51 protein-coding genes, 4 tRNA genes and 1 pseudogene (1 of these 56 running past the window's edge) are annotated in these 57671 nt (G+C 69.2%); 31 read left to right on the forward strand and 25 right to left on the reverse strand.

The window, feature by feature from the left end:
* Positions 1–139: 139 nt before the first annotated feature.
* A complete protein-coding gene (locus ABZV91_RS19495; RefSeq protein WP_355243382.1) occupies positions 140–595 on the reverse strand; it encodes a thioredoxin family protein in 456 nt (151 codons plus the stop codon).
* Positions 592–1401 carry an LmeA family phospholipid-binding protein gene (locus ABZV91_RS19500; protein WP_355243385.1) on the reverse strand — a complete coding sequence of 270 codons (810 nt, stop codon included), beginning with the start codon at positions 1399–1401 and terminating at the stop codon, positions 592–594. Before ABZV91_RS19500 ends, ABZV91_RS19495 begins: the two co-directional genes overlap by 4 nt.
* A gap of 333 nt (positions 1402–1734) precedes the next feature.
* Here ABZV91_RS19500 and ABZV91_RS19505 point away from each other — a divergent pair, with 333 nt between their 5' ends.
* From ABZV91_RS19505 to pstB, 6 genes are all read left to right on the forward strand, one after another.
* Positions 1735–2502 carry a response regulator transcription factor gene (locus ABZV91_RS19505; protein ID WP_355243388.1) on the forward strand — a complete coding sequence of 256 codons (768 nt, stop codon included), beginning with the start codon at positions 1735–1737 and terminating at the stop codon, positions 2500–2502.
* An 11-nt stretch (positions 2503–2513) separates the two neighbouring features.
* Positions 2514–3422, forward strand: coding sequence for a mycothiol synthase (mshD, locus tag ABZV91_RS19510; RefSeq protein WP_355243390.1), 909 nt, complete (start codon positions 2514–2516; stop codon positions 3420–3422).
* A gap of 300 nt (positions 3423–3722) precedes the next feature.
* Complete coding sequence (pstS, locus tag ABZV91_RS19515; protein WP_355243393.1) at positions 3723–4832, forward strand: phosphate ABC transporter substrate-binding protein PstS; 1110 nt, start codon at positions 3723–3725, stop codon at positions 4830–4832.
* An 88-nt stretch (positions 4833–4920) separates the two neighbouring features.
* Positions 4921–5892, forward strand: a complete 972-nt coding sequence (gene pstC / locus ABZV91_RS19520) for a phosphate ABC transporter permease subunit PstC (RefSeq protein WP_355243396.1) — start codon at positions 4921–4923, stop codon at positions 5890–5892.
* A complete protein-coding gene (gene pstA / locus ABZV91_RS19525; protein WP_355243399.1) occupies positions 5892–6800 on the forward strand; it encodes a phosphate ABC transporter permease PstA in 909 nt (302 codons plus the stop codon). The genes pstC and pstA overlap by 1 nt, the downstream gene beginning before the upstream one ends.
* Before the next feature lie 19 nt (positions 6801–6819).
* Entirely contained in the window at positions 6820–7596 is a 777-nt protein-coding gene (gene pstB, locus ABZV91_RS19530; protein ID WP_355243402.1) for a phosphate ABC transporter ATP-binding protein PstB, read from the forward strand.
* Between the two features lie 258 nt (positions 7597–7854).
* Here pstB and phoU read toward each other — a convergent pair whose 3' ends face one another.
* The 3 genes from phoU to dusB all read right to left on the reverse strand — a co-directional run bounded on the left by phoU (position 7855) and on the right by dusB (position 12486).
* Positions 7855–8517, reverse strand: coding sequence for a phosphate signaling complex protein PhoU (phoU, locus tag ABZV91_RS19535; RefSeq protein ID WP_355243405.1), 663 nt, complete (start codon positions 8515–8517; stop codon positions 7855–7857).
* 85 nt (positions 8518–8602) lie between these two features.
* Positions 8603–10228 (reverse strand): LCP family protein, encoded by a 1626-nt coding sequence (locus tag ABZV91_RS19540; RefSeq protein ID WP_355243408.1) that lies wholly within the window; start codon positions 10226–10228, stop codon positions 8603–8605.
* 1109 nt (positions 10229–11337) lie between these two features.
* Positions 11338–12486 carry a tRNA dihydrouridine synthase DusB gene (gene dusB, locus ABZV91_RS19545; protein ID WP_355243411.1) on the reverse strand — a complete coding sequence of 383 codons (1149 nt, stop codon included), beginning with the start codon at positions 12484–12486 and terminating at the stop codon, positions 11338–11340.
* A 249-nt stretch (positions 12487–12735) separates the two neighbouring features.
* On the opposite strand from dusB, the gene ABZV91_RS19550 reads away from it, so the two are divergent.
* On the forward strand, positions 12736–13362 hold the full coding sequence (locus ABZV91_RS19550) for a hypothetical protein (RefSeq protein ID WP_355243414.1): 627 nt from the start codon (positions 12736–12738) through the stop codon (positions 13360–13362).
* A gap of 149 nt (positions 13363–13511) precedes the next feature.
* On the opposite strand, the gene ABZV91_RS19555 is transcribed toward ABZV91_RS19550, so the two are convergent.
* The gene (locus ABZV91_RS19555; protein WP_355243417.1) at positions 13512–14480 is read right to left on the reverse strand and encodes an acyl-ACP desaturase; all 969 of its coding nucleotides are present in this window, start codon (positions 14478–14480) and stop codon (positions 13512–13514) included.
* Between the two features lie 441 nt (positions 14481–14921).
* Positions 14922–14994 (reverse strand) — tRNA-Lys (locus ABZV91_RS19560).
* Positions 14995–15868: 874 nt separating this feature from the next.
* Between ABZV91_RS19560 and ABZV91_RS19565 the strand changes: the two genes are divergently transcribed.
* From ABZV91_RS19565 to ABZV91_RS19590, 6 genes are all read left to right on the forward strand, one after another.
* Positions 15869–16531 (forward strand): TetR family transcriptional regulator, encoded by a 663-nt coding sequence (locus ABZV91_RS19565; protein ID WP_355243420.1) that lies wholly within the window; start codon positions 15869–15871, stop codon positions 16529–16531.
* Positions 16532–16625: 94 nt separating this feature from the next.
* Positions 16626–16701: transfer RNA gene (locus ABZV91_RS19570), tRNA-Glu, on the forward strand.
* A gap of 27 nt (positions 16702–16728) precedes the next feature.
* Positions 16729–16805: transfer RNA gene (locus tag ABZV91_RS19575), tRNA-Asp, on the forward strand.
* Between the two features lie 55 nt (positions 16806–16860).
* A tRNA-Phe gene (locus ABZV91_RS19580) sits at positions 16861–16934 on the forward strand.
* Positions 16935–17007: 73 nt separating this feature from the next.
* Complete coding sequence (locus ABZV91_RS19585) at positions 17008–17190, forward strand: hypothetical protein (protein ID WP_355243423.1); 183 nt, start codon at positions 17008–17010, stop codon at positions 17188–17190.
* A gap of 162 nt (positions 17191–17352) precedes the next feature.
* Complete coding sequence (locus ABZV91_RS19590; RefSeq protein WP_355243426.1) at positions 17353–18072, forward strand: polyprenol monophosphomannose synthase; 720 nt, start codon at positions 17353–17355, stop codon at positions 18070–18072.
* Between the two features lie 6 nt (positions 18073–18078).
* Here the strand turns inward: ABZV91_RS19590 and ABZV91_RS19595 are convergent, their stop codons facing one another.
* A complete protein-coding gene (locus tag ABZV91_RS19595) occupies positions 18079–19533 on the reverse strand; it encodes a 1-acylglycerol-3-phosphate O-acyltransferase (RefSeq protein WP_355243429.1) in 1455 nt (484 codons plus the stop codon).
* The gene (locus ABZV91_RS19600; RefSeq protein WP_355243432.1) at positions 19530–22019 is read right to left on the reverse strand and encodes a glycerol-3-phosphate 1-O-acyltransferase; all 2490 of its coding nucleotides are present in this window, start codon (positions 22017–22019) and stop codon (positions 19530–19532) included. The genes ABZV91_RS19595 and ABZV91_RS19600 overlap by 4 nt, the downstream gene beginning before the upstream one ends.
* A 237-nt stretch (positions 22020–22256) precedes the next feature.
* On the opposite strand from ABZV91_RS19600, the gene ABZV91_RS19605 reads away from it, so the two are divergent.
* A complete protein-coding gene (locus tag ABZV91_RS19605) occupies positions 22257–23570 on the forward strand; it encodes a salicylate synthase (RefSeq protein WP_355243434.1) in 1314 nt (437 codons plus the stop codon).
* A 57-nt stretch (positions 23571–23627) separates the two neighbouring features.
* On the opposite strand, the gene ABZV91_RS19610 is transcribed toward ABZV91_RS19605, so the two are convergent.
* Positions 23628–25238, reverse strand: coding sequence for an AMP-binding protein (locus tag ABZV91_RS19610; protein WP_355243437.1), 1611 nt, complete (start codon positions 25236–25238; stop codon positions 23628–23630).
* A 205-nt stretch (positions 25239–25443) separates the two neighbouring features.
* On the opposite strand from ABZV91_RS19610, the gene ABZV91_RS19615 reads away from it, so the two are divergent.
* From ABZV91_RS19615 to ABZV91_RS19625, 3 genes and pseudogenes are all read left to right on the forward strand, one after another.
* On the forward strand, positions 25444–26322 hold the full coding sequence (locus ABZV91_RS19615; RefSeq protein ID WP_355243440.1) for an oxidoreductase: 879 nt from the start codon (positions 25444–25446) through the stop codon (positions 26320–26322).
* 10 nt (positions 26323–26332) lie between these two features.
* Positions 26333–26689 (forward strand): annotated as a pseudogene (locus ABZV91_RS19620) (carboxymuconolactone decarboxylase family protein); the annotation flags it as partial.
* Positions 26690–26944: 255 nt separating this feature from the next.
* A complete protein-coding gene (locus ABZV91_RS19625) occupies positions 26945–28036 on the forward strand; it encodes a 3-deoxy-7-phosphoheptulonate synthase (protein WP_355243443.1) in 1092 nt (363 codons plus the stop codon).
* A 95-nt stretch (positions 28037–28131) separates the two neighbouring features.
* Here ABZV91_RS19625 and ABZV91_RS19630 read toward each other — a convergent pair whose 3' ends face one another.
* On the reverse strand, positions 28132–28707 hold the full coding sequence (locus tag ABZV91_RS19630) for a GNAT family N-acetyltransferase (RefSeq protein ID WP_355243446.1): 576 nt from the start codon (positions 28705–28707) through the stop codon (positions 28132–28134).
* A gap of 103 nt (positions 28708–28810) precedes the next feature.
* Between ABZV91_RS19630 and ABZV91_RS19635 the strand changes: the two genes are divergently transcribed.
* On the forward strand, positions 28811–29740 hold the full coding sequence (locus ABZV91_RS19635; RefSeq protein ID WP_355243449.1) for a sigma-70 family RNA polymerase sigma factor: 930 nt from the start codon (positions 28811–28813) through the stop codon (positions 29738–29740).
* 9 nt (positions 29741–29749) lie between these two features.
* Here ABZV91_RS19635 and ABZV91_RS19640 read toward each other — a convergent pair whose 3' ends face one another.
* On the reverse strand, positions 29750–30394 hold the full coding sequence (locus tag ABZV91_RS19640; protein WP_355243452.1) for a LysE family translocator: 645 nt from the start codon (positions 30392–30394) through the stop codon (positions 29750–29752).
* Between the two features lie 154 nt (positions 30395–30548).
* On the opposite strand from ABZV91_RS19640, the gene ABZV91_RS19645 reads away from it, so the two are divergent.
* The 3 genes from ABZV91_RS19645 to ABZV91_RS19655 all read left to right on the forward strand — a co-directional run bounded on the left by ABZV91_RS19645 (position 30549) and on the right by ABZV91_RS19655 (position 34489).
* Positions 30549–32219, forward strand: coding sequence for a DNA repair helicase XPB (locus tag ABZV91_RS19645; protein WP_355243455.1), 1671 nt, complete (start codon positions 30549–30551; stop codon positions 32217–32219).
* A 40-nt stretch (positions 32220–32259) separates the two neighbouring features.
* Positions 32260–32928 (forward strand): DUF3239 domain-containing protein, encoded by a 669-nt coding sequence (locus ABZV91_RS19650; RefSeq protein WP_355243458.1) that lies wholly within the window; start codon positions 32260–32262, stop codon positions 32926–32928.
* A 157-nt stretch (positions 32929–33085) separates the two neighbouring features.
* Positions 33086–34489: a M1 family metallopeptidase gene (locus ABZV91_RS19655; protein WP_355243461.1), complete on the forward strand. Its 1404-nt coding sequence runs from the start codon at positions 33086–33088 to the stop codon at positions 34487–34489.
* A gap of 17 nt (positions 34490–34506) precedes the next feature.
* Here the strand turns inward: ABZV91_RS19655 and ABZV91_RS19660 are convergent, their stop codons facing one another.
* Positions 34507–36780 (reverse strand): helicase-associated domain-containing protein, encoded by a 2274-nt coding sequence (locus ABZV91_RS19660; RefSeq protein WP_355243463.1) that lies wholly within the window; start codon positions 36778–36780, stop codon positions 34507–34509.
* Between the two features lie 153 nt (positions 36781–36933).
* Here ABZV91_RS19660 and ABZV91_RS19665 point away from each other — a divergent pair, with 153 nt between their 5' ends.
* Positions 36934–37122: a hypothetical protein gene (locus tag ABZV91_RS19665; RefSeq protein WP_039822140.1), complete on the forward strand. Its 189-nt coding sequence runs from the start codon at positions 36934–36936 to the stop codon at positions 37120–37122.
* Between the two features lie 69 nt (positions 37123–37191).
* On the opposite strand, the gene ABZV91_RS19670 is transcribed toward ABZV91_RS19665, so the two are convergent.
* Together ABZV91_RS19670 and ABZV91_RS19675 are read right to left on the reverse strand one after the other, a co-directional pair.
* A complete protein-coding gene (locus ABZV91_RS19670; protein ID WP_355243466.1) occupies positions 37192–37848 on the reverse strand; it encodes a transglycosylase family protein in 657 nt (218 codons plus the stop codon).
* A gap of 379 nt (positions 37849–38227) precedes the next feature.
* Positions 38228–38473 (reverse strand): hypothetical protein, encoded by a 246-nt coding sequence (locus ABZV91_RS19675; RefSeq protein ID WP_355243469.1) that lies wholly within the window; start codon positions 38471–38473, stop codon positions 38228–38230.
* 188 nt (positions 38474–38661) lie between these two features.
* Between ABZV91_RS19675 and ABZV91_RS19680 the strand changes: the two genes are divergently transcribed.
* On the forward strand, positions 38662–39081 hold the full coding sequence (locus ABZV91_RS19680) for a cold-shock protein (RefSeq protein ID WP_355243525.1): 420 nt from the start codon (positions 38662–38664) through the stop codon (positions 39079–39081).
* Positions 39082–39138: 57 nt separating this feature from the next.
* Here ABZV91_RS19680 and ABZV91_RS19685 read toward each other — a convergent pair whose 3' ends face one another.
* The 3 genes from ABZV91_RS19685 to ABZV91_RS19695 form a co-directional block, all read right to left on the reverse strand.
* A complete protein-coding gene (locus tag ABZV91_RS19685; protein ID WP_355243472.1) occupies positions 39139–39639 on the reverse strand; it encodes a DUF2771 domain-containing protein in 501 nt (166 codons plus the stop codon).
* Positions 39636–41417 (reverse strand): MFS transporter, encoded by a 1782-nt coding sequence (locus tag ABZV91_RS19690; RefSeq protein ID WP_355243475.1) that lies wholly within the window; start codon positions 41415–41417, stop codon positions 39636–39638. Before ABZV91_RS19690 ends, ABZV91_RS19685 begins: the two co-directional genes overlap by 4 nt.
* A gap of 581 nt (positions 41418–41998) precedes the next feature.
* Positions 41999–42772, reverse strand: a complete 774-nt coding sequence (locus tag ABZV91_RS19695; protein WP_355243478.1) for a glutaminyl-peptide cyclotransferase — start codon at positions 42770–42772, stop codon at positions 41999–42001.
* A gap of 17 nt (positions 42773–42789) precedes the next feature.
* Between ABZV91_RS19695 and ABZV91_RS19700 the strand changes: the two genes are divergently transcribed.
* Both ABZV91_RS19700 and ABZV91_RS19705 read left to right on the forward strand, forming a co-directional pair.
* Positions 42790–43941, forward strand: coding sequence for a DUF3027 domain-containing protein (locus ABZV91_RS19700; RefSeq protein WP_355243481.1), 1152 nt, complete (start codon positions 42790–42792; stop codon positions 43939–43941).
* A gap of 65 nt (positions 43942–44006) precedes the next feature.
* Entirely contained in the window at positions 44007–46871 is a 2865-nt protein-coding gene (locus ABZV91_RS19705; protein ID WP_355243484.1) for an ATP-binding protein, read from the forward strand.
* A 5-nt stretch (positions 46872–46876) separates the two neighbouring features.
* On the opposite strand, the gene ABZV91_RS19710 is transcribed toward ABZV91_RS19705, so the two are convergent.
* Positions 46877–47503, reverse strand: coding sequence for a TetR family transcriptional regulator (locus tag ABZV91_RS19710; RefSeq protein WP_355243487.1), 627 nt, complete (start codon positions 47501–47503; stop codon positions 46877–46879).
* Between the two features lie 137 nt (positions 47504–47640).
* Positions 47641–47880 carry a DUF2530 domain-containing protein gene (locus tag ABZV91_RS19715; protein ID WP_355243490.1) on the reverse strand — a complete coding sequence of 80 codons (240 nt, stop codon included), beginning with the start codon at positions 47878–47880 and terminating at the stop codon, positions 47641–47643.
* A 60-nt stretch (positions 47881–47940) separates the two neighbouring features.
* Here ABZV91_RS19715 and ABZV91_RS19720 point away from each other — a divergent pair, with 60 nt between their 5' ends.
* Positions 47941–48378 carry a MarR family transcriptional regulator gene (locus ABZV91_RS19720; protein WP_355243492.1) on the forward strand — a complete coding sequence of 146 codons (438 nt, stop codon included), beginning with the start codon at positions 47941–47943 and terminating at the stop codon, positions 48376–48378.
* A 76-nt stretch (positions 48379–48454) separates the two neighbouring features.
* Here ABZV91_RS19720 and ABZV91_RS19725 read toward each other — a convergent pair whose 3' ends face one another.
* A complete protein-coding gene (locus tag ABZV91_RS19725) occupies positions 48455–48856 on the reverse strand; it encodes a YccF domain-containing protein (protein WP_030522800.1) in 402 nt (133 codons plus the stop codon).
* 78 nt (positions 48857–48934) lie between these two features.
* Here ABZV91_RS19725 and ABZV91_RS19730 point away from each other — a divergent pair, with 78 nt between their 5' ends.
* Together ABZV91_RS19730 and ABZV91_RS19735 are read left to right on the forward strand one after the other, a co-directional pair.
* Positions 48935–49738 carry an RNA methyltransferase gene (locus ABZV91_RS19730; RefSeq protein WP_355243496.1) on the forward strand — a complete coding sequence of 268 codons (804 nt, stop codon included), beginning with the start codon at positions 48935–48937 and terminating at the stop codon, positions 49736–49738.
* A complete protein-coding gene (locus ABZV91_RS19735) occupies positions 49735–50043 on the forward strand; it encodes a DUF2537 domain-containing protein (protein ID WP_355243499.1) in 309 nt (102 codons plus the stop codon). Before ABZV91_RS19730 ends, ABZV91_RS19735 begins: the two co-directional genes overlap by 4 nt.
* Before the next feature lie 11 nt (positions 50044–50054).
* Here ABZV91_RS19735 and ABZV91_RS19740 read toward each other — a convergent pair whose 3' ends face one another.
* From ABZV91_RS19740 to serC, 3 genes are all read right to left on the reverse strand, one after another.
* On the reverse strand, positions 50055–50816 hold the full coding sequence (locus ABZV91_RS19740; RefSeq protein ID WP_355243502.1) for a hypothetical protein: 762 nt from the start codon (positions 50814–50816) through the stop codon (positions 50055–50057).
* A 194-nt stretch (positions 50817–51010) separates the two neighbouring features.
* Positions 51011–52411, reverse strand: a complete 1401-nt coding sequence (sepH, locus tag ABZV91_RS19745) for a septation protein SepH (RefSeq protein WP_355243505.1) — start codon at positions 52409–52411, stop codon at positions 51011–51013.
* Between the two features lie 223 nt (positions 52412–52634).
* The gene (gene serC / locus ABZV91_RS19750) at positions 52635–53759 is read right to left on the reverse strand and encodes a phosphoserine transaminase (RefSeq protein WP_355243508.1); all 1125 of its coding nucleotides are present in this window, start codon (positions 53757–53759) and stop codon (positions 52635–52637) included.
* Between the two features lie 63 nt (positions 53760–53822).
* On the opposite strand from serC, the gene ABZV91_RS19755 reads away from it, so the two are divergent.
* Complete coding sequence (locus ABZV91_RS19755; RefSeq protein WP_355243511.1) at positions 53823–54536, forward strand: hypothetical protein; 714 nt, start codon at positions 53823–53825, stop codon at positions 54534–54536.
* Between the two features lie 12 nt (positions 54537–54548).
* Here the strand turns inward: ABZV91_RS19755 and ABZV91_RS19760 are convergent, their stop codons facing one another.
* On the reverse strand, positions 54549–55703 hold the full coding sequence (locus ABZV91_RS19760) for a citrate synthase 2 (RefSeq protein WP_355243514.1): 1155 nt from the start codon (positions 55701–55703) through the stop codon (positions 54549–54551).
* A 58-nt stretch (positions 55704–55761) separates the two neighbouring features.
* Here ABZV91_RS19760 and pdxH point away from each other — a divergent pair, with 58 nt between their 5' ends.
* Positions 55762–56481 carry a pyridoxamine 5'-phosphate oxidase gene (pdxH, locus tag ABZV91_RS19765; protein ID WP_355243516.1) on the forward strand — a complete coding sequence of 240 codons (720 nt, stop codon included), beginning with the start codon at positions 55762–55764 and terminating at the stop codon, positions 56479–56481.
* Positions 56482–56860: 379 nt separating this feature from the next.
* On the forward strand, positions 56861–57671 hold the 5' portion of the coding sequence (locus tag ABZV91_RS19770) for a citrate synthase (protein WP_355243519.1). Its footprint extends 488 nt past the window's final position; only the first 811 of its 1299 coding nucleotides appear in the window; its start codon is at positions 56861–56863; the stop codon falls past the right edge of the window.

A 57671-nucleotide genomic window follows, 5' to 3' on the forward strand; every position in this document is an offset into this window, starting at 1 on the left:
CGGCACCCCCTCGGGGGCGGGGCCCCGATTCCTATTCGGCCCCGCCGGCGCCGATCTGCGCAGCGACTGAGCGGAGGAGGGAAGAATCGGGGTCACAGGGCCCCGACCCGCGCGCCGGAGGCGCGCAAATAGATACAGCTCAGCCGGCAGCCGACCCGGCCGTCAGTGGGCCGAGCGCACTGCGCAGGTCACTGGTCTTGGGCACGCCGGAGATCCGGAACCGCTCCCGGCCCTCGGCGTCGAAAACGAAGGTGGTCGGCAGCGACAGCACGTTGAGGGCCCTGGCCAGCGCCGGATCGGCGTCGATATCGATCTCGATATCGCGCGGTGGCTGCGGGGAATCGGCCAGATCGCCGGTGGCGTCGGCGACGACCCGGCGTACCGCCGCACAGGGGCCGCACCACTCGGCGGAGAAATGCAGTACCGCGGGCCCCGCACCGGTCACACCCGCGGCGACGAGCAGGTCCTCGCGCGCGCCGGTGTCGCGGTCCAGGGTGACCGGCGCCGAGCGCACCGCGCCCTCACGCCGGCGCAGGTACAGGCCGACGGCCAGCCCCGCCAGCAGCATTACCGCCAGAATGGTGATCTCGATCATGGGCGCCGCAATCTGTTCAAATCGATCGTCACATCCGTGCCCCGGCCCTCGACCACGATATGGCCGCCCAGGGCGGTCACCTCGGTGGGTCGGATACCGAACGGCAGTTCCTTCGTATCGATGGTACGGGTGAACATCGCCAGCACTGCCGGGATGTCCGCGTCGTCGACGACCGGTTCGGAGGGGACGGGCGAGATCTCCTCCGAGTAGAGGCCGGTGGCCACGATCCGCACCTGGTCGCCGTCGAGCAGGAGATCGGCCGCGACGCTCACCCGTTCCCCGGCGAAACTCGCGCCCTGCTGCCCGCTCGGCGCCGAGGGCAGCGTCCCGGTCAGTACCAGCGCGCCCGCCGTTGTCATCCCGGAGCCGCCCGAGCCGCCGGTGCCGTCGGATTTGTCCGCCGGGCGGGAATGGACCTCGAGATCTGGGATACCGAACAGGCGGCCCAGTTCGGTGGGCGCGACCCGCATCCGGACATCGACCCGATCCACCGGCACATTGCGCACCCGTCCGTCGACCAGATCGCCCAGCGGGAGGTTCATGCCCAGCAGGGTGGCCTCGAGGCCGATCTCACCGGGAATATCGGGCCGGACACTGTCGGCCTTGATCTCGATATTGTCGTAGCGGCCGTCGAACGCCTGCCGCAGGAAGGGGAAGCCGTGGAAGGTGACCTCGGGGTCGGCACTGAGATCGGCGCCCACCTTCAGCGACCGCGAGACGCGGTACTCCGAGTATGCGGCCGCACCGAAATCGACGACCACTGCCAGCCCCGCCAGGCACAGCAGTCCGATGATCAGCTTCCGCATGGCATGCACCCTAGTGGACGCGCCCGGGGCGATATCTCTGGTCCGCGCGTCGACGGTCCGTCCGGTCCGGGTTCCGGGAGCGCCGGCCGACCGTCCATGGATCGGTGACGGTCGCGCACGCACCCGGATGTGAGCCTGGTCGGGGCTGGTCGGGGCGCACCGGCCGCACTCGGCTTCCGCTGCTCCGGGCGGGCGGCGTGACCCGCGGCGCTGCGGGCGACGCGAATAAACACAGCTCGACGCGCTAATCTTGCAGCGATTGAATATGGATGAGCAACGTGGCGACGGCGACGAAGCTGGCTTTCGCGTAGCTACGAGATGGGAGGAGTGCTTGTGGAGCTGCTCCTGCTGACCTCCGACCCCGACCCCGAATCGGTTCTGCCCTCGCTGTCGCTGCTCGCGCACAATGTGCGGCCCGCGCCCACCGAGGTGGCGTCGTTGCTGGAGGCGGGTACCGCCGATATCGCGCTGGTGGACGCGCGCTCGGATCTGGCGGCCGCCCGCGGGCTGTGCCGGCTGCTCGGCAGTACGGGGTCGTCGGTCCCCGTGGTCGCCGTGCTCACCGAGGGCGGGCTGGTCGCGGTGAACGCCGATTGGGGTCTCGACGATATCCTCCTGCCCAGTACCGGGCCCGCGGAGCTGGACGCCCGGCTCCGCCTGCTCGTCGGCCGGACCGGCGGTTCGGCCAGTCCGGAGAACTCCGGGAAGATCACCCTGGGTGAGCTGGTGATCGACGAGGGCACCTACACCGCGCGGCTGCGCGGCCGTCCGCTCGACCTCACCTACAAGGAATTCGAGCTGCTGAAGTATCTCGCACTGCACGCCGGCCGGGTCTTCACCCGGGCTCAGCTGCTGCAGGAGGTATGGGGTTACGACTTCTTCGGCGGTACCCGGACCGTCGATGTGCACGTCCGGCGGTTGCGGGCGAAACTGGGCAGTGAATACGAATCGCTGATCGGCACCGTGCGCAATGTCGGGTACAAGGCGGTGCGGCCCGCTCGTTCGAACAACAAGAACGATTCCGACGCCCGGGCCGCCGGCGGCGACAGGGACGAGACCGAAGAGGATTCGATGGCACCGGTCAACGGCACGGCCCAGTGAGTCCGGCCGATATGGGTGAGTACGAGCTGCAGTGGCACGAGCTTCCCTCCGCTGCCCATGCCGACAGGGTGCGCGCGCTGCTCGACGCCGCGGCGGTCACCGACGGCGTCGCCCCGGTTTCCGAACAGGTCCGGCTGGGCCTGCGCCGGGAATCGCCGGCCCGCCACCTGCTGGCCGTGGCGGGAGACGAGGTGGCCGGGTACGCGAGTCTGACTCCGGCGCACGGCGAGCACCCCGCCATGGCGGAGGCGGCGGTGGCCCCGGGATGGCGGAATCGCGGGATCGGCGGCGATCTGGTGGCGGCCGCGCTGGCCGCCGGCGGGCCGGGAGCCCGGATCTGGGCGCACGGGAAACTGTCCGCCGCGGAGGCGGTGGCGCGCCGGTTGGGCTTGTCGGCCGTGCGGGAGCTCTGGCAGATGCGGCGGCCGTTGGCAACCCCTGAGCTACCGGTTGTCGAGGTGCCCGACGGGCTGGTGGTCCGCACCTATCACGGCCCGGCCGACGACGCGGAGCTGCTGCGGGTCAACAACGCCGCCTTCGATTGGCATCCTGAGCAGGGCGGCTGGTCCGCCCGTGAACTGGAGGAACGCCGCGCCGAATCGTGGTTCGATCCGGCCGGACTCTTCCTGGCCTTCGACGCGCAGCGGCCGCAACGATTGCTCGGGTTCCACTGGACCAAGGTCCACCGTGACGAGGAGCCGCCGGCCGGTGAGGTGTACGTGGTCGGAATCGATCCGGCCGCCCAGGGCCGTGGACTGGGCCGGCTGCTCACGCTGATCGGCCTGCGTCATCTCCGCGACGCGGGCCTGGGCGAGGCGCTGCTGTACACCGAGGCGGACAACACGGCCGCGGTCCGCACCTATCGCGGGCTGGGTTTCGCCCCGGCGCATATCGATATCGCCTACTCGATACCGGGCTGAGACGCGGGAACCGGGCGGTTACCGCACGGTGTGCGACCCTTACTTCCAGGGGTGGGAATGTCGCATTGCGGTATGTGCGGAGTAACGGCGCGGCAAACATCACACATAACGGACGTGTTCGCGCCGCCCTGTTCACCTTCCGTTCACTCGCCCTGGTCCAGTTGTCTACCGACGCGCCCTAGTTTGATTCTGGGCGGCAGTGGGCCGCCTGGTGTGCGAGTTCTTCGCGAACGGCCGCACCACCACACGCGCCCGGGCCGGTGAGGGACCGGGCGAGTAGCACGTATCCGGAGGACTGGAGTGAAGTTCAAGCGCAGCAGCGCCCTCGTCGGTGTGATCGCGGCCGTGACCCTGCCGCTGGCCGCCTGCGGCAGCGACGACAATGCCTCCTCGACCGGTGTCGAGGCCAACGCCGACGTCGCCTGTGGTGGCAAGGAGGCCCTCAAGGCCAGCGGTTCCTCGGCGCAGAAGAACGCCGTCGAGCGTTTCACCGCCGCCTTCGAGACCAACTGCGACGGCCAGACCCTCAACTACACCTCGAGCGGTTCCGGCGCGGGCGTCAAGGAATTCCTCGGCGGCCAGACCGATTTCGCCGGTAGCGACTCCCCGCTCAGCGAGAAGAAGGGCGAGCCCGCCGCGGCCGCCGAGCGTTGCGCTTCCCCCGCGTGGAACCTGCCGACCGTATTCGGCCCGATCGCCATCACCTACAACATCGACGGCGTCACCGACCTGGCGCTCGACGGCCCGACCGTGGCCAAGATCTTCAACGGCACCGTCAAGACCTGGAATGCCCCGGAGATCGAGGCGCTCAACGAGGGCAAGCAGCTGCCCGCCGAGCCGATCAAGGTCGTCTACCGATCCGACGAGTCCGGCACCACCGACAACCTGCAGCTCTACTTGGACTCCGCGTCCGAGGGCGCGTGGGGCAAGGGCGCCGGCAAGGTCTTCAACGGCGGCGTCGGTGAGGGCACCCAGGGCAACGAGGGCACCTCGGCCGCGGTGAAGAACACCAAGAACTCCATCTCCTACAACGAGTGGTCGTTCGCCAAATCGCAGAACCTGTCCGTGGCCCGGATCATCACCTCCGCCGGTCCCGAACCGGTCGAGCTGACCTCCGAGACCGCCGGTAAGGCGATCAACGGCGTGAAGATCAAGGGCGAGAGCAACGACCTGGTGCTCGACACCTCGTCCTTCTACAAGCCCACCGAGACCGGCGCCTACCCGATCATCCTGCCGACCTATGAGATCGTGTGCTCGAAGTACGCCGACGGGGCGACCGCGACCGCTGTCAAGGCATTCCTGACCTCCGCCGTCACCAACGGCCAGGACGGGCTGGCGGACAACGGTTACGTGCCGATCCCGGACGAGTTCAAGACCAAGCTGACCACGGCGATCAACGCCATCTCCTGATAGCGCGAATATGACAGTCAACCCAGAGGTAGCCTCGGCAGGCTCGTCCAGCGCGACGGGCCTGCCGAAGGCAGGAGTCCCCGCATCGATGTCGAGCCATCCGAGCAAGCCGCCGCTGGGCGGTGAAAGTCGCGGTCACGGCAGGCGGGCCGAGTTGGTGTTCAAATCGCTGGCGACCACCGCCGCGGCGATCATCGTGGCCTCCATCGCGCTGATCGCACTGTTCCTGCTGATTCGTGCGGTGCCATCGCTGCGGGCTGACGAGGTGAACTTCTTCACCAGCGCGGAGTTCAACACCGGTGACGCGGACAATCTCCGCTTCGGTATCCGTGACCTGTTCATGGTGACGGTGTTGAGCTCCGCGTTCGCGCTGGTCATCGCGGTGCCGATCGGTGTCGGCATCGCGCTGTTCCTTACTCGCTACGCGCCGAAGCGGCTCGCCCGCCCGTTCTCCATGCTGACCGATCTGCTGGCCGCGGTGCCCTCGATCGTCTACGGCCTGTGGGGCCTGCTGGTGCTGGCGGAGTATCTGAAGCCGGTCCAGGAGTTCCTCAACGAGAACCTCGGCTGGTTCTTCCTGTTCTCCGACGGCAATGTCTCCATCGACGGTGGCGGCACCCTCTTCACCGCCGGCGTGGTGCTGGCGGTGATGATCCTGCCGATCATCACCTCGGTCTCGCGTGAGGTCTTCGCCCTGACCCCGCGGGCGCATATCGAGGCCGCCCAGGCCCTCGGCGCGACCAAATGGGAGGTCGTGCGGATGACCGTCCTGCCCTACGGCCGCAGCGGTGTGATCGCCGGGTCCATGCTCGGTCTGGGGCGCGCGCTCGGTGAGACCATCGCGGTCCTGCTCATCCTGAAGATCTCGTCGACCCCGGGCACCTGGTCGCTGTTCGACGGCGGCTTCACCTTCGCGTCCAAGATCGCGTCGGCCGCGGCCGAATTCAGCGCGCCACTGCCGACCGGCGCCTATATCGCGGCGGGCTTCGTGCTGTTCGCGTTGACCTTCGTGGTGAACGCGCTGGCCCGGCTCGCGGCAGGCGGAAAGGTGAACGGCTGATGACCACCACCACGACCGGCCTCGACAAGCCGATCAAGGCGCCGACCTTCCGGGATGTGAGCACGGCCCGCAAGATCAAGAACAACATCGCGACCGCGGTGTTCGCGCTGTGCTTCCTCATCGCCCTCATCCCGCTGGGCTGGGTGCTGTGGATGGTGGTCAGCAATGGCATCGGCGTCATCATGTCGCTCGAGTGGTGGCAGAACTCGCAGAAGGGTGTGCTGCCGGATCAGACCGGCGGCGGTGTGTACCACGCCATCTACGGCACCATCGTCCAGTCCGCGGTGGCCGCGGTCATCGCCGTTCCGCTCGGCATCATGGCGGCGGTCTATCTGATCGAATACGGCACCGGCCGGTTCGCCAAGGTGACCACCTTCATGCTCGACATCCTCGCCGGCGTCCCCTCCATCGTCGCGGCGCTGTTCATCTTCGCACTGTGGATCGCGACCCTGGGTTTCCCGCAGAGCTCGTTCGCCGTGGCGCTGGCCCTGGTGCTGCTGATGCTCCCGGTGGTCGTGCGCAATACCGAGGAAATGCTCAAACTCGTCCCGGACGAGCTGCGAGAAGCCTCTTACGCGCTCGGTATCCCGAAGTGGAAGACGATCGTGCGGATCGTCATCCCGACCGCCCTGCCCGGCATGATCTCCGGCATCCTGCTCGCCCTGGCGCGGGTGATGGGCGAGACGGCGCCGGTGCTGGTGCTGGTCGGGTACAGCAAGGCGATCAATATGAACATCTTCGACGGCAATATGGCCTCACTGCCGCTGCTGATCTTCCAGGAACTGAAGAGCGCCGAGGACGCGGGCCGGCAGCGGGTGTGGGGTGCCGCGCTGACGCTGATCCTCATGATCGCGGTGCTCTACCTGGCGGCCGCGGCTGTCAACAAGCTCCTCACGCGGAACCGATAAGGGCGGAAACGGAAAACAGATGGCCAAGCGGATCGACATCAAAGACCTGAACATCTTCTACGGCAAATTCCACGCCGTGGCCGATGTGGCACTCGACGTCTTGCCGCGCAGTGTGACCGCCTTCATCGGCCCGTCCGGTTGCGGTAAGTCCACTGTGCTGCGGTCGCTGAACCGCATGCACGAGGTGACCCCGAACGCCAGCGTCTCGGGTTCGGTCATGCTCGACGGCGAGGACATCTACGCCTCGCACGTGGACCCGGTCGGCGTGCGCCGCACCATCGGCATGGTGTTCCAGCGGCCGAACCCCTTCCCCACCATGTCTATTCGCGACAATGTGGTGGCCGGCCTCAAACTGCAGGGTGTGCGCAACAAAGGCGAACTGGACGAGGTCGCCGAGCGTTCGCTGCGCGGCGCGAACCTGTGGAACGAGGTGAAGGACCGCTTGGACAAGCCCGGTGGCGGTCTTTCCGGTGGTCAGCAGCAGCGTCTGTGCATCGCGCGCGCCATCGCGGTGTCCCCGGATGTGCTGCTGATGGACGAGCCCTGTTCGGCCCTGGACCCGATCTCCACGCTGGCGATCGAGGACCTGATCACCGAACTGAAGAAGGAATACACGATCGTCATCGTCACCCACAACATGCAGCAGGCGGCGCGGGTGAGCGACAAGACCGGATTCTTCAACCTGGAGGCCCAGGGCAAGCCGGGCCGGCTCGTCGAAATCGACGATACCGAGAAGATCTTCTCCAACCCGGGCGAGAAGGCCACCGAGGACTACATCTCGGGCCGCTTCGGCTGACCCGGCGAATCCGAGAATGCCCGTGCCCTTTCGGTGCGGGCATTTTGCTCCCGGTGCTGGAACACCGGAGATCCTGCCGGAACCTGCGGGCCATGCGCGCCCTGCTTCCGCGCCGTCCCCTGCATCGCCCACTCGCCGGCTCCGGTTCGCTGTCCAGATCGTGGCGAGCCCCGCGGAAGTACGAGTCCGAAGAAGAACTGTGGCCCGAAGAAGAATTCTTCGGGCCACAGTTCACTCGTACCGGTGGGCTGGTACGGCTCAGTTCTCGGTATCGGTATCCGGGGGCAGTTCGCCCGTCACCAGGAAGATCACCCGGCGGCCGATCTCGACCGCGTGGTCGGCGAAACGCTCGTAGTAGCGGCCCAGCAGCGTCACATCGACGGCCGAAGCCACCCCGTACTTCCATTCGCGATCCATCAGCAGGGTGAACAGGTGACGGTGCAGATCGTCCATCGCCTCGTCGTCCTGGTTCAGCTGGGCCGCGCGCTCGGGATCCCGGGTGTCGAGTACCTCCTGAGCGGCGTTACCCATACTGACCGCGATCCGGCCCATTTCGGCGAAATAGCCGTTGACCGCCTCGGGAAGGGCGTGGTTCGGGTGCCGCCGACGGGCCACCTTGGCCACATGCAGCGCCAGGGTGCCCATCCGGTTGACGTCGTTGACGATCTGGATCGCGCTGACCACCTGCCGGAGGTCACCCGCGACCGGAGCCTGCAGGGCCAGCAGCGCGAACGACTTCTCCTCGGCGTCGGCGATCATCTCGGCGATCCGGTCACCCTCGCCGATGACCTGTTCGGCCAGCGACAGATCGGCCTGGAGCAGAGCCTGCGTGGCGCGATCCATGGCCGAACCGGCGATACCGGCCATCTCGCCCAACAGGTGGGCGAGGTCGGCCATTTGCTCGTTGTAGATGACACGCATGAAACGAAAGACTAGTTCGATGCGCTGACTACGTCACCAACAGCGGGTGAACAACCCGGTGACCCCGGCCTCCGGAACCGTCTGGTCAGGCGGCGCAGGGGTCGTCGCCGGCGTTCACGTGTTCGAGGTCGGTGGGCAACTCGGCCGGGGCGGTGCTGGCGGCCGCCACATCGGTGATGGGACTGCCGACCGGGGTCGGCTCGTTCACGGTCTGCTGGAAATCCTCACCCAGTACCAGTTCGACAATGCTGTCCAGTGACTCGTCGAGTTCGACGGTGGCTCCCGGAACGGCGCTTGCCACGGTCGCCGCTTCGGCCTCGTGACCGGTGGAGTAGCGGACCTTGGTCTCCGTGGAGCCCTCGGTGTAGTTGCCGGTGTTGTAGATGTTGAAACCGACATTCGCCAGCTGGCTGGCCGTCTGATTGGCCAGACCCGAGATACCCGAACCGTTGGATACCAGCAGTGACAGCGTGCTGGGATCCACCGCGGTGAGCGACGGCGGGACCGGGGCCGCCGAGGTGGGCGGCGGAGCGGGGGCGGTCTTCTCGCCGGGCAGCGGCTGATCGTCGCGGATGGCGCGGAAGATCGCCTGGATATCGGAGGTGCGGGGAATCTCGTTGCCGTAGGAGGTGGTGCCCGCGGTGGGGACGGTCAGGAAGGTGACCGCGCCGCTTTCCAGGTCCTGTAGCGATCGACCCAGCATGAGCAGGTCATTGGGCTGGACATTGTCGACGAAGGTCGCCTTCGTGAATGCCTGGATGAAGCCGTTCAATTTGCCGGGATCCAGGAGCACCCGCCCGGAGAGGGCCCCGCGCAGAAGCGCGGCGAGGAACTTCTGCTGGCGGTTGATCCGGTCGTAGTCACTGCGCTCTTCGCCGTAGACGTGCCGGGCCCGGACGTAGTTCAGGGCGGTGTTTCCGTTCACCCGGTGCCGGCCGGCCTCCGGGATGACCGTGCCGAGCACCCCGTCCTCGAGCGGTTTGGAGACGCATACCTCGACACCGCCGACCTTGTCCACCATCTGCTCGAAACCGGCGAAGTCGATCCCGATGAAGTGGTTGATGGTGCTGCCGGTCAACCGTTGGATGGTGGACAACAGGCAGCGCGGGCCACCCAGGGCGTAGACGGCATTGAGCTTGTCGCCCATGGCCGAATCGAAGACCTCTTCGGTGTAGCCGGGCTTCTGGTTGTCCCAGCCGTTGCACTCGGGGCGCGTCACGTCCAGATCGCGCGGGAACGAGACGATCACCACACGCTGACGGTTCTGTGGGATGTGCACCAGCATCGTGGTGTCCGCACGAGCGCCCTCGGCGTCCTCCACCGTGCCGGCGCCGATATCGCCGTTGGCGCCCGCCCGGGTGTCGGTGCCGACGATCAGGTAGTTCTCGTCGCCGAGCTGGGCGTTGGCGTCGATGACATCGTCGTCGTTCTCGGAGAGCGCCGAGACCTGGGTGAAGCTGTTGTTGGTGGCGCGCAGATAACTCCAGCCGCCGCCGGTGATCAGCAGCGCCAGCACGGAGAAGAAGGCCACGGTGGCGCGGCCCGCCAGCCGGGCCCGCCTGCTGCGCCGGCTCTCGGGGGTGTGCCGTCGTTTCGGTTTACCGACGGTTTCCGGGCCGGCCGGTTCCGATGTGGGCCACCCGGCGGTATCGGTCCGGCCGCTGATCCGGGAATCGCTCTCGTCGAGCGGATCGAGTACATCGGTGACCATTTCGGGCGGTTCGGCGGCTGCCTTCGCGCCCTTTCCGCGGCGAGGTGTGCCAGAAGATTGCCGAGAGCGTTGGGGAGCCGGTTCGCTACCCGGCCGAGGCGTGCCCCGGGTGGGGTCGGATTGCTGCGGAACCGCGGTGGTCGGGTCCGCGGATTCGACCGGGGCCGCGGCGGGACGCTGTCCGGTCGGCGGGCGCTTCGACGGATCCGGTGCGGGCTTGGCCGGCGGCGGTACCGCCGCCCGGTTGCCGGTCGCCGGACGGTTCGCATTGGGGCCGGGGGGCTGCTCTCCGGCGGGCCGGCCGGGCGGGCGGCTCGGCGCGGGCTGATCCGCGGCGGGCCGCTGCGGCGGCGCGGGCGGCTGGTTCCGGGCGGCGGGGGGATGCGGGGGAGCGGGCCGTCGCGGACCGGGGCCGGCGGGCTGGCGGTCCGCCGGACCCGGCGGCTGGGCGGCGGGCGACGAGCCGGTGGGTGGCCGCCCGGGCCCGGGAGCGGCGCCCCGGGCGGGCGGCGTCGGTGGGCGGTTCGGTCGTCCCGCGGGTGGACCTTCGGGACCGGGTTGCTCGGGGCGGGGCCGTTGTTCGGTATTCGGCCGCGGTCCCTGACCCGCCGGGCGCGCGGGCCGTTCCGGAGGCGGCCCCGCGGGCGCCCCGTGGCGTGGCGCCTCGCCCTCGCGACGCCCGACCGCCCGCTCACTGTCCACCCGGTCGACCAGATCCTGGACCGTCAGCGGTCCTGGGTTGGCGGGCGTCTCCGGCTGCCGTGGCCGCCGGGAACCTCTCGCGCCGTCCATTTCGGGGGACTCTCCCGTGGGATACCGCTCCCACGGTGCGCGACCTCCGGGCCCTGATGATCGCCCGTGCCGATCGTCACCCACCAATGAACCTCGCTTTTCCGCAACTCGCTGCCGACGCAACCGTGCTCGAAAGGCTGCGCGGGATTCCGCAATGATAACGATTTCGCCACTGAGAGCCACTCGGACATTACGAGAGGGCAGCAAAAGCGGTAAATGCTGGAAAGTTGCCCGCAGTTATGTTTGCACGCGCATACGACAGTTTCCCGGCGTGTCGAATCGGCGTGTCGAATAGGCCGGTTGCTCGCTACAGGTATTCAGCCGCCGCTGTGCATCACATCGGCCGCGGCCGGGACGGTCCCGTCCTCGGGATCGTCCAGCCAGCCGTGCGGAAGCGCGACCTTACCCGGTGAACCCTGCCGGCCCCGCGGTCCTTCGGCATCCTGCGGGAACGGGACGGTGGGATCCAGCTGGTCGACGAGCGCGTCGAGTTCGGCCAGCGAGGACACGGTCGCGAAACTACGCCGCAGCTCAGCGCCGAGCGGGAAGCCCATGAAATACCAGGCCATATGTTTGCGCAGGTCACGCATGCCTTTGTCTTCACCGTGGTGTTCGGCGAGCAGACCGGCATGGCGTGTCAGGATCGCGCCGACCTCACCGAGGGTGGGTGGCACCGGCGCGGGCTCGCCTCGCAGGGCGGCACCGAGTTCTCCGAACAGCCAGGGCCGGCCCAGGCAGCCGCGTCCCACCACGACCCCGTCGCAGCCGGTCTGCGCCATCATCGCCACCGCGTCGGCGGCGCTGAAGATATCGCCGTTGCCGAGCACCGGAATCGTGGTGACCGCTTCTTTCAGGCGTGCGATGGCCGACCAGTCGGCGGTTCCGGAATAGCGCTGCGCCGCGGTGCGCGCATGCAGGGCGACCGCCGCCGCGCCCTCGCTCTCGGCGATGCGGCCGGTATCGAGGTAGGTCCGATGCTCGTCGTCGATCCCGATGCGGAATTTCATGGTCACCGGCACACCGGCCGGTTCGGCGGCCCGGACCATCTCCCGGACGATCCGGGCGAACAGGTTGCGCTTGTAGGGCAGGGCGGCACCGCCGCCGAGCCGGGTCACCTTGGGTACCGGGCAGCCGAGGTTCATATCGATGTGATCGGCCCAGCCCTCGCCGACGATGATCCGGACGGCTTCGCCGAGGGTGGCCGGGTCCACACCGTAGAGCTGCATCGACCGCGGCGATTCGCCCTCGTCGAACGACATCATGTGCAGCGTTTTCTCGTTGCGCTCCACTACCGCGCGCGCGGTGATCATCTCGCAGACGTAGATCGCGGTCGGGCTGCCGAATTCCCGGCAGAGCTTGCGGAAGGCCAGGTTGGTGATGCCGGCCATCGGCGCGAGGACGACCGGCGGATCGACCGGGTAGGGGCCGATCCGCAGACGTGTCTCCTGCTCCAGCTGTGTTTGCACAGTGTTCTATTTTCCCTCGAGCCGCCGGGCCCGGTCACTGTCGGGTGCCTCACCGCGCGCCGGTGCGCCACCGGAGCCCCTTTTCGCGGCGGCGGTGATCCCCCGCGGCGGGCGCGCGGGGTAGCTGCCGGTTCGGCCGGACCGGGCGCTAGCCTCGTGAACGCCGGATCCGCCGGCCGCCCGATTTCCGCTGGATACACCGCCGGGACCGCCGCCCCGATCGGGAACAATCGAAAGAGGACGACATCCATGGCCGAGAACACCGACCACGCCGGTCGCGACCCGGAGGGGACCGCCGGTGGCGCGGGCGAACCCGCCGTTCCCGCGGAGCCGGCCACGGCCGAATCCCGACCCGGCACGGTGTCCATCCAGGTTTCCACCCTGGTCCGTGGCGCGCTCGTCGCGGTGCTCGCCGTAGCGGCGATCGTCTTCGCCGTGCTGTATTTCACCGCACGAGGTGAACTGGCCGATCGCGACGAGCGCGCCGCGGCCGACAGCCACGCCGAACAACTGGCCACCGAGTACGCGGTGGGTGCGGCCACGGTGAATTACCAGGATCTCGATGCCTGGATCGCGGCCCTGAAGAAGAACACCACCCCTCAGCTGGCCGGCAAGTTCGACGACACCGCGCCGAAACTGGAACAGATCCTGGTGCCCCTGCAGTGGACCTCCACCGCCACCCCCATCACCGCGAAGGTCATGTCCGAACGGGACGGGGTCTACAAAGTGAACGTCTTCGTGAACGTGACCTCGAACAACGCCCAGAATCCCGACGGTACGCAGACCACGGTCACCTACACGGTCACGGTCGACCAGAATTCCGGCTATCAGGTCACGGATGTGGGCGGTGTGGACGGTGCCCTGCCGGTGAAGTGATATTCGCGGCCGGCCACCCACCGACCCGATGACACCGAGCGCCCCGGGTCACAGGGCCCCGACCCGCCCCGCCGCAGGCGGGGCAAAAAACACCGAGACCGCCGGTGTCACCGGCGGTCTCGGTCGTTGTGTTCCCTGTGGCGGACGGCTCAGCCGTTCACCGTGGCGAAGGCCTTCTCCCGCTTGGCGGCCTCGCGGGCGAGCATCCGGTCGCGCTGTTCCTCGAACTTCACGACGTCCTTGGACAGCCTGTCCAGGAATTCGGCGAGCCGTTCCCGCGTCTGCTCACCGCGCGCGCTGAAGTCGGTACGGCCGAAGATGTTCCACTTCTTCAGTACCGGCTGGACGACCTCTTCGAGGTGCTGGCGCAGATCGTAGATACCGTGCTTGGCCATCAGCACACCGTTGCGCCGGAAATTCGGCATACCCGCGCCGGGCATCTGGAAATTCTCCAGAATCAGGGTGATGGCGTCCAGCGCCTGGTCCGGGCACAGGTCCAGCGCCGCCCCGCACATATTGCGGTAGAAGATCATGTGCAGGTTCTCGTCGGCGGCGATGCGCTGCAGCATGCGGTCGGCGATGGCATCGTCGCAGACCTTGCCGGTATTGCGGTGGGAGACACGCGTGGCCAGCTCCTGGAAGGTCACGTAGGCCACCGAATGCAAGAAGCCGGCGTCGGCCTCGGCGGGCGAGGCGAACCCGTTGGTCATATGAACCATGCGCGCCTGCTCCAGTGCCACCGGGTCGACGCCGCGCGTCACGACCAGGTAGTCGCGCATGACGATCCCGTGCCGGTTCTCCTCGGCGGTCCAGCGGCCGACCCAGGTTCCCCACGCGCCGTCCTGGGAGAAGTTCTCGGCGATTTCCCGGTGGTAGGAAGGCAGATTGTCTTCGGTGAGCAGGTTGGTGATCATGGCCGCCTTGGCGACCTCGTTGAGCTTGGATTGGTCGGGGTCCCAGTCCTCTCCGCCGAGTGCAGCGAAGTTGCGACCCTCGTCCCAGGGGACGTAGTCGTGCGGATGCCACTCTTTTGCCAGGGAGAGGTGCCGGTTGACGTTCTGCTCGGCAACCGGCTCCAACTCTGTGAGCAGCTCGAGTTGAGTCAGATCCCTTGCCATGTAATCAAGCCCTTCATATGTTGCGTTCGTGCGGGTCACCTGATGTAGACCGTTCCCGATGCGGCCATACCTTACGGCACCGTAGGTGTGATGCGAAACGCATCCGACCGAGAAAGAGTGCACGTTGGCGCAGGTGCCCATGCCCGGGGTCACACCCGAGTGTATGGCCGGATCCGCAGTCATGGGCGTATCGCCAGGTGTCCCGATTGCGTTAGCCGCCGTGGGAAATAGCACACGAGCGGGTCCGCGAGCAGAAGTTCCTGCGCTGATCAGGCTGTTCATCGTGACCGTGGGTCTGCCCGGCCGGGCGGCTCGACAGGAGTCCGCGCCGGTCGGCTCGGTCACAGCAGCGCCGGGCCGAGGTTGGTTCAACTCACAGGAGAGCCGCCCGGCGGTGGGAAATGCGATGGGCGCCCGGCCGGTGGCCGGGCGCCCGAGGTGTGCCCCCACCAGGGCTCGAACCTGGGACCTGCGGATTAAAAGTCCGTAGCTCTACCAACTGAGCTATAGGGGCGCGGGCGCAAGTGTACTGGCCGAGCCCGCGTTTCTCGTAATCGGGTGGCTATGCTGGTGCTTTCCGTCACTGGGGAGGCGGGGCCCGGTCTCACGTGGCCCGGGCGCGCGACGGTTCGCGGGGGTGGCGGGGGAGGTCGGGGCCGTTCCGTGGGGTCGGCGAGTCGGAAACCATACCCATGAGTTCGGTATCACGGTACCTGCGGCATTGTTGATACAACGGGTAGCACGATACGATCCAAATATGTTGGATACCAATGCCTTTGGATCGGTAAAGGTAGATTTCTCGCAGATGTGGGGTCCGGGAACCGGTTTTCCGGAGTGTTGTGCTCGCGGTGGTGCGCACGAGCGGGGCGGTATCCATCCGGTGATCGGAGCGGCCGGCTGAGTACCGGTCCCGGACCGGCCCGAGTGGGCGAACGTCCTGCGATACCGAAGGATTCGCTCGGCCATTCGTACGGTGCCGTCGGTCTCCGGGCCGCCGAATCCGGACGGCCGAATGGTAGCCCGCTGCATCGGTTTTCCGCATGCCGGTACGAGATCCCGGGTACCGTGACCAATCAGCGAATTCGGGGTGTCACTCGGGACAGCGCTGCGGGAGGCGTATGGGGGACGAGGAACGGCGTAACGGAATGCCCGGATGCGCACCCCCTGCGGCGCACCCGGGCCATCGAATTATACCAGCCGGTGTGTTTCTTCTGCGGGCTGGGTTTCGTACCAAAGGTTCGGTACAGGTCAATAAACCGACCGCAGGTCGGCATACAACAGGATAAGTTCGCGGCGTCGGCCCGCTCGTCAAAGGCGGATGAACGGTCGCGAGCATTCCGTGGGTGGAAATCCCGCGGATTGCACAAGGCTTCGGAGGCGTTTCGAGCATGGCACGGCAGCAAGAGCGGGCCCGTCGGACACGGGCAGCAATTATCCGGTCCGCCGCCGTTGAGTTCGGGAAGAGCGGCTATGCCGCGGCTTCGCTCAACCGCATTTTGGAAGGATCGCGGGCGACCAAGGGCGCCATGTACTTCCATTTCGATTCGAAGGAAGATCTGGCGCGGGCCGTTCTCGATTCGGCGATCGAGCGATACCGCCTCACCATCGATCGCTGGCTCGTCCGCACGGAGCTGGGCCCGCTCGACATTCTGCACGGCGTCTTCGACGAGCTCGCGCTGCGGCTCGAGCACGACATAATCGTGCAGGCCGAATTCCGGCTCGTCATCGATCCCGGCTTCCACCGGCAGGGCCACGGCGGTTGTCCGATGCTCTCCGCGGCCATCCGTGATCTGACCGTCGCGGCGATCGACCAAGGGCAGCTGCGTCCGGACACCGACCCCGACCGCTTCACCCGGACCCTCGCCGGCGCGCTGATCGGTCAGCGCTATATGGTCGACGTCCTCAGCGGCGAGCCGGATCTGCGCACCCGGTTCCAGGAGTCGCTGGAGGTCCTCGTCCAGGCCACCTGTACCCCGGCGTGGGTGGCGGAGTTCGGCCGGTCGGGGTGGCGGGCGAGCGCACGCCTGGAAGAGTTGGCCTCGCCAGCTTGACCAGCGGATTTGGGAATTGTGCGCACCCTGTCATAAGCTATGCGAGCTCCCAACGGACAGCCGTTGAAAGCCGGTCCGGAGAGATCCGGGACGAGCCCCCTTCGTCTAGCGGCCTAGGACGCCGCCCTTTCAAGGCGGTAGCGCGGGTTCGAATCCCGTAGGGGGTACCACCTATGCGAATAGGTGGCACACAGCAAGGCCCTGTGGCGCAGTTGGTTAGCGCGCCGCCCTGTCACGGCGGAGGTCGCGGGTTCGAGTCCCGTCAGGGTCGCCAGTGGATGCCGGAGAAATCCGGCTTCCATCGGATGGCATTCGTTCCGGGTGCCTGCGGCCAGGTAGCTCAGTTGGTACGAGCGTTCGCCTGAAAAGCGAAAGGTCGCCGGTTCGATCCCGGCCCTGGCCACATCAACCTCCCGATCATCGCGATCGGGAGGTTTCTGCTGTTTCGGACCCGCGCCGGGTGGAATGCTGTGACCATGGCCGAACGGTGGTATTACTGCTTGAAACATCAGCGCGCCGAGCGCGGTCGTCAGTGCTGGTTCCGGGACCGCATGGGACCCTACCCGGATCAGGCCACGGCCGAACGCGCGCTCGAGATCGTGCGGCAGCGCAATGCCACACAGGACGCGGCGGACCGGGCCTATCGCGATGGCGACTGATCGGTCGCGGAACTCCTGATGGCCCCGCTCAGCGCCGCTATCACCGGTGCGCTGAACTCCCGGGTGGGCGGTTGGGCTACCGTTCACGGGTAATACGTAGCGACGCTCGCGGCCTGTTGTACCCGGCCGTGGGCGAGACCAGGTGAGCAGGGAGGGCGACCCTTGAGGGTTACCGTTGTTGTGCCGACCTACAACGAGCGGGACAATCTGCCGGTAGCGGTGGAGCGGTTGACCGCGCTACCCGTGCCCGAACTGCACGTACTGGTAGTCGACGACAACTCTCCGGACGGTACCGGGGAGGTGGCGGAGAAGCTGGCCGCGGATCTGCCCGACGTCGTGTCGGTACTGCACCGCACGGAGAAGGACGGGCTGGGCCGGGCCTACATCGCCGGAATCACCCGTGCCCTCGAGGAGGGCGCGGACGTGGTGATCCAGATGGATGCCGACCTGTCCCATCCCGCCGAGGTGATCCCCGCCATGCTGGAGGAGCTGAACCGGCCGGGTACGGGGGTCGTGCTCGGGTCCCGCTATGTGCCCGGCGGTTCCACCGCGGCGGAATGGAAGTGGTACCGCAAGGCGCTCTCGGCGTGGGCCAACTTCTACGTCAATGCCATCCTGCGGCTGGGCATCAGGGACGCCACCGCCGGTTTCAAGGCGTGGGAAGCGGATACGCTGCGCGCTATCGAGGTCGGCACCATCCGCAGCAACGGCTACTCCTTCCAGGTGGAGATGAACTACCGGGCCAAGAAGCAGGGCATCGGTATCGCCGAGGTACCCATCCGGTTCGAGGAGCGGACCCTCGGGGCATCGAAGATGAGCCTGAAGGTGCAGTTGGAATCGGCGCTGATGCCGTGGAAGCTGCTCCTCGGCCGCGCTCTCTGACACCGTTCAGCGCGGCCACTCGCGCAGCGTGTCCAGGTAGAGCTGCCGTACCTCGGCGACTTTCTCGTCCAGTGCCGAAGGGTCCCGCGCATCGATCTCTATCGGCGGCAGGATCGCCACATCGACCACGCCGGGTCGCGCGATCATCGAATCCCGCCGCCCGACCTCGGCGGCATTGCGGATCACCACCGGGATCACCGGCACCCCCGCCTGCCGGGCCATATGGAAGGCGCCCTTCTTGAACCCGCCCGGCTGCGCGGTGTAGGACCGGGTGCCCTCCGGGGCGATCGCGACGGACAGACCGCCACGCAGCGTATCCACCACCGGTGCCAGCGAGGCCTTGGCCAGGTCGGTGTTCGAACGGTCGATGAATGTGACGCCGACGAACCGCATGAGCGGGCCGAATATCGGATGCCGGATCAGTTCCTTCTTACCGACTCCGGTGACGTGCCCGCCGAGCACGGCGGGCACGATGAGCACGTCGAACTGGCTCTGATGGTTGAACAGGAAGACCGCGGGCCGCGGCCGGCGGGCGTGCTCGGCACCGGTGACGCGCAGCCGGATCCCGCAGACGCGCAGCGGCCAGGTGGTGCCGTATTTCATGAGGGCGTCGGCCATGGCCCGCCGGTCGCGGGTGTGGGACTTGCGCAGCACGCCGTACAGCGCACCGCCGAGCAGGGCGAACAAGCCCAGCAGTGTCCGCAGATAGTCGGCCGGGCGCGGGGCGGTTCGCGAAGCCACGGCGGGTGCGGCCCAGCCGTACTCGGCCGCCGCGGCCGCCAGCACGGGGTCGGGTGCGATCGGTACCCGGGTGCCGCCGCGGGAGAACAGTGCGAGATCGCCCGCACTGCCGCTGTAGATATAGGAGCGCGTGAGGTCGACGCCGTGGGCGGCCGCGAACTCCGACGCCGCCTCTGCCTTTTCGGGCCCGTAGCGCACTTCGCCCTCGAGGCGCCCGGTCAGCCGGCCGTCGGCCACCGCCGCCCGGCTGCCGAGTACCCGGGGGATGCCGAGCGCGGTGGCCGCCGGACGTAACTGGAAGTCCGCCGCGTCCCCGGTCAACACCACGGTGTGCCCGGCCGCGATATGTTCCTGCACCACGCGCAGCAGTTCGGGGCGCAATCGGTCGTACCAGCCCCGTTTGAACAGGCGTTCGCCCAGCGCGGTCAGTTCCTCCGGCGTCCGGCCGGCCGCGGCGCGCAGGCCGCGTTCGAGCACATCGCCCGCCGAACTCTCGCCGCTGCGCCGCAATTGCTCGAACAGCGTTTCCAGCAGTTCGCGGTCGGGTCCGCGCCACCGTGGTCCGGGCGCGGACCGGAGTTCGGCCAGCGCTGTCAGATCGAAGAAGGCGGCGACTCCGGGACCGCGGGGCCCGGAACGGACAGCGGCCACCACCGCGTCGATCCCGGACGGCGCGGGGTCTCGGCCGGTATGTCCCGGGCCCGTATCCCGCGTGCTCATCGGACCCGTCCGGCCGGGAGGTTGGAGGGGTCGAGGGTGGCGGCGCGGGAGATCCGGAAACCGATGGTGCGTAGCCGTTCGGCGAATTCGGCCCGCCGGGTGGCGAGTTCGGTCACCGATTCCGCCGCTTCGGGGTCCGCGGGTTCGAGCAGCCCGCGATTGGCCGCCAGTTTCAGCGCACTGCCGAAGAGCTCGGTGGACACCGACTCCGTACTGTGCAGGCGCTGCTGCAACAGCATCTGCCTGCCGACCGAGACGCACTCCTCGACGAACTCCTTGCGGTCGATCGGCTCGGCCGGATCCTGGGCGGCCAGTCGTTCGGCCACCACCAGCTGTGCATCGAAGAACGAGCGCAGTACCCGATGGGCCATCATGAAACCGGTGCCGGTGAGCGCGGCCAGGATCTCACTGCCGAGTGTGTCGCGCGACCGCGATCGCCAGCGCGGGTCGATCAACAGCACCTCCGCGGTGATCCGCTCCGCGAACTCGGTCCGGTCCGGGAAGAAGAACTCGAATTTCAGCAGATCCCGCAGCCGGTAGGCCTCTTCCCAGCCTATGTCCAGGGCGTCGGCGTCGGGCCCGACGGCGTCGCCGGCCGGATCGTCGGGCGCGGCGTCGACCGCGGCCAGGATCGCCAGCTCGACTATGGCGCGGTCGACGAACCAGTGCACCGCGCTGTTGCGATAGAAGGCGGCTTCGAGGTGAGCGCCCGCCTCGATGGAGTACACCGGCTCCACACCGCCGCGGTAGACGGTGACCACCTTGGCGAGCGACAGCTGTTCGAGGACCACGGCCAGGCTCTGCTCGTCGCGCAGTTTCGCGATCTCGCCGCGCGGCAGGTCGCGCTGTTCGATGTAGTCCAGCACCGGGGCGAGTACCTCGCACACCTCGGCCCGGGTGAGCGCCCGCTGGTGGACCCCCAGCAGCACCAGCGTGACCAGGGCGTTGACCGTGATCGGGGTGACGGAGTTGATCCCCACGGCGACATCGAACGCGAGCCGCTGTACCGCCAGGCGCTCCTTCTCACCGATCTCGTCGGGTGGCTCGGCGGGGCCGGTTCCGGTCCGGCCGGTGGCGTCGGTGCGGTGCAGCGGAATGGTGACCGGGGTCGCGATCAGCGGGTCGCCGTGGGCGGCGAGCCGTTCGCGCGCCGAGAGCGGGGCCCCGAACCGCACGTAGACGTGCCCTGCCGAATGCTGCTGGTTGCGGACGTAGCGGGCCAGCCAGGCCAGGCCTTCGGGTTTCTTGCGGCCGCCCATCTGCTCGTCGGCGATGGCGCCGAGTTCGTTGAGCCGCTCGTAGGTGATCGACACCGGGACCAGGAGCGCGTCGGCGATCCGTTCCTGGCGCACGGCGGCGGCCAGATAGTTGAGCAGTCCGTAGCGGGGTGGGCGTAGTTTCCCGGTGCGGGTGCGGCCGCCCTCGAAGTACCACTCCAGGTTGAACCGCCGCGCCATCAGATAGCCGAAGTACTCCTCGACCACCGCCTGGTACACCGTGTCGCCCCCGAAACTGCGCCGGATGAAGATCGTCCCGGTGCGCCGGGCGATCGGGCCCATCGGCCAGAATCGTAGATTCGCGCCGCCCACCACATGGTTGGGTGGGAAATCGTTGCGGGCCAGGACATCGCCCAGGACGAAGGCATCCACATAGGAGCGGTGGGAGGGCAGGAAGACCAGCGGGTAGCGCCGGTTGAGGTCGCGCAGGGCGGTGAGCCCGGATTCGTCGCAGTCCACCTTCCAGGTCGACGCGTGCACCGGGCGCATGGCCTGGGTGAACAGATCCGAGACCGTGCGGCTCTGCGCCGCGACCAGTTCGTTCAGTGCTTTCTCGGCGCGCCGGTGCACCTCCTGCGGATCGGCCCCGATCTCGTCGGCGATCAATTCGAGTCGCCGCAGGAATTCCGGCGAGTCCAGGATCTCCTCGGTGACCAGGCGGGGCACCTTGTACCGGTCACCGATCACGCCGCGTTCTGCCCGCTCGAGCGCGACGACCGCGGCCCGGACCACCGCGCGGGCGAACGGATCGGTGGTGCCGGCGTAGTGGAGAGCGGTGGCCTCCGGGTTGTTGGCCCGCAGTTCGCTCAGCCGGGCCGGGCTGCCGGTGAGTACCAGATGCCGGTCGGGGGACCGTTCGACGAGTCGCCGCTGGACGAGCCGGTTCGGGCGGCGCGGATTGGTGAGCTGTGCGAGGTCGCCGAAGGTCACCCGGCGGACGCCGTCGCGTTCCGGCGGTAGCCACAGCACCCGGACCGGGACGACGAGTGGATCGTCGGTGCGGCCGGCGAGTCGGTCGGCGACGGCACCGGCGTCCAGGTCGAGCTGGGTGACCGGGGCACGCACGCCCAGTTCGGCGGCCAGGCCGCCGTCGGCGATCCAGCGCCCGATCAGTTCGCGTTCGGTGCCCGAGGCCGAATCCACCAGCGCGACCACCGATTCCAGCGGCAGCTCGGATGCTGCCGGGGCTCCACTGCGGTGCTCGATCATGATGTGGATCCTCTGCTCGGGTGGGGACGGTCGGCTCCGGTCCGGGCCGAGGCCGGGTGACCGGATCGGCGGAGCCCGATCGGTCGTCGGCTCGAAAATACTCCTTGCCGACCACTATGGACGGCTCTCGCGTCGTTGGGGTTGTTTGGCTCGTTTCGGGTTGTTTCGAGTCGACCCGACGAGAAGAGGTAATGCTAACCTTACTTCCGAGTTGGGTCGGTTAGCCTTGGAGGATCGTTGTCGACCACTGACGAACGTTTACGTGCCGAGTATGTGACCGATCCGGCGGCAGCGATGGCGCGCTTGGCCGCCCGGGGCCACTTCGGCGACCATGTGGTCTACGAACGGGGCGGGGAATGGGTCTTCGCCGCGGACCCGATCGGCACCGTCGAACTCGACGCCGGCGAACTGCGGATCACCTGGGCGGGCGAGACCGCGGTGCGCGGCTGGTCCGGCAGCCCGGCCGCGGTGATGAACGGCGTGCTCGCCGAACTGCCGATGACCGGTCGCAATGCCTACGGGTGGATCGGTTTCGAATTCTGCGCGTGGTCGCTGGGAGCCACCGAGTATCTGCGCCCCGGCACCGCCCTGGTTCATCTGATGATCCCGCGCCTGGAGGTGCGAATCGACGCGACCGGAGCGGTCTGGATAACCGGAGCGGATCCGGACGAGGCCGCGGACCTCTGCGATACCGTCGCGAGTTCCCGGGACACCGCGCTCCCGCGGCCCCATCCGGTGGATGTGCGGGTGGACGCCTCCGGCTACCGCGAACGCGTCGCCACCGCCGTGGCGGAGATCGAGGCCGGGCGGTACCAGAAGGTCATCCTCTCGCGAAAGGTCGAGTTGCCCTTCGCGGTGGACATCCCGGCCACCTACCGGCTCGGCCGGGCGCACAACACGCCCGCTCGGTCCTTCCTGCTGAATCTGGGCGGACTGGAGGCGGCCGGGTTCAGCCCGGAACTGGTGCTCTCGGTGGACGACGACCGGATGGTCAGCACCGAACCCCTCGCGGGCACCCGCGCCTTCGGTCTGGGCGCCGAGATGGACAGCGCCGCGCGCGCGGAGCTGGTCAGCGATCCGAAGGAGATCGTCGAGCACGCGCTCTCCGTACAGACCTGCTTCGCCGAGATCGGCACCGTCGCCGAACCGGGCACCACCTCGGTATCGGATTTCATGGCGGTGCGCGAACGCGGCAGTGTGCAACACCTCGCCTCCACCGTCCGGGGGCGGCTCGCGGCCGGCCGGACGGCCTGGGACGCGCTGGACGCCATTTTCCCTTCGGTGACCGCTTCGGGTATCCCGAAACGCTCCGGCGTCGACTCGGTCTTCCGGCACGACCGTCCGCGGGGTCTGTACTCCGGTGCGGTGCTGATGGTTTCGCCGACCGGTGCGCTGGAGGCGGCGCTGGTGCTGCGCGCGGTGTACCAGACCGCCGCCGGCGCGTGGTTACGCGCGGGGGCAGGTGTGGTCGCGCAGTCGCTGCCCGAACGGGAGTTCGAGGAGACCTGCGAGAAGCTGGGCAGTGTGGCGCCCTACGTGGTGAAGGCGTAGGGCGCGTGGTCGGCCGGCCGGGGGACGGCCCGGCCCGGACCGTCCCCCGGCCGCGGTCTACTCCTGGGCGCGCAGGGCCTTCTTGTCGATCTTGCCCACCGCGGTCAGCGGCAGGGTCTCCGCCCGGCGCAGCACATCCGGGAGTTTGTAGGTCGCCAGACCGCGCTCGGTGAGGAAATCCTTGATCTCGGCCGGAGTGGGCATCGCGCCGTCGACGACCAGTACCGCGCAGACCTTCTCGCCGAGTCCGGGATCGGGCAGGCCGACCGCGGCCGCGTGCCGGACCGCGGGGTGGGCGAGCAGATGCTCCTCGAGTTCGTCGCAGGAGATGTTCTCCCCGCCGCGGTTGATCACATCCTTGATCCGGCCCGACACCACCAGATGGCCACTGGGCAGCTGTCGTACCAGATCGCCGCTGCGGTAGTAACCGTCCGGAGTGAAGGCGCGGGCATTGTGTTCGGGGGCCCGGTAATAGCCGCGGAGGGTGTACGGGCCGCGGGTGAGCAGTTCACCCTCTGCGCCCGGTGCGACGTCCACGCCGTCCTCGTCGACCACTCTGATCTCGTCCGCCGGGCACAGCGGGCGGCCCTGGGTGGTGCAGACGATATCCGGATCGTCGTCGAGCCTGGTGAAGTTCAGCAACCCCTCGGCCATACCGAAGACCTGCTGCAGCGTGACCCGCAGCGCGGGTGCCATCTCGCGGGCGTTCACCTCGGCCAGCTTCGCGCCCCCGACCTGCAGCAACCGCAGCGAGGAGATATCGGCGTCCTCCCATTCCGCCGCGGCCGACCACAATTGCGCCAGTGGCGGCACCACCGCGGTGACGGTCACGCGATGGCGTTCGATCGCCGCGAAGGCGCTTTCCGGGCTGGGGTCGGCGACGAAGGCCAGCGCGCCCCCGGTCGCCACCGTGCCCAGGATGCCCGGGCAGGCCAGCGGGAAATTATGTGCGGCGGGCAGGGTCGCCAGGTAGACGTCCCGGTCGCCGAGCTCGCAGACGGCCGCACTCGCGGTGGCGTTGTAGACGTAGTCGTCGTGGGTGCGGGCGATGAGTTTGGGGAGTCCGGTGGTACCGCCGGAGACCAGCATGAGCGCGATATCGGCGGGGTCGACCGTGGGCAGCGACCCGGTGTCCCGGGCGATGGACATCAGCTCGGTGAATTCGCCGGCGTCTCCGGCGACGAGGACGTGGCGCAGCGATCCGACGGTGCTCAGCAGAGTGGCGGCCAGGTGCCGGTAGTCGAAATCGCCCTGGCGGTCGGCGACCAGGTACGCGACCGCGCCGGAGAGACCGGCCAGGTGCTCGATCTCGGCCCGGCGATGCGCGGGCAACGTGAGGACGGGAATGATGCCGGCACGCAGCAACCCGAACAGCGCGATGGCGAAATCGGGAGTGTTGAGAAGTTGGACGATCACCCGGTCGCCCGGCGCGATCCCGAGTGCCAGGAACCCGTAGGCCATCCGGTCGGCTGCCGTATCCAGTTCGGCGTAGGTCAACGGCCGGTCGCCGAGCAGGGCCGGATGCTCCGGGCTGCGGCGCGCGGTGTCGCGGAGCAGATCTCCCACGGTGGTGCCGGTCCAGTAGCCGGCAGCACGGTAGGTCTCGGCCAGATCCGCGGGGAAGGGAACATAACCGTCACGGTGGGTGCCGACGGCGGTGGAAGTCACGATATGCCTCATAGGGAAAACAGGGACACGCGAGCGTGTGCGGCGCATTTCCGGTCCTTTAATAGGTTAGGCAACCCTATATCTTTTGGAAAGGGCGAGTCACCACCGCGCAGGTCCCGGCGGTGACCCGAGGATCGGGAACCGGTATGCGATACGCGGTCCGTCGCGGCCGGTACATATCCCCATCGCGGATTAGACTCGCCCCATGAGTGGTTGGGGCGTCGGGGACATCCCCGATCAGCAGGGTCGAACCGTCATCATCACCGGGGCGAACAGCGGGCTCGGCGCGGTCGCCGCGCGCGCCCTGGCCGGGGCCGGAGCGCAGGTGATCCTGGCCTGCCGGAATGTGGGCAAAGGGCAGGCCGTCGCCGACGAGATCGGTGAGCGGGCACAGGTCCGGCAGCTGGATCTGGCCGATCTGTCCTCGGTCCGGGAATTCGCCGCGGGGGTGGAGAGCGCGGATGTCCTGATCAACAATGCCGGCGTGATGGCGGTGCCGCTGCGACGCACCGCCGACGGTTTCGAGATGCAGATCGGCACCAACCACCTCGGCCACTTCGCGCTCACCGGCCTGCTGCTCGGCAAGATCGGCGAGCGGGTGGTCACTCTGTCCAGTGGCGCCCACGCGGCCGGCGCCATCGACCTCGAGGATCTCAACTGGGAGCGGCGCCCCTATAAGCGCTGGTCGGCGTACGGCCAGTCGAAGTTGGCGAATCTGCTCTTCGCCTTCGAACTGCAGCGCCGGCTCACCGCCGCCGGATCGGCGAAGCTGTCGCTGGCGGCCCATCCCGGCTACGCCGCCACCGAACTCCAGTCCCACACCGAGACCGTGCTCGACCAGGTGATGAACATCGGCAACAAAGTGTTCGCGCAGAGCGCCGAGATGGGGGCGCTGCCCGAACTCTTCGCCGCCACCGCGCCGGTCGAGCCGGGCGCCTACTACGGGCCGACCGGTCTGGGCGGGATGCGCGGCCACCCCGGTCGTTCGGGATGCTCCAAGCGGGCCAAGGACCAGCTCACCGCGCGTTCGCTGTGGGAGCTCTCGGAGCGGCTGACCGACGTGAAGTTCGATTTCTCGGCCTGACCGGACCTACGAACTGGTGAAGATCCGGGCCAGCCAGATAAACGGCTGTGCGATGTGCCTGGATATGCACACCAAAGACGCCCTGCACGCCGGGGAATCCGCGGTGCGGATCAACCTGGTCGCCGCGTGGCGGGAGGCCACCGTCTTCACCGAGGCCGAGGGGGCGGCGCTCGAACTCACCGAGGCGGGCACCCGCCTGGCGGACGGCGGCGGGGTGAGCGAGGAGACCTGGCAGCGGGTGCGCAAACACTACGACGACGACCAGATCGGCGGCCTGCTCGTCGCCGTCGCCACCATCAACGCGTGGAACCGGCTCAACGCCATCGCCCACACTCCGGCCGGAAACTACGAGCCCGGGCAGTTCTGAAACCGGCGCCGGGGCGGAATTGTGTCAAGTCTCACTCTATTTCACGCGATTCCGCCCCGCACCGACATCGGTGGTCGACCGCCTGGTACCGTGACCAATCGTGCAGCGCGTGTATTTCTGGTTTAGCAAGCCGGCCCGGGGTGGGTCGGTCTGCGGCTATCACGCGCGCTGACCAGTTCCCCCGAGCCGGATGACGACCGGCTCGACGGGTGAGTATTTCCGTGGGTCGGCCCGAACGAGAAGGACACCCCCACGATGACAACCGCAGTCGATATCGACGCACACCATTCCGATCTGGATGATCAGCGCACCCTCAGTGTGAGCCCGCTGCGCTCGCCCGCCGAGGTGCGCCGGGTCCATGCCATCACCGACGACCACGCCGCCACCGTGCGGGCCGGGCGTAAGTCCACCGTCGAGGTTCTCAACGGACTCGACGACCGTCTCATGGTGGTGGTCGGCCCGTGTTCGGTGCACGACCCGGTCGCCGCGCTCGACTACGCGCGGCGACTGGCCGCCGCGTCGGCGGAACTCTCCGATCGGCTGCACCTGGTCATGCGGGTCTACTTCGAGAAGCCGCGCACCACGCTGGGCTGGAAAGGGCTGATCAACGATCCGCACCTCAACGGCAGCTTCGATGTCAACACCGGGCTGGGTATCGGCCGTCAGCTGCTGCTCGACATCACCGCGCTGGGTCTACCGGTGGCCTGCGAGTTCCTCGATCCCATCACCCCGCAGTACATCTCGGATCTGGTCTCCTACGGCGCGATCGGCGCGCGTACCGCGGCCAGCCAGGTGCACCGGCAGCTGAGCAGTGCCCTGTCCATGCCGGTCGGCATCAAGAACGGGACCGACGGCGATGTGCAGGTCGCTGTGGACGGGGTCCGGGCGGCCGCGGCCAGTCATGTGTTCCCGGGTACCGATCTCGACGGCCGGGCCGCGCTGATCCAGACGGCGGGTAACGAGGACTGCCATGTCATCCTGCGCGGTGGATCCAACGGCACCAACTACGACGCGGCCTCGGTGGCCGACGCCTGCGCGCGACTGGATAAGTCGAAGCTGCCGCAACGGATCGTGGTCGACGCCAGCCACGGCAACAGCAACAAGGATCACCGGCGCCAGCCCGTCGTGGTCGCCGATATCGCCGAGCGGCTGGCCGCGGGCGAACCGGGTGTGGTCGGCGTGATGCTGGAGAGCTTCCTGGTCGAGGGCCGGCAGGACCTCACTCTCGGCCGATCGGCCGATCTCACCTACGGACAGTCCATCACCGACGCCTGCATGGACTGGGACACCACCGCCGCCCAGCTCGACCACTTGGCCGACGCCGTCGCACAGCGCCGCCGGCGCTGACGATCCGGTCGCTGCGTCGTACGGGCCAGGGGTCCGCGGCGCGGGCGGCCGGACCGGCGGCCGGGCGCGGCCGCGGGGACGACGGGTCCCGCGGCTCAGACGTCGGCCGGCCAGCCGTCCGCCGGGCCGGGCGCATCGGTGTTCAGGCGGGCCGCCATCCAATGGTCCCGGCGAGTTCCGCGCAGCACGCTGCCCAGCCGGGCCAGACCCTCGTACCGGAAACCCTGGGTGCGGACCGCGGCGGCGGACGCGTGGTTACCCACGAAGGCGCGCCATTGGATGCGGGTGAGACCCATCCCGTCCCGGGCGAAACCGAAATCGCACGCCAGCGCGATCGCCCGCGACATCAGTCCCCGTCGGCGGTGCTCGGCGGCGAGCCAGTACCCGATTTCGGCGGAACCCTCGTCCTGTGGCCGGCCGCCGAGGCCGATCGTGCCGATGAGACGGCCGTGCTCACCGAGGCGGATCGCCCAGGTGGGGCTGCTACCGGCCCAGCCTTCGGCCGACCTGGTGTGGACGAAATACTCGGCATCGGCGCGTCCGTAGGGCACCGGAATGGTCACCCATTCGGCGATCGCCGGGTCCTGGCAGCATTCGACGATCGCCTCGATATCGGTGTCCACCGGACGGCTCAGCCAGATGGTCCCGTCGGTCAGTATGCGCTCCTCCACCCGTCGATGGTGGCAGTTCGACAGGGCTCCGGCATCCGAATTCCCGGCCCGGCGGGCCGGGTCGCCGCCCGGCCGGGCGACGGTGCTCCGTAGAATTCCGGCGGTGGTAGCCACGCTTCTCGCCGATCTCTTCGAGTCCCATCGTGGACATCTGCTGGCGGTGGCCTACCGGCTGACCGGCAGCGTGGCCGATGCCGAGGACGCGGTGCAGGAGAGCTGGTTGCGACTGGCCGGCACTTCGCAGTCGGAGATCGAGGATCTGCGCGCCTGGCTGACGACCGTGGTCTCCCGGCTCTGCCTGGATCGTTTGCGCAGTGCCGCGGTGCGCCGGGAAAGTTACGTGGGTCAGTGGCTCCCCGAACCCGTCGTGAGTCCGCTGACCGGTGCGCCCGGGCCGGACCCGCTCGCCGCCGTGGTGCAGCGTCAGGAGTTCCGGATGGCCGCCCTGGTGGTGCTCGATCAGCTCACGCCGCCGCAACGCGTGGCCTTCGTTCTACACGAGGGTCTGCAGGTGCCCTACGGCGAAATCGCGAACATCCTCGACATCACCCCGGAAGCGACCCGGCAGCTGGCCGCCCGCGCGCGCAAGGTCGTACGCGAACAGACCCCGCCCGTCGCCGCCGACGGCGAGCACGCGGCGGCCGTGCAGAAACTGCTCGTGGCGCTGGGGACCGGTGACGCCCACGCGGTGGCGGCAGTGCTGCATCCGGACGCGAAGATGATCGGCGACGCCGGCGGCACCACCCAGACCGCGCACAATGTCATCCACGGACCGGACAAGGTCGCCCGGCTGTTCCTCGGCCTGATCCGCCGCTACGGGCTGGACCGGCCGGGCACCGATTTCGTGACCGAGGATATGGAGTTCGTCCGGGTCAACGGACAACTCGGCGTCCTTTTCCATGGCCGCCCCGGCGACGATGCCTATCCGGGCTTCCCGGCGCGGGTCATGGGATTCACCGTGGTGGGCGGTGTGGTCCAGGGCGCCTACGACCACGCCAATCCAGCGAAACTGCGTGGAGTCCGGTTGCGCTGACCGGACCGCTCAGGCCGCGACCGGCCGGGTCCGGTCGGTGAGCAGCAGTGCGGCCATGGCGCCCAGCACCGAGCCCATCAAGAGCCGCTGGACACGCAACCACAGCGGCCGCCCGCTCAGGAACCCGGCGACCGTGCCCGCGGTGCACACGATCAGGGCGTTCACCACCAGCGCGACGGTGATCTGCACCGCGCCGAGGCATAGGCTCTGGGCCCATACCGGACCAGCGCCGGGCGATACGAACTGCGGAATCAGCGCCAGGTACATGACGGCGATCTTCGGGTTCAGCAGATTGGTCACCAGCCCCATGGTGAACAGCTTGCGGCCGGGGTCGCGGGGGAGCGGTTCGGGGGTGAAAACCGATACCGCGCCCGGCCGGACGGCCTGCCAGGCCAGCCACAGCAGATAGCCGGCACCCGCCGCCTTCAGCGCCGTATACAGCGCCGGGACCAGGGCGAACACCGCGGTGATGCCGGTCGCGGCGGCAGTCAGGTAGACGCCGAAACCGGCGGCGACCCCGGTCAGCGAGATCATGCCGGCCCGCCGCCCCTGCGAAATCGTGCGGGAAACCAGGTACATCATGTTCGGACCGGGGGTGAGCACCAGGCCGAGCGCGGCCACCGCCACTCCGGCCGCCGCCGCGATTTCGATCATGGATTGATACTGGACTTGCGGAGGTGCGGTTGTCTCGGTCCAGTTCGCGCCCACTGGCTGTGTCAGCGGTGGCGGGAGCGTGTCCGGTGTCACCGATCGGTGCGCTGTCGGTGGGTTCGGGGACAATGGGCTGGAGCCGAGGTGAGGAGGTTCCGTGGCAGACGGGCCGCTGATCGTGCAGAGCGATAAAACAGTGCTGTTGGAGGTCGATCACGAACTCGCGGATGTGGCGCGCCAGGCGATCGCTCCGTTCGCGGAGTTGGAGCGGGCGCCCGAGCATGTGCACACCTACCGGGTCACGCCGTTGGCCCTGTGGAACGCGCGGGCCGCGGGGCACGACGCCGAGCAGGTGGTGGACGCGCTGGTCGGACACTCCCGGTTCCCGGTGCCCCAGCCGCTGCTGGTCGATATCGTCGAGACGATGGCCCGCTACGGGCGACTGCAGCTGGTCAAGCATCCGGCGCACGGATTGACCTTGGTCAGCCTGGACCGCGCGGTACTCGCCGAGGTGCTCCGGCACAAGAAGATCGCTCCCATGCTCGGCGAACGGATCGACGAGGACACCGTGGTGGTGCACCCGTCCGAGCGTGGGCACATCAAACAGCAGCTGCTCAAGATCGGCTGGCCCGCCGAGGATTTGGCGGGCTACGTCGACGGCGAGGCCCATCCCATCGACCTGGACTTCCACGGCGCGAGCTGGCAGTTGCGCGACTACCAGGAGATGGCCGCCGATTCGTTCTGGGCGGGCGGGTCCGGGGTGGTGGTACTGCCCTGCGGAGCCGGTAAGACGATGGTGGGCGCCGCCGCGATGGCGCGCGCCAAGGCCACCACGCTCATCCTGGTGACCAATACCGTCGCAGGTCGCCAGTGGCGGCGGGAATTGCTCGCGCGCACTTCGCTCACCGAGGAGGAGATCGGTGAGTACTCCGGGGAGCGCAAGGAGATCCGGCCGGTCACCATCGCCACCTACCAGGTGATCACCCGTAAATCGAAGGGCGAGTACAAACATCTGGAACTCTTCGACAGCCGGGACTGGGGCCTGGTGATCTACGACGAGGTGCATCTGCTGCCGGCCCCCGTTTTCCGGATGACGGCCGATCTCCAGTCACGGCGCCGGCTCGGTCTCACCGCGACCCTGGTCCGGGAGGACGGCCGGGAGGGCGATGTCTTCTCGCTGATCGGCCCCAAGCGCTACGACGCGCCGTGGAAGGATATCGAGGCCCAGGGCTGGATCGCCCCGGCCGAGTGTATCGAGGTCCGGGTCACACTGACCGATGCCGAACGGATGGCCTACGCGACCGCCGAACCCGAAGAGCGCTACAAGCTGTGTTCCACCGCGCACACCAAGATCGCGGTGGTGGAATCCATCCTGGACCGGCATCGCGGGGCGCCCACCCTCGTCATCGGGGCGTATCTGGATCAGCTGGAGGAACTGGGCGCTGCCCTGGACGCACCGGTGATCCAGGGGTCGACCAAGAACAAGGAGCGCGAGGCCCTGTTCGATGCGTTCCGTCGCGGCGAGGTCCCGGTCCTCGTGGTCAGCAAGGTCGCGAACTTCTCCATCGACCTGCCGGAGGCGTCGGTGGCGGTGCAGGTCTCCGGAACCTTCGGTTCGCGCCAGGAAGAGGCGCAGCGGCTGGGCCGGCTGTTACGGCCCAAACAGGACGGCGGTCAGGCCCATTTCTATTCGGTGGTGGCCCGCGACACTCTGGACGCGGATTATGCTGCGCATCGGCAACGTTTCCTCGCCGAGCAGGGTTATGCCTATCGCATAACCAATGCCGACGATCTGCTCGGTCCCGCCATCGGACCAGGCGAACAATAAGGGCATTCCGAACTCCACGAATCGTGTTAGGAATGGCGACGTGCGACGCTTCGAATTCGCGGTGGACCGCCGGCACGCCCACGCGGTCAATGAAGTAGTCGCCGGACGCCGCCGCGTGCGGCTGGCCGCGGTGCCCGCCGCCGGCGTCGCCGCGGCCGCCACCGCCTACCTGGTGTGGCTGGGGCATCCCTGGTCCTATCCGCTGGCCCTGGCCTGTGCGTTGGGCGCGGCCACGGCGCTGTGGGTGGCGTTGTGGGCGCCGCGCCGGGCCGGGATCGACCGCCTCTACGCCGAGGGCGAACTGGTGCCGGCGGTCGTCTCGCGGGCCCAGACGCGTGGCGCCGTGTTACTGGCCCTGGTCAATCTGGCCCGCCGCGACTCCGGCGCGCAGCGGTACGCGCTGATCACCAGGAAGGTGCGTCATCTGCCGGGGCATCGGGTGGCCGTGGGGGAGCGTGTTCCGGCTGTCGCGGTGCGCGGCGACCGGACCACCCGCTCGATCGGCGAGCGCTGGCTCCCCGTCGAGACGATGCCGATCGCCTGGGGTACCGCCGATACCGCGGTGATCGAACAGGCGCGCGCGGCCATCGCCGAGAACGAATGGCGGTTGCTCACGGACAATCTCGCCCTCGCCGACGAGGTCCAGCGCAGTGCGGCCAAGCGGTTGCTGCTCGATCCGGGGCAGTTGCCGGAGGGCCTCGGCGCCTGATCCGGTACGGGTGCCGGCGGGCGCCCCGCGCCCACGTGCCGGGAAACGCTCGCGCGCCGTGTTTTCCGGGGTACCGGCATCCGGCACCGAATGGGACTAACGTCGTCGGGCGAGATCACCCGGGGAACACGACTCGATCACGGAAGGTGGAAAACGCATGAGGCTGGGCCGCTGGCTGATCGCCGGGGTGGTGGTGCTGGCGAGTCCGGCGCTGGTTCCGGCCGCGGCACAGGCGCCGTCCGCGTCGCTGGCGGGATCGGAAGGCCTGGGCGATCCCTACTTCCCGCGGGACGGTAACGGCGGTTACGACGTCGCTCACTACGACGTGACGCTCGGCTACGATCCGGCCGATCATCAGCTCACCGGATCCACCCGGATCGACGCGGCCGCCACCGAGCCGTTGACCGCGTTCGACCTCGATTTCAGCGGGCCCCCGGTGCGCGCCGTACGGGTGAACAACGCGCCGGCCGGCTTCGAATGGCAGAAACCGCACGAGCTGGTCGTGCGTCCGGCCCTGCCGCTGCTACCCGGCCTGCCCTTCACCGTCACCGTCGACTACGCGGGTACCGCGCCCGACACCCGCGGTGAGGGCTGGACCTACGCACCCACCGGCGGGGTTTTCGCCGCGGGACAACCGCATTCGGCGTCCACCTGGTATCCGCTCAACGATTCCCCCCGGGACAAAGCGACCTTCACGCTGCACACGACCGTGCCCGCGGAATGGGAGGTGGTCTCGGGCGGGGTGCGGACCCGTGACGAGGTGCGCGACGGATTCCGTACCGTGAGCTGGGAGCAGCGGCATCCGGTGATCGGATATCTCACCACCGTCGCCATCGACCGTTTCGAGTACCTGGAGCAGCGCCGTGCGAACGGCACGCCGTTGCTCAGCGCGTTCGCCCCGGGCGCCGAGGGTTCGCGGCAATACGAGGAGAAGCTGCCGCAGATACTCGATTTCGCCGAGAGCCTCTACGGCCCTTACCCGTTCGACACCGGCGGCGGAATCTTCCTGTCCGTCGACATCCCGTTCTCGCTGGAAACCCAGACCCGGCCCACCTACGCGGCCTGGGCGGATCTGAATACCGTGGTGCACGAGACCTCCCACCAGTGGTGGGGCGATTCGGTCTCGGTGCAGAGCTGGTCCGATATCTGTCTCAACGAATGCATCGCCAGCTATACCGCCGACTACCTGTGGCCCGAGCGGACCGAAGGCGCCGATGTGGACGCCGAATATCGCAAGACGGTCCGGGAGATGTCGGCGCAACCGAAATTCTGGGCCGTTCCGCTGGAGGATCCGGGTCCGGAGAAGATGTTCACCTCGGTCTATTACCGGGGTCCCCTGTTCATGCACGCCTTACGGAAACAGTTGGGGGACGCGGTCTTCTTCGCGACGCTGCGGGAGTTCGTGACCGTGCACGCTTACGGCAATGCCTCGATGCGGGATTTCCGTGCGTTCGTCCAATCGAAATCGCCGACCGATCTCACCGGGTTCTTCGACGCCTGGCTGCGCGGTACCACCCCGCCCCCCGAGGAGTATTTGTATCCGGGAACACTGCGCGGCTGAGCGTATCGGCCGCACGGTTATTCGAGCAGCGCGACCGAGGAGATCCGGTGCAGGGTGAACTGGCGGACCGTGCCGGTGACCGGGTCCAGCGCCTCCAGCTGCCCGTTGCCGACCCGTACCGGCTCGACGACCCGCTGGATCGCGGTGCCCTTGGCGTCGACATAGCCGATGTGCACCTGCCGCCGCACCCGCGCGGCCAGCTGCAGCAGGGCCAGGGCGGCGGCCGTACTGGTGCGGGTGCCGTCGCTGCGTACCGCCTGCCCGGAGGTGGCGGTCGCGGCCCGGTCCCCGGCGCGTAGTTCGGTGACCAGCAGTTCCAGTTGATCGGTCGTCGGCGGGGTCGGCCGATACGGTTGCCGGGCCAGCGGCCGCACACTGATCCGGGCGCCACGTTGACGCAGGTCCACAATGGCGCCCGACGCGTCCTCGCCCGCGGGTGCGAAACCCGCGCGGCGCAGCTCTTCGAACAATTCGCCCAGCGGCGCCTGCGATATCGCCACCGTCGGGGCGATTCCGCGCAGGGCCAAGGCCTCGGCCACCGGCGAGGCCAGCACCTGCGCCAGCAGTGCCGGGTCCTCGCTGCGTACGAAGGATTGGGCCATCCCGGCCCGCAACCGGCCGTGCCGCCGCGCCACATCGTCGATCAGGTAGGTGAGGGTCTGCGGCACCGGGGTCCGGGAATGCCGGCCGAAGAGATGGTGCAGCTCCGCGGCGGTGAGACCGGCGTCGAGCGCACGGCGCAGGGTGGACTCCCCGATCCGGTAGACGGTGGCCGCACCGGTCGACTCCACATCGGCGACCAGTTCGATCCGCCGTTGCAGGTCGGCGGTCAGCGGTCCGGGCGCCACCACGGTCAGGTCGGCTTGGACCAGCACATGGTCCACCGGCTCGGGGAGAGCGGCCTCCAGGGCGGCCTCGGCGGCCGCGAGGGTATCGGTCAGCAGCATGCGCGCCGCGCCGGTGAGCGCGCCCCGGCCGATCATGCCGAGCGCGGCGGCCTCGTACAGAGTGTTGTCGACCACTTGGCGACGGAAATGCCGGCGGCGCCGCGGGGTGCGCCAGGCCAGCAACTGCGCGAGTCCGCCGGGGTCGAGTTCGGTGCCGGGCGGTTGCTCGGCCAGTGCCTCGAGCACGATCCGCCGGTCCCGCACGGCGTACGGCACCCGCAGTTCGTGCGCGAGCGCGGCCAGCGGTTTGTCCGCGGCATCGCGCAGTCCGATCATCCACGGATATCGGTCCAGCTCCAGCCAGGCGTGCGCGAGCGGGACCCAGCGCCGGGCCGACGGTGCCTCCAGCCAGGAATCCGCGGCCGGGGTCGGCGCCCAGAAATCGTCGGTGTCGGCCTCCGGCGGCGGGTCCGGGAAACCCTTCTCGATCAGTTTCGCCGCTGCCAGCAGTTCCACCAACAGGCCTGCCCGGGTCTCGTCGATACCGGCCGCCTTGGCTATCCGGCGCAGCTCGCGCACGCCCAGACCGCCCGCGCGCAGTGCCGGTGCCGGCAGCTGGCCCAGCACCTCGAGGATCGCCGCGCAGTGCCGGAGCAGTTCACCGACCTCTCCGGCACCGACGCCGTCGACCTCGGCCTGCGTATGCGGGATGGCCCGGGGCTCGGGTTCGGTCAGCCGGTACGGGTCGGTGACCGGTTCGCCGCGCAGCAACTGGCCCACGGCGGCCGGCAATTCCACTGTCTCGTCATCGATGCGGCGCAACAGTCGCGCGGCCAGTAGCCGGGGTACCGGACGGTCGGCGGGTGCGTCCGGGGCGGCGTCGCGGGTGCGTCCGCGCGGTCCGGTCTCGGCGAGTTTGTCCAGGAGCGCGCGTTCGGCCTCCGGGAGGCCCGGGAGCGCGGCGGCGATCTCCGATTCGGACAGCGCCACGGTGGACTCCGCTCCGCTACCCAACGGCCACGGCAGTGCCTCGGCGACAGCGGGTATCAGCCGGATGCGGTCGTCGTCGAACCAGAGCAGCGCCCGATCGGCGAGCTCGGTGACGGCCGCGTCCACCGTCGCGGCCTTGGCGCGGGCCCGCAGTGCGCGTTTGAGTTCGGTGCGGGTCATCGGTTCGCCGCCGCTCGCGGTGTGCAGGGCCAGAACTTCCACGATCGCAAAGGGCACGGTGCCGAGATCGTCTGCCGCGCGCAGTACCGAGGCGCGCTGTTCGGCGCGGGCGGCGAGCACCGCCATGGAGGACGGCAGCGGTACCGCGAGATCGGGCCGACGTTCCAGCAGTGCCACCAACTGTGTGTCGGTGCGGGCGCCGAGCCAGGCGGTGAACGAGTCTTGGCCGGTCATCCGGTCCAGACTAGCCGGGCGCAGCGGGTTCGGTGAGGGCGCGGCCCGGTGATCCTCCGTCGCTCGATGCACTGGGCCGGCGCCCGCGTGTGGCGGGCGTCACGGAGGCGGTTGACATGCGGTCCCGTGGCAGGGGCATGCCAGAATGAGGAGGTGGTGAACAAATCGAAGAAACCCTACATCGACAACGGCTGGCCCGAGGTTGCCGACGGTGAGCACGCGGTCACCGAGCTGTCGTCGTCCCGCTCCGGTAACCTCTCGCCTTTCGGCGAGGACACCGAGTTCCCGGTGGCTGCCGACCAGCTGCCGTATCTGCACCCGCACACAGTGATCAACCGCTGAGCGGACGAACGAAAGAACCCCGCGTCACCTGATGGTGGAGCGGGGTTCTTTCGTGGTCGGGGTGCCCGTTCAGGAGGGCAGTAGACCTTTGTTGGCCTCGAAGACGCCGAGCAGGCCCTGGTCGAGCTGCGGGTTGTTGGCCTTGACGGCCTCGAACAGATCCAGCGCGGGCTGCGGGACCTGTACGCCCTGCGCCTGCACGGCGGCCAGCGCGCGGTCCACCGCCGTGTAGACCTCCTGGGTCTGCGTCGGGGTCTGCGCCGGAGCCTGGGCCTGCTGCGGAGCGGCCTGGTTCTGCGGGGCGGGGGTTTCGGTCTGGACGGCCGGTGTGTCGGCCGGGGTTTCGCGCGGGGTCGAGCCGCTGCTCAGGCCCAGCGAGGAGGAGCAGGAGGGCCAAGCGCCCCAGCCCTGCGAGGCGAGTACGCGTTCGGCGACCACGATCTGCTGCTCGCGGCTGGCCTGGTTGGCGGTGGAGGCGTATTCGCCGCCGCCGTTGGCCTGCCAGGTGCTCTGCGAGAACTGCAGTCCGCCGTGATAGCCGTTGCCGGTGTTGATGCCCCAGTTACCGCCGGCTTCGCACTGCGCGAGTCGATCCCAGTCGGAGTCGGGTGCCGCGCTGGCTGTACCGGCGAGGGCTACGCCCGCACCGCTGATCATGGCGCCGGTGACGGCAACCTTGGCCACAGTGCGACCGGTATTGGTGGGCTTGCGATGGCGTCCACTCATTCGGGTTCGTCTTCCTCTCGTACGCACCTGCGAGGTCTTCGCTCGGGTCCAGGCTGAGAGGGTGCCCGTCCCGCCCTCACCCCTGTGGTTTCCGTTGGGTTCCGGTACCCGCGGGGCGAGGTTCGGTGCGGCGGGCCGGTGGGCCGGATGTGCCCGGCTGCGGTAGACGGTACGACGTTCCGGCCGAAAAATCACTATTTGGTAACCGGCGTGTGCGGACGGGTTGCGGAGCGGTCACGACCGCCGTCCAGCGACTCTGCGCAGCTAGTGGGACTGCGTCGGGTATCGGTCGTGCGACACGCAGCCCCGTTATCATGCCGTTATGTGATTATCATCACACCACGCTTGAGGGGCTGCCGTACCGGGTATCGGACAGTTGTCACCTGGATCGGCGGCCCGAGCGCAGCGCGAAGATCAAGGCCGCCACGAAGCCGACGGGAGCCAGCATGGCGCCCAGGTACAACCAGAGCCCCGGCTCGCCGTCGGTGAGGACCGGGGTGAGGAAGATCGCCACCACCGACAGCAGTCCGAGGGCGAAAAGGCCCAACGCGAGCTGGAGCAACCAGTTGCCGGGGGTGCGCCCGGACGAGGGGCCGGAGGGCCGCGGATCGGCAGGATTCGTCACCGTTCGACGGTAAAACTGATGTGCTGGGGCTGTACCCACCGGGGTAGACTCGGAACGATCTCGCGTCCTGCATGCTTGTGGGGCGCGTTTTTCGAGTAGGGGAAAAGACCTGCCATCAGCGGGTTCCAGCAGACGAGTGTGCCCGGGCCCGGTGGGTCGGGCGCCGAACAGACGAACGGGTGAGCGCAGTGCCGACCGGCAAGGTGAAGTGGTACGACGTGGAAAAGGGCTTCGGCTTCCTTTCCCAGGACGAGGGTGAGGACGTCTACGTCCGCTCGTCCGCGTTGCCCCAGGGCGTCGAGACGCTCAAGCCCGGTCAGCGGGTCGAGTTCGGGATGGCGGCCGGGCGGCGCGGGCCGCAGGCGCTGAGCCTGAAACTGGTGGAGGCGCCCCCGTCGGTGCGGCAGAACCAGGAGCGCGGCGCCCGCAAGGAGCCGGTCGCGCGTAAGCACAGCCCCGACGAACTGCACGGCATGGTCGAGGACATGATCACCCTGCTCGAGGCGAAGGTGCAGCCGGATCTGCGCAAGGGCCGCTATCCGGATCGCAAGACCGCCCAGCGGATCTCGGAAGTGGTGCGCGCGGTCGCGCGGGAACTCGACCGCTGACCGACGGATAGGGAACTTCGTGGGCCGGCCGGGTCATCCCGGCCGGCCGCTGTCGTCTCAGGCGGTTTTGATCGACCACACCGCGTGGGGGACCGGGAACTGGTTACCGGCCTCGTCGATCGCGATGATCATCACCTGCAACTCCACCCCGATCAGCTCCAGCCCCGGCTCCGGCCGGGAGTCGAGGGTCAGCGCCCGAGTGTTCGCCGGGTGGTCCCGGTAGGAACTGGGCTGCTCGACGATCTCCCCGTTCTCGCGGGCGTAGAGCGGCAGCAGTTCCCACGGGCTGTCCACGAGGGCGTCCGGCAGTGAGATCTGCAGAGGGTTGCCCGCCGGGACCTCGAGATAGACGGTTTCGCCCTGCCGGCAGTCCTCCATCCGTACCGTGCAGTAGCGGAACGGCGGCACCGTCACGGCGGTGCCGTGCGCGTAGGCGGTGAGTTCGGGGTCCTTCGGTTCGGCATCGCGCGCGAGCGACCAGACCACCCCGGCGGTCGCGGCCACCAACAGCAGGATCACGGCCAGCGCGAGGGTCGTGCGGACTTTGTTCGTACTCACCGGGCGGCTTCTCCTCGTGGGGGGTCGTCATGCGGGAATTCCTGCTCGGCGTGCAGCGGTCGGCGACCGCCGAGGCCGGGCAGCAGACTGAACCCGCGGTAGCTCAGCACAGTCTGGACGAGACCCCCGACCAGTACCGCACTGACCACCGCGAAACCCTTCCAGTAGTCGGTCGGCAGCAGGACGCCACCCGCACCGCCGATGACCCAGCTGAGCTGCAGGACGGTTTCGGATCGGCCGAACCCGGAGGCGATCGACTCGGGCGGCAGATCGTCCTGGATGGCGGCGTCGAGCGAGACCTTCGCCAGGGCGCTCGCCCCGGCGGCGACCAGGGCGGCCACCGCCGCGCCGAACAGGTTGTCCATCACCACGGCGAGCACGGCGACGGCCGCGCAGCCGATCGTGCAGTTCACCACGATCAGCGAGGGCCGGCCGAGCCGGAGCCGGGCGCCGGTGGCGTTGCCCGTGAAATTACCGACTGCGGCCGCCGCGCCGACCAGTCCGAGCATCGCGGCCTGCTGGACCGGACGGTGTTCGGTGGCCTTGGCCACGAACGCGACATAGAAGGTCAGGAATCCGGTGAGCACCCGGATACTGCCGTTGCCCCACAGTCCGGTGACGACGGCGCGGCCGAGCGGCTGGCGGCGTTTGCGGGCCGGTACCGCGGCTTCGTCGGCGGGGTCGTACGCCTCGGTGTCCCCGGCGCGGGCGTGGTAACCGAGTGTGGTCGGCACCTCGCCCTCGGTGATCTCCACCCAGCGTGGGATCTTCCAGCTCAGATACGCACCGCCGACAGCGATACCGGTGGCGAGGATCAGCGCACCGGTGGAGCCCGCGATCGCCGCGACGGCCCCGGCCAGCCCGCCGGCACCCAGGGTGCCGCCGACCAGACCGAAAACGGTCAGCCGGGAGTTCGTGCGCACCAGATCGATATCGGGTGGCAGAACTCTGGGCGTCACGGCGCTTTTGAGCACCGCGAACGATTTGCTGAGCACCATCGTGCACAGCGCCAGCGGGTACAGCACCCAGCTGTCGAAACTGAAGATCAGCACCACCGCGAGGACCGCGCGCACGGCGAACGAGCTGGCCAGGGCAAGCCGCCGGCCGCGCTGGAGCCGGTCCAGCGCCGGCCCGATGAGCGGCGCGATGATCGCGAACGGGGCGATCGTGATCAGCAGGTACAGCGCGACCTTCGTTTTGCTCTCCGCGGTCGCACTGGCGAAGAACAGGGTATTGGCGAGCGCGACCGCGATCGCCGCGTCCAGCGCGAAATTCGCCATGGTGGCATAGGTGAGAGCGGTCAATCCGGATTTGTCCGCGCCGTCGGCCTCGGCCGCCCGCCGGAAGGTGGCGATACCTTTCTCGGTGATCTCCCGGCCGCGCATCGCCGCCACCCGGGTGACGGTGAGCTTGCGGGGGACACGCCGGTCCTCGGCATCGTGATCCGGGGCCGCGTCGGCGCTCGGGTACTCCTTGGTCGCGGCCGGCTCTGCGGCGCCGCCGGCGTTCGCGGTGGTTCGCCGATCGCTCGCGCCGCTGGGTTCGGTGCGATCCCGCGCCTCGGCGCCGGGACCCGGGCGGCCCGCAGTGGGGGCCGGGCGTCGGCCGGCCGCGCCGGATCCGCCCGGGTCGTGCCGTGCGCCCGCGCCGGCCGAGGGACCCGGGCCCGCGGGGGCGTGGTGATCCATGGGCGGGGCCGGCCGCGAGCGGGCGTGCTCCGGCACCGTGCCGCCCGCCGCCGGGGCGGCACCACCGGCCCTCGGAGAGGAGCTGCCCATGGGCGGCGCACCCGGGATCGGCCGGTTCCGCTCGTAACCGGTCCGCCGGCTGTTCCCGGGAGCGAACGCGGTGTCGTTCGGCTCGCCGGCCCGGCGGCCGGGACCGTCGGATTCGGCTGTGCCCGGCCGGGGCGGCGGATCGGCGGGGGACGCGGACCCGCGTGACCCGCTCAGCGAGCCCAGTATGCGAGCGAAGCGACCTTCCCGCGCCGGCGCGCCGTCCGGGCCTTCCACCGGCGTGACCCGGTCACCACCGCGCGCCGGCCGGGACGAACGGTCGTCCGGCCGCCCGGCGCCGGGGTCGGCGGAGGGCAGCGGACGGGTCGGCGGCGGGACCGGGCGGTGGTTGCCGGGGTCGGGTTCACGATTGCGGTGTGGCACGTTCGGCGGGGGGTAGCGGTCGAAACCTGGATGCCGCTGGGGTGGCGGAGACTCGCCGGCGGGCCACTGACCGCGATCGGAACCGGAGGGCTCGCGGGAAGTGGGCACATCATCAATTCTGGCCCACGGTGGCGCCCGGCAAACTCCGCCCTGCTCGCGGCGGCCGGAAAGTGAGATGTGTCGCTGTCCCGCGGTGCCGGTCAGGCCGGGACGAAACGGACCTCGAACACCGTGGGCCAGTACTTGCCGGTGAGCAGGAAGCGGTCGGTGCCCGGGATCTGGGCGATCCCGTTGAGCACGTCGGTCTGCGCGCGTTCGGCCGGTGGCAGCAATCCGCCGGCATCGACGACCGCGAGGACACGCCCGGTTTCCGGATCGATCCGGAGAATTTCGTCGGTGGGCCAGGAGTTGGCGTAGACCGAACCGTCCTCGGCGCATTCGAGTTCGTTCAGGCGCGCGTCGGTGCGCTCGGTCAACGCCACCGATCCGGTCGGTGCGAAGGTCACCGGATCGCGGAAGGTGAGCTCCGCCGATCCGTCGCTCATGACCAGCCGCCCGTCGCGGGCGCACAGACCCCAGCCCTCGCCCTCGTAGCGCACCTGGTGTTTCTCGGCCAAGGTCCGCGGGTCGCGGGCGAAGGCGACCCCTTCTTTCCAGGTGAGCTGCCACAGTGTGTCGCCGGCCAGGGTGATGCCCTCGCCGAAGAAGGGCGGCGGGAGGTGGGTACGGGCGAGTTCGGCGCCGGTCGCGCGATCGGTTGCCCGCACCCCGGAGAACCCGACCATCCCGGTGCTCTCGTACAGCAGCTCACCATCGATTTCCAGCCCCTGGGTGAACGCGCCCAGATCGTGCCGATGGGTCGCCAGCACCTCGATATCCAGGCGCGGTACCGCCTCGTCGGTGTTCCGGCAGGCGGCCGCGGCGAGCAGGCAGACCAGCGCGGCACCGACCCAGGTTCGCCGAGTGCGCTTCATACGGCAAAATGTAGACCGTGAGCGCAGTATCTGTTTCGGACACCGAGGTGCGGACGATCCTGGCAGGGGCCGCCGACCTGGCTCGTAGTGCGCTCGTGGACCTGGAACCGACCGGGGTCGGGGCGCATCTGGGAGTCCGCGCCGAGGACGAATGTTCGGCGACGCACCGCTTCGAGGCCACACTGCCCGGCTACCACGGCTGGCAGTGGGCGGTGGTGGTGGCGGCCGCACCCGACACCGACCGGGTGACCGTGAGCGAGTCCGCGTTGCTGCCCGGCCCCGACGCGTTGATCGCCCCGGAGTTCGTGCCCTGGGAACAGCGCATCCGGCCCGGCGATCTGGCGCCCGGCGACCTGCTGGCCCCGCCCGCCGACGACCCACGCCTGACCCCTGGATATACCGCCAGCGGCGACCCCGAGGTCGACGAGACGGCCGCCGAGGTGGGTCTGGGCCGTAAACAGGTGCTCAGCCGGGAGGGCCGGACCGACGCCGCCGAACGCTGGTACGCCGAGTACGGTCCCGATTCCGATATGGCCAAGGCCGCCCCCGGCTCCTGCGCGAGCTGTGGTTTCTATCTGCCGCTGGCCGGTGCGCTGCGCGCCTGTTTCGGCGTATGCGCGAACGAGATGGGCGCCGACGGCCACGTGGTCCACATGGGATACGGCTGTGGCGCGCATTCCGACACCCAGTTGCCGACGGGCGCCGGGTCACCGATCTATCAGGCCTATGACGATGCCGCCATCGAGGTGGTCGCGGTGCCGCCGAAGTCGCCGGAAGCCGGGACCGAGCGCGCCGCGGCCGACGAGGCCGCTACCGCGCCGGACGTGGTGGTGCCGGGGCAGCCGGTCGGCGACGAGACCGGGCCCGGCACCGGACCGACTGCCGAGTCGAGCACGGGGCCCGCCGGAGAGCCCGGCACCGAGTCCACCGACACCACGGACCATCCGGTCGAGGTGACCGGCGAGGGAGCAGGTCCGGTGGAGGCCGACCTCACCGCCACCGCGCCGGAAACCTTCCCGTCGGCGGCCGAGCCCGAGTCGGCTGCCGCGGGGACGGAACCCGCAGCACGCGCTGCCGCCACGGACCGCACCGGTGAGGCGGCCGCGGCGAGCGGCGAGCAGGCCGGATCCGGAGCCGGCGACCCGGCTCCCGGCCCGTCCGACGACTGATCGCCTAGTCGGCACCCTTCTGCGTGTGGCGAGTCGGGTGCGTCCGGGCACGTACGCTGGCTCGCGTGAGTGAGACCGGTGCGGTGGGCGAGACGTTCGGGCCAGTACAGACGGATACCGGCAGCGCGGATCCCTTCGGCACCGCGGATCTGCGTGCCGCGGTGCTGGCCGCGTGGCGGGATTCCCCGACCCGGCTGCGTGAGGACACCGCCACCGAAGCCGATCTGGTGCGCGCGGGTTACCGCGATCGCCTGCTGACGGAGTTGGCGCAGAATGCGGCGGACGCGGCGGTGAAAGCCGGGGTACCGGGAAGAATCACCGTAGCCTGCGCGGGCCGGACCCTTTCGGTGGCCAATACCGGCGCGCCGCTGGATACAGCGGGCGTGCACGCGCTGACGGCCCTGCGGGCGTCGGGGAAATCGGAGAGCGCGGGGGAGACCGGACGGTTCGGTGTCGGTTTCACGGCCGTGCTGACCGTCTCCGATGAGCTCGAATTCCGCTCCACCACCGGGTCGCTGCGTTTCTCCCGGGAGCTGACCCGTGAGGCATTGCGGGCGTCCGGTGTCGCGGTCCCGGCGGACGGGACCGCGCCGCCACCGCCGGCGCTGCGCCTCGCCTGGCCGGTGGCCGCCGCCCCGGCCGACGGCGCGGACAGCGAGATCGTGTTGACGCTGCGTGCCGGGATCGACCCGGCGGCCCTGCTGGAATCCATGCGCGCCGAGGCGGTGGACCTGCTGCTGGAGTTGCCGGCGCTGCGCGAGATCCGGATCGGCGACGAGGTGGTGCGCGCCGAGATCCGCGATGCGCCGTTCGCGGGCGTACGCGAGCTGCGGATCAGCGGTTCCGACACCGAACAGGTGTGGTGGGAGTTCCGGACCGCGCGGGCGCGCTGGCTGTTGCCGGTACGTGACGGAGTCCCGGTGCCGGCCGCGCCCGACGTGCTGCGGGCACCGACCCGTTCGGACGAGGAACTGTCCCTGCCGACGATCCTCATCGCCGATATTCCGATGCAACCCGACCGCCGGCGCGTGCTGCCGGGCAACCATCCGGCCGAGCTGGCCGCCGGGTACACCGATTTCGCCCGGGCGCTACCCTCGCGGTTCCGGCTCGTGCTGGTCCCGACCCCGGGGTTCGCGCGCAGCGAGACCGACGGGCTCCTCCGCGAGGCGATCCTGCGCGAACTGCGCACCGGTGCCTGGCTACCGGTGGTCGCCGCGCCCACGGACGCCGGACCCGACGAGTCCCCTCGGGAAGGGGACGCGGACGATCGGATGGCCATACCCGTGCGGGCCAGCGTTTTTCCCGATCTCACGTCCGAGCTGGCCGCGCTGCTGGGTGGTGTGCTCGATCCGCTGGTGATTCCGGAGCTGTCCGGCGCTCGCTACGCCGAGGCACTCGCGGCGCTGGAGGTGCACCGGCTCGGCCCGGCGCGGCTGGCGGAGCTGTCCGCCGGGCTGGAACGGCCGCCCGTGTGGTGGTTCGCTCTCTATTCCGCGCTGGAACCGTTCGTCACCGACCCGCTGACGGTGGAGGAACTCGGCGCCCTGGCGGTCCCGCTCGCCGACGGGCGGTCGGTGACCGGCCCACGGACGGTGGTCCTGGACGACGAACTCACGGCGCTGCCCGCGGCGGTTCCGGTGCACTGGGCGCGGCTCGTGCATCCGGAAGCTGCACATCCGCTGCTGGCGCGTCTCGGCGCGCGGCGGGCGCGGATCGCGGATCTGCTGTCGGATCCCGCCCTGCACGCGGAACTGACCGAGCACCCCGATGATCCGGCGACGATCGAGGCGGTGCTCCGACTGGCCGCGGCGGCCGATCCGGCCGAACTGCCGGATTGGCTCGGCCTGCTCGAACTCACCGACAGCTCCGGTGGGGTGCGCCCGGCCGACGAACTACTGCTCCCCGATGCCCCCTTGATCGAACTCCTGGTTCCGGATTCGCCGTTCGGGGTCGTCGCGCGGGAGGTGGTCGCCGACTACGGTGCCGACGCGTTGCGGGCGATCGGTGTCGGATGGGATTTCGGGGTGGTCGCCGAGGTCGACCCCACCGGTCCCGACCATCACCTCGACGACGAGGAGACCTGGTGGTCCGGGCTCGCCGAGGATCCCGCGGAGCTGGTCGCCGTGCGTGACCTGGACCTGGTGGACGACGCGGCCTGGCCGGAGGCGCTGTGGCGGTTGCTCACCACCGAACGCACCCGGCCGCTGCTCGGTGATCCGGACGGCTACACGGCGTGGTGGTTGCGCCACTACGCCCGGATCGACGGGATCGCGCTGGGCGGCTACCGGCATCCGGCGGATGCCGAATTCACCGGACTGCTACCGGAACTGCCGATCACCGGCCTGTCCCCGGCCGACCTCGACGCGCTGCGCGGCTGCCTCGCCGCGACCGAGACCATGGATCACGACCTGGTCGAAACGCTGCTGACCGCACTGGCCGACAGCGCGAAGACCCCGGCGCCCGAGGTGGTCGCGCTGGTGCACGCCCGGCTGGGCGCGGCGGTGCCGCGGCTGGAACTCGGCACACTCGATCCGCCCGGTCGCGTCCGGGCCCTGTCCGGAGCGGTGATCGACGCCGCCGACGCCCTGGTGCTGGACCGGCCCTGGTTCGGCCTCGCGGTGCCGGCGGACCGGCTCGTGGTCGCCGATCCGGCGACCGCCGCCGACCTCGCTCTGCTGCTGGACCTACCGTTGGTCTCCGAACAGGTCGATGCGGAAGTGGTCGGCCGGGGCCACGAGACCGATTGGGCGCGGGAGCCGCTCGGTGTGGTGCTGCGCCGGCTGTTCGATCTGCCCCCGCAGCACGGGCGCCTGATCCTGCACGACGAACTGCGCGTCCGGCTGACGGGCGCGGTCACCCGGACGGTCACCGTGCCCTGGTGGCAGGACGGCGCGGTCACCCATGTCCGGCGACCGGGCCGGCCCGACTGAGCGGACTATTCCGCGTGCCCGGCCAGTGCCGCGGCGAGCAGATCGAGTTGGGTGCGCACGCTTTCGCTGTCGTTGTCGACCAGCCAGCGCAGGACGAGGCCGTCGATCACGCTGAGCGTGAAACGCGACAGCTGTGCCACCGGAACTGTCCAGGCACTTCCGGTGGCGTCGCGGGCGTGATCGAGGATATCGGCGACAGTGGAATCGTTGAACGCGTACTGTTCCCGGGCGATCGCCAGTTTCGCGGGGGTCTGTTCGCCCTCGCGCAGCGCGTAGGTGGTGGTCTCGTAGGTGAGCAGCTGGCGTTCGGGTGTGGCCTCGATATTGAGCCACATGAGTTCCAGTCCCGCGCGCAGCAGATCGCGTAGTGCCGTATTGCCGCTGCCCGCTTCCTGCCAGACCGATTCGTTGGCGTCCACCGAATCGCGCAGCTCCATCGACAGCGCCTTGACCAGCTCGGTCATCAGCGCGTCCTTGTTCTCGAAGCAGTAGTGCACCACGCCTAGTGAGACACCCGCCGCCTGAGCGACATCGCGGGTGGTCACCCCCGCGACTCCCTTTCTCTCGGCAAGGCCGATCGCGGCCTCGATAAGGTGGGCCCGTCGTTCTTCGACGCTCAATCGGGAGGACACCTGAGCGAGTTTGGCCCGAGAGGCTCGAACAGTCAATTCCCCGGCGGGCAGGATTCAGCCACCGAGGTCCTGCTGGACTCCCGGCCGGCTGCGTCGGACGGTATCGCCGTCGGTGCCGGAGGGCCCGGTCGCGGCGGTCACAACCCGGTCTGTGCGCCTTTGTCGCCGCGCCGCGCACTGCGGCGCTGTATCGCGAAGATGATGTACCCGAGCAGTCCGACCGCCAAACCCATCAGGCAGACCGGGCGAGCCGATTCCCACCGCGGTCCGCTGAGCCAGACCACCGCGGTCGCGACGGCGAACAGCGCGCACCCGAGGGCGAGGACCGGCCGGGGATCGGTCAGCCAGGTGGGGAACTGCGGGAGCTGCGGGTCCATTCGGTCAGCGTAACCGCTGTACGCACGCCGATCCGACGTGTGTCACGTATGGTTCACTTTGTGACTACCCACTCGGATGTGCGGGCGCTGGCCAGCGACCTCTCGCTGGCGGTGGTGCGTTTGACGCGGCATCTACGGGGTCGGCGTACGGAATCGCAGATATCGCTGACCCAGCTCTCGGTCCTGGCCACTCTCGGCAACGAGGGCGCGATGACGCCCGGTGCGCTGGCGGCCAAGGAGCGGGTCCAGCCTCCGTCGATGACCCGGGTGATCGCCTCGCTCACCGATCTCGGTCTGGTGGAACGCAACCCGCATCCGACCGACGGCCGGCAGATCATCGTGTCGCTCTCCACGGCCGGGCACACGCTGCTCGCCGACGAACGCAGTGCCCGGGAAGCCTGGATGAGCGCCCAGCTCGCGGGTCTGGACTCCGATCAGCTCGAGGATCTGCACCGGGCGGTCGCGATCATGAACCAGATCGTCGCCGATTCGGAGTGAAGCGCTAGCGACGGATCCGGCGGAGCCGGGGCCCGGCCGCACCGGAGACAGTCCGCGGCACCGCGCGCCACTCACCTCAGCGCGCCGCGAACGGCCGGTCGCTGTCGACGATTTCGCGGCCCAGCGGGAACAGGGCGAGCGGGATCAGTTTGAGATTCGCCCAGGCGAACGGGATACCGATGATCGTGCAGGCCAGAGCGATACTGGTGCCCAGATGCCCCAGGGCCAGCCACCAGCCGGCGACCACGAACCAGATGATGTTGCCCAGCAGCGCCCCGGCTCCGGCCCCCGGCTTCTCGACCGTGGTGCGACCGAACGGCCACAGCATGTAGACGCCGTTGCGCAGCGCGGCGACCCCGAACGGGATCGTGATGATGAGGACGAAGCAGATCAGGGCCGCCAGAAAATAGCCCAGCGCCATCCAGAACCCCGCGAGCACGAGCCACAGGATATTGAGCAGGAGCTGGATCGGCTTCATATTTCGAGCATGCCCTAAAGCGGCGCCGAGCGCACCCACCACCGACCGGCGATGGTGAGGGTTGGCAGGATGGGCGCCGTGGCCGTGGTTCTCGAAGTGGACAGTGTGGGCGATCCGCGGGTCGACGATTTCCGCGATCTTAAGGCCGCCGACCGCAGACCCGATCGGCCCGGTGGGAAAGGCCTGGTCATCGCGGAGGGAACCGTGGTGGTGCGGCGGATGCTGGATTCGCCTTTCCGGCCGCACGCGCTGCTCGGCGTGGACAAGCGGTGGCAGGAACTCGAGCCCGAACTCGCGGCGGTGGATGTCCCGTTCTACCGGGCCTCCGCGGAAGTGATGGCCGAGGTGGTCGGGTTCCATCTCAACCGGGGTGTGCTGGCGGTGGCGCGTCGGCCGCCCGAACGCGATTTCGACGAGACCATCGCCGCGGCCACCACGGTAGCGGTGTTGGAAGGCGTGAACGACCACGAGAACCTGGGGTCGATGTTCCGCAACGCGGCGGGTCTGGGTGTGGACGCGATCCTGTTCGGGGAGCGCTGCGCGGATCCGCTGTACCGTCGGTCCGTGCGGGTTTCGATGGGACATGCGCTGCGGGTGCCGTTCGCCCGGGTACCGCGCTGGCCGGACGGGCTCGACCTGCTGCGGCGCCGGGGTTTCCAGGTGGCGGCCCTGACCCCGGATCCGGCGGCCCCGACGCTGGCCGCCGCGCTCACCGGCGACCGGGTGGCGCTGCTGCTGGGCGCCGAAGGTCCCGGCCTGACCGAGGAGGCGATGGCCGCGGCGGATGTACGGGCGCGGATACCGATGTCGGCGGGCACCGATTCGCTGAACGTGGCGACGGCGGCCGCGATGGCGTTCTACGAGCGGGTGCGGGCGTCGTGACCCCGGCGCTCGGTGACTCCGGGTCCGGCCGGCGGCCCTGCCCGCCCAGCGAACCGACTCCGTGGGCGGCGGGTATCACCGTCGCCGTCCTGGTGGCCGCGCTGACCGCCGTCGGCGTATTCGCGTTCGGGGCGGCGCTGGCCCGGGTGCACCCGGTGCTGTCGCTGGCGGTGAATCTGGTCGCGGTCGGCGGGGTGGCGCCCACCGTGTGGCGCTGGCGGACGCGTCCGGTGACCCGCTGGGTGCTGGCCGGGGCGGGCACGGGCGTGGCGCTGGCCTGGATCGGTCTGCTGTTCTCCGCGTGACCGCATCCGGTCTACTGGTCGGCGCCCACCGCGGCCTCGTGCCCGCGCAGCCAGGACAGCAGACCCTTGCGTTCGTGGGCCACCCGATTGTGCGGCTGCGGTGGTTCCGGGTCGTCCGCGCGATCGCCGCGGGGACGCAACCGGAAACCGCAGACCCGGATGTCCTTGGGATCGAGGGGGCGGGGGTCGCCGGCGTCGGCGGTGATCTCCCGATCGGCGGTGGCCGGAGGAAAATACCGGAAGCCCAGCCATTCGTGGTTGGCGGTATCGGCGAAACCGGGTGGATCGAACGGCAGCACCAGCGGATCGGGTAGTTCGCCGAGCCGCCACGCGATGGGATGCTCGCCCGCCCAGTGTGGCCGCTCCCAGATATGCGGCAGACCGTGGTCCTGCAGGATATTGAGGCGGGTGGAACTGAACGCCCGGCGTAGTTCGCCGCGCTCCCAGTGCGCGAACGCGCCCCAGCCGTATTCGAGATCGAACGACACCAGGTAGGTGTGCTCTTCGGCGAGCGGCCGTACCAGCAACTCGGGGATAGCGGTCGGTTGCACCCGGGCGGCGTAGGAACTGCACAGCAGCGTGAGGCCGGGATAGCTGCCGATGAAGACCTCGTCGGCGTCCGGGCCGTCCGCGTCACCGAGGGTGACCGACGCGGTGGGTTCTACGTCCAGGTCGGGATGCAGTTGCCGGGCCAGCGCGTAGGCCGCGTCCGGATCGGGGTCGGGATCGGCCCGCAGCACCGCCGGCGGGTCGAGGGTATCGACGTACCACACGGATGAAACCTTGGACAGCATCGGTCCACCTCCGATAGCGCACGAAACCAGGTCGCGAACTTCTCGGCGCAATTGCCGTCGTCGTCCGGGCTGGCCCCGGAATCATCGGACCGCGTCGCCGTATACACCGAACTTACTCGCGCAAACGGATGATCCGGGCGGTTGCGCGGGGTAACACGCCGGTCCGCAGCGGGTCAGTGACCCGAACTGCGGACGCCGAGCAGGACATCCTCCCAGGACGGCATGGGCGCCTTGCCGCGCTTGGTCCGGGCCGCCGCTTTCGTGGCTTTGGCGGGCGGCTTCTTGGCCGCCGGTTTCGCCGCGGCCGGTTCGGTTTCCGATGTTTCGGCGGCGGGCTCCGCGGCCGGCGCCTCCGGGGTATCGGCCGGGGCGGCGGGGGTTTCGGCAACGGCCGGCGCGGCGGCGGCTTCCGCCGGAGCCGTGGCGACTTCCGGCTCCCGGACCGGTTCGGCGGCCACCGGTTCGGGCTGTTGCTCGGGCGCGGGCGCGGCAGGCGCTGCCGCCAGTGGAGCCGGTTCGGACTCCACAGCGGCCGGGACGGGTTCGGGCGCCGGCGGGACCGGTTCGGGTGCGGCGGTTTCGGCCGGGGTGGGCGGCAATTCGGCTGCCGGAGCGGGCGCCGGAGGCGGCGCGGCCGCCGGGGCGGGAGCGGGCCGCGGCGCCGCGGGGCGAGCCGGTTCGGCGGGGGCCGGGTAGGTCTCGGCCGGCGGCCGGTAGCTGTCCGCAGGGGGGCGGTAGGTCTCGGCGGGAGCACTCGCCGCCGGGGTGCCGGCGGGCAGCGCCGTGCCGCCCGGCCGCGCGCTGCCGGGAGCGAGCGGGGTCGCGGTCGCGGGCAGCGCCGTCGTGCCGCCGGCGGCCACCGCACGCTGCTCGTAATAGTCGTCGACGGCGGCGGCCCGGGCGGGTTCACGCCGTGGCTCGGCCACCGGTTCGGGCGCGGCCGCCGGCTCGGATTCGACCGGCAGGATCGAGGCAAGACCGCGCAGCGCGCGACCGAAATCGGGATCGATGAGATCGGTGGCCGGATCGTCGAGCGGGGATACGCTGCCGCCGTGCGCGTCCGGCTGGTAGCGCCAGTGCGCGGCGATCTCCGAACGGCCGTTCTGCCACTGTAACTGGGCGACCCAGAAGCCCTTCTCGTCCTTCCAGGCATCCCATTCGGCATTGTCGAGGGTATGCCCGCGCGCGGTGAAAGCGGCGGTCACCACATCGACCAGGATCTCCACGGCCGGCCCGTCGGGACGGATCGGATGCGCCTTCTGCGCGAGCTCGGCCGCGCGGGCCCGCTCCAGCAGCACCGGGTAGGCGAATCGCTCCACCCGGCTCACCGGCATACCGGATTCCTGTGTCACCTGCTCGACCGACGCGCCGGCACGGATTCGAGCCTGGATATCGCGAGGACGCATAGTAGCTTCCATTTCGATCTCGATCTGGCCGAATCGGGCAAGGTCGCCGCGGGCGGCGGCACGAAGTTTGTCGTCGGCGGGAAGCCGGAATTTCTGACCACTTTCGGTGTCGACGCACACGATATGGGCGGAGTCGGGCGTCACCCCGATCACTCGAAGTTCACGCACCGTAACCTCCTTATCGCGTCGCTCGCGATACCGCCCACGTTCTGGAACAGTAGTGCACTTCTGGGATTCGTGTGGCAAGACACGCGGCACCGAAATGTACCCTGTGGCCGTCATCTACCGCTAATCTGCTCTATTCCCTTGTGTATCAAGTCGATTCCGTAAGACGTGTTCGGGCCCGTCGCGCGACACGCGCGACGGGCCCGAACCCACAGGTGATCTCGTCTCAGCCGAGGTTTTCCACGACCCAGTCGATGCAGCGGGTCAGCTGTCCGACGTCCTCCGGGTCGATGGCCGGGAACATCCCGACGCGCAATTGATTGCGGCCCAGTTTGCGGTACGGCTCGGTATCGACGATGCCGTTGGCCCGCAGCGTCTTGGCCACCGCGGCGGCGTCCACCGAGTCCGCGAAATCGATGGTGCCCACCACCTGGGACCGGTGCGCCGGATCGGTGACGAAGGGGGTGGCGAATTCGCTGGCCTCGGCCCACGCGTACAGCCGCGACGAGGAATCCAGGGTGCGCTTCACCGCCCAGTCCAGGCCGCCGTTGCGGTTGAGCCAATCGATCTGATCGGCGAACAGCAGCAGGGTCGCCAGGGCCGGGGTGTTGTAGGTCTGGTCCTTGAGACTGTTCTCGATGGCGATCGGCAGCGAGAGGAAGTCCGGAGTCCAGCGCCCGGATTCCTTGATCTCCGCCACCCGCGCCAGCGCGGCCGGGCTCATGAGCGCGATCCACAGCCCACCGTCGGCGGCGAAACATTTCTGCGGGGCGAAGTAGTAGACGTCGGCGTCGGTGATGTTCACCGGCAGCCCGCCCGCGCCGGAGGTGGCGTCGATGGCGATGAGCGCGTTCTCCGAACCGGCCGGCCGCTGCACGGGCACGGAGACACCGGTGGAGGTCTCGTTGTGCGCCCAGCCGATCAGGTCGGCGGCGGGGTCGGATACCGGCTCCGGCGCGCTGCCCGGATCGGCGGAGACGACGATCGGGTCGCCGAGGAACGGGTTCTTCTTGGTGACGCTGGCGAACTTGGCGCTGAACTCGCCGTAGGTGAGGTGCAGGGAACGCTCGCGGACCAAGCCGAACGCGGCAGCGTCCCAGAACGCGGTGGTGCCGCCGTTGCCGAGGACGACCTCGTAGCCCTCCGGGAGGGAGAACAGGTCCCGTAACCCGGAGCGGACCCGGGCCACCACGTCTTTGACCGGTTTCTGCCGGTGGCTGGTGCCGAATACCGAGGCACCCACTTCCACCAGGGACTGCAGCTGCTCCGGGCGAACCTTGGACGGACCGCAGCCGAAACGACCGTCGGCGGGCTTGAGGTCTTCGGGGATGGTCGGGAACGCACTGGTCATGGCGAACAGCGTAGCCGCGCCGTTGCTGTGCCGCGTACCACACTCCGGCTAACGTGAACGGGTATGAGCATGCGGTCGTCGAGGGGCGCTGCCGGGGGTGGATCCGGTGACAACCGGGCGCGGGGCCGGAGCGAACTCCCGGGTTCGCCCGGGCCGCTCGGCCGGTTGCGCGACCTGCTCCCGCGCCGCTTCCGGCGGCGCGGCGAAGCCCCCAGCGGGCCGGACCGGCGGGACCTGCTGGCCACCGGAACGGCGGGTTCGGCGACCGTGCTGGGGACCCGCACCCGCCGGACCGAGCCCGGCTACACCTTCCGGGTCCGGGTGCGGCTACCCGGGTTGCCGCCGTACGAGGCCCAGGTGCGCCAGCGGGTCTCCGGCGCCGAACTGGATCGCATGCGGCCGGGAGACCTGGTGTGCTGCCGGGTCGACCCCGAAGACCGCGACCGCATGGTGCTCTATCTCCCCGGTGATACCGACCCCGGGCGGGCGGGGCTGGCCAAGATCCTCGCCGAGGGACGCCGGGCCGAGGCCACAGTCCTGGCGGTGACCGCGGTGGATGCCGACTATTGCGGCTGCGACGACCCGGTCCTGCGCCTGGACCTGGAGCTACGCGCGTGGGATGAACCCGGCCCCTGGCGGGTCAGGGTCGTCCAGTCGGTGCCGTTGGCCGCCATCGGCCTCCTGGACCTCGGCGCCAAACTGGAAGCAGCCTTCTTCGCCGTGGACGCCGGGGAATCGGTGGCCATCGATTGGGAAGCCGAACCCGAACGGCGGTGACGACCGTCCGGGCTATGCCGTGGGCTCGACGTGGACCTCGCCCCACCCCGCGACGTCCTGCGGCTTTCGCGGCCCCGGGCCGGTGTAGATCGCGGCCGGGCGGACGAGCTTGCCCAGCTTCTTCTGTTCCATGATGTGCGCGCACCAGCCGGCGGTGCGGCCGCAGGTGAACATGGCGGGCATCATATGGGCCGGTACCTCGGCGAAGTCGAGGATGACCGCGGCCCAGAATTCGACATTCGTCTCGATGGCACGGTCGGGCCGGCGTTCGCGGAGTTCGGCCAGTGCGGCCTGTTCGAGGGCGGCGGCCACTTCGTAGCGGGGCGCGGCCAGGCGGGCGGCGGTATCGCGCAGGACCCGGGCGCGCGGGTCCTGGGCCCGGTAGACCCGGTGGCCGAAGCCCATCAGCTTCTCCTTGCGGTCCAGGATCCCCTTGACCAGCGCGCGGGCATCGCCCGTGCGTTCCACCTCTTCGATCATGGGCAGGACCCGGGCGGGGGCGCCGCCGTGCAGCGGGCCGGACATGGCGCCGATGGCTCCGGAGAGGGCGGCGGCCACATCGGCGCCGGTGGAGGCGATGACCCGGGCGGTGAAGGTGGAGGCGTTCATACCGTGTTCGGCCGCCGAGACCCAGTAGGCGTCGATGGCTTCGGTGTGCCGCGGGTCGGGGTCGCCCTTCCAGCGGGTCATGAAGCGGTCGGTGACCGTGGTGCATTCGTCGATCCGGCGCTGCGGTACGGCGGGCTGGTAGATACCGCGGGCCGATTGCGCCACATAGGACAGTGCCATCACCGAGGCGCGGGCCAGGTTCTCCCGGGCGGTGGGGTCGTCGATATCCAGTAGCGACCGGTAGCCCCAGATGGGGGCGAGCATCGCCAGGCCGGCCTGGACGTCGACCCGCACATCGCCGGTGTGCACCGGCAGCGGGAAGGGTTCGGCCGGTGGGAGGCCGTGTCCGAATTCGCCGTCGACCAGGAGGGCCCAGACATCGCCGAAGGTGACCCGGTTGCCGACCAGGTCCTCGATGTCCACGCCGCGGTAGCGCAGCGCGCCGCCGTCCTTGTCCGGTTCGGCGATCTCGGTGGTGAACGCGACCACCCCCTCCAGACCGCTGACGAAATCTTCCGGCACCTCGCCGGACCTCGATACCGCGGATTTGGTGGTCATCGCGATTCTCCTTTCAATTGCACTCTAGCGCCGAGCTACCCGGGAGTAACCTCTGGCCATGGCTGATGTGGAGGAGACGGGCGCCGATCTCGGCGCGATGCGCGCCGAATACGGTGCGGCGCATCCGGGTTCGCGTAACTCGGGGCCGTTGCTGGGTGTGCACGACACGGAGCTGGACGAATTGTCGGTGGCCGCGGGCTGGGAGCCGCTATTGAGGCTGTGGATAGAACAGGCGATCGAGGCCGGGGCCGCCGAGCCCAATGCCATGGTGCTCGCGACCCTCGCCGGGGCCGGCCCGGACCCCCGGCCGGTGACGCGCACGGTGCTCTGCAAGGGTCTTTCACCGGAGGGCGTCGTCTTTTATACGAACTACGAGTCGGCCAAGGGCGTACAGCTCGCGGCGGCACCGTACGCCTCGGCGACCTTCCTCTGGCCGCAACTGGCCCGGCAGGCCCATGTCCGCGGCCGGGCGGAGCGGGTGCCCGCCGAGGTGACCGAACGGTACTGGCGGTCGCGACCGCGGGAATCGCAGCTCGGCGCGTGGGCCTCGCACCAGTCCCAGCCGATCGGCTCCCGCATGGAACTCGACGAACAGCTGGCGCGGACCGCGCAGCGCTTCGCCGCCGTCGCCGAGGTTCCTGTCCCTCCGCACTGGGGAGGTTACTTGCTGCGCCCTGGTGAGGTGGAGTTCTGGCAGGGCCAGCGCGGGCGACTGCACAACCGGATCGTGGTCCGTATCGACGAGACCGGTATGTCGGTGTGCCGACTCCAGCCGTGATCGCGCCACCGGCCGGTCAGCGGGTTGTGCGGCCGTGTCCAGGCCCGTACATCCTCCCCGGTGATGTTTCGCACGGTTTCGCCGGCCGGCTTGTGGGTACATTCTGTGCGCGGCAGTGAGCGGCGGTTTCCATGGATCCGGCACAGGCGTCGTCCACAACCGGCCGGGACCGGTTCCGACGGTTGTTTCCCCCGGTCACAGCCATACCGGCCGGTAGGCGAACCGCTGAAACTCACACCCGCGCGGGCCCATTGTGAGATCGGTGCGCGGATACCCTCCCCGCCGGTCCCACCGGAGCAAGGACTAGCGTCTACCGATAACGCACCGCGTGTCGTCCGCACGTGATGCCGACGGTCTTAAGCCTGAGAGGGAACCTTCCGTGCCCGAGAATCACATCAATGACGCCAAACCGGTTCTCACCTACCCCGGTGGCGAATACCCAATGACGATCGCCGAGGCCGCCGAAGGAAACGACGGTATCGATCTCGGCAAGCTGCTGGCGAGCACGGGATATACGACCTATGACCCGGGTTTCGTCAACACCGCGTCGACCAAATCGGCAATCACCTACATCGATGGTGAAGAGGGCATTCTGCGCTACCGCGGTTACCCGATCGAGCAGCTCGCGGACAACTCGACCTTCATCGAGGTCAGCTATCTGCTCATCTACGGCGAACTACCCACCCAGGATCAGCTCGAGGATTTCACCGACAAGATCCGTCGGCACACGCTGCTGCACGAGGACCTGAAGCGCTTCTTCGACGGCTTCCCGCGGAACGCGCATCCGATGCCCGTCCTTTCCTCGGCCGTCAACGCGCTGTCCGCCTACTACCAGGATTCGCTGGACCCGCGCGACCCCGAACAGGTCGAACTGTCCACCATCCGGTTGCTGGCCAAACTGCCCACCATCGCCGCGTACTCGTACAAGAAGTCGGTGGGCCAGCCGTTCCTCTACCCCGACAACTCGCTGTCGCTGGTGGAGAACTTCCTGCGGATGACGTTCGGTTTCCCGGCCGAGCCCTACCAGGTCGACCCGGAGATCGCCGCCGCCCTGGACATGCTGCTCATCCTGCACGCCGATCACGAGCAGAACTGCTCCACCTCCACGGTCCGGCTGGTCGGCTCCTCCGACGCCAACCTGTTCACCTCCGTTTCCGGCGGTATCAACGCGCTGTGGGGCCCGCTGCACG

It is taken from the genome of Nocardia sp. NPDC004568, assembly GCF_040609955.1.
GTDB lineage: Bacteria > Actinomycetota > Actinomycetes > Mycobacteriales > Mycobacteriaceae > Nocardia.

Excerpts from the sequence above, each read along its gene's own strand:
- ABZV91_RS19600 (WP_355243432.1), bottom strand. The coding sequence starts at position 22,019 with ATGATCGAGCACCGCAGTGGAGCCCCGGCAGCATCCGAGCTGCCGCTG.
- ABZV91_RS19555 (WP_355243417.1), bottom strand. The coding sequence starts at position 14,480 with ATGGCAAGGGATCTGACTCAACTCGAGCTGCTCACAGAGTTGGAGCCG.
- ABZV91_RS19660 (WP_355243463.1), bottom strand. The coding sequence starts at position 36,780 with ATGACCGGCCAAGACTCGTTCACCGCCTGGCTCGGCGCCCGCACCGAC.
- ABZV91_RS19540 (WP_355243408.1), bottom strand. The coding sequence starts at position 10,228 with ATGGTCACCGATGTACTCGATCCGCTCGACGAGAGCGATTCCCGGATC.
- ABZV91_RS19565 (WP_355243420.1), top strand. The coding sequence starts at position 15,869 with ATGGCACGGCAGCAAGAGCGGGCCCGTCGGACACGGGCAGCAATTATC.
- ABZV91_RS19690 (WP_355243475.1), bottom strand. The coding sequence starts at position 41,417 with ATGGGCAGCTCCTCTCCGAGGGCCGGTGGTGCCGCCCCGGCGGCGGGC.
- phoU (WP_355243405.1), bottom strand. The coding sequence starts at position 8,517 with ATGCGTGTCATCTACAACGAGCAAATGGCCGACCTCGCCCACCTGTTG.
- ABZV91_RS19500 (WP_355243385.1), bottom strand. The coding sequence starts at position 1,401 with ATGCGGAAGCTGATCATCGGACTGCTGTGCCTGGCGGGGCTGGCAGTG.
- ABZV91_RS19625 (WP_355243443.1), top strand. The coding sequence starts at position 26,945 with ATGACAACCGCAGTCGATATCGACGCACACCATTCCGATCTGGATGAT.
- pstC (WP_355243396.1), top strand. The coding sequence starts at position 4,921 with ATGTCGAGCCATCCGAGCAAGCCGCCGCTGGGCGGTGAAAGTCGCGGT.
- ABZV91_RS19550 (WP_355243414.1), top strand. The coding sequence starts at position 12,736 with ATGGCCGAGAACACCGACCACGCCGGTCGCGACCCGGAGGGGACCGCC.
- ABZV91_RS19495 (WP_355243382.1), bottom strand. The coding sequence starts at position 595 with ATGATCGAGATCACCATTCTGGCGGTAATGCTGCTGGCGGGGCTGGCC.
- ABZV91_RS19715 (WP_355243490.1), bottom strand. The coding sequence starts at position 47,880 with ATGGACCCGCAGCTCCCGCAGTTCCCCACCTGGCTGACCGATCCCCGG.
- ABZV91_RS19670 (WP_355243466.1), bottom strand. The coding sequence starts at position 37,848 with ATGAGTGGACGCCATCGCAAGCCCACCAATACCGGTCGCACTGTGGCC.
- ABZV91_RS19595 (WP_355243429.1), bottom strand. The coding sequence starts at position 19,533 with ATGAGCACGCGGGATACGGGCCCGGGACATACCGGCCGAGACCCCGCG.
- ABZV91_RS19725 (WP_030522800.1), bottom strand. The coding sequence starts at position 48,856 with ATGAAGCCGATCCAGCTCCTGCTCAATATCCTGTGGCTCGTGCTCGCG.
- ABZV91_RS19640 (WP_355243452.1), bottom strand. The coding sequence starts at position 30,394 with ATGATCGAAATCGCGGCGGCGGCCGGAGTGGCGGTGGCCGCGCTCGGC.
- pstA (WP_355243399.1), top strand. The coding sequence starts at position 5,892 with ATGACCACCACCACGACCGGCCTCGACAAGCCGATCAAGGCGCCGACC.
- ABZV91_RS19755 (WP_355243511.1), top strand. The coding sequence starts at position 53,823 with ATGAGCATGCGGTCGTCGAGGGGCGCTGCCGGGGGTGGATCCGGTGAC.
- ABZV91_RS19760 (WP_355243514.1), bottom strand. The coding sequence starts at position 55,703 with ATGACCACCAAATCCGCGGTATCGAGGTCCGGCGAGGTGCCGGAAGAT.
- mshD (WP_355243390.1), top strand. The coding sequence starts at position 2,514 with ATGGGTGAGTACGAGCTGCAGTGGCACGAGCTTCCCTCCGCTGCCCAT.
- ABZV91_RS19615 (WP_355243440.1), top strand. The coding sequence starts at position 25,444 with ATGAGTGGTTGGGGCGTCGGGGACATCCCCGATCAGCAGGGTCGAACC.
- pdxH (WP_355243516.1), top strand. The coding sequence starts at position 55,762 with ATGGCTGATGTGGAGGAGACGGGCGCCGATCTCGGCGCGATGCGCGCC.
- ABZV91_RS19585 (WP_355243423.1), top strand. The coding sequence starts at position 17,008 with ATGGCCGAACGGTGGTATTACTGCTTGAAACATCAGCGCGCCGAGCGC.
- ABZV91_RS19695 (WP_355243478.1), bottom strand. The coding sequence starts at position 42,772 with ATGAAGCGCACTCGGCGAACCTGGGTCGGTGCCGCGCTGGTCTGCCTG.
- serC (WP_355243508.1), bottom strand. The coding sequence starts at position 53,759 with ATGACCAGTGCGTTCCCGACCATCCCCGAAGACCTCAAGCCCGCCGAC.
- ABZV91_RS19655 (WP_355243461.1), top strand. The coding sequence starts at position 33,086 with ATGAGGCTGGGCCGCTGGCTGATCGCCGGGGTGGTGGTGCTGGCGAGT.
- pstB (WP_355243402.1), top strand. The coding sequence starts at position 6,820 with ATGGCCAAGCGGATCGACATCAAAGACCTGAACATCTTCTACGGCAAA.